General features: G+C 72.6%; 56 protein-coding genes and 2 pseudogenes (2 of these 58 cut by a window edge). 26 read left to right on the forward strand and 32 right to left on the reverse strand.

Translation table 11 applies throughout. The annotated features are described in order from the left end of the window. From E6U81_RS04965 to E6U81_RS04975, 3 genes are all read left to right on the forward strand, one after another. Positions 1 to 67, forward strand: partial view of a molybdopterin-dependent oxidoreductase gene (locus E6U81_RS04965; RefSeq protein WP_136228823.1) — the 3' end only. The gene continues 1,520 nt to the left of window position 1, outside the view; 67 of the gene's 1,587 nt are visible here — the last part of the coding sequence; its start codon lies beyond the left edge, outside the window; the stop codon is at positions 65 to 67. An 82-nt stretch (positions 68 to 149) separates the two neighbouring features. Next, positions 150 to 797: a fasciclin domain-containing protein gene (locus E6U81_RS04970; RefSeq protein ID WP_136228824.1), complete on the forward strand. Its 648-nt coding sequence runs from the start codon at positions 150 to 152 to the stop codon at positions 795 to 797. 188 nt (positions 798 to 985) lie between these two features. Then, positions 986 to 1,645: a maleylpyruvate isomerase N-terminal domain-containing protein gene (locus E6U81_RS04975; RefSeq protein WP_136228825.1), complete on the forward strand. Its 660-nt coding sequence runs from the start codon at positions 986 to 988 to the stop codon at positions 1,643 to 1,645. 85 nt (positions 1,646 to 1,730) lie between these two features. On the opposite strand, the gene E6U81_RS04980 is transcribed toward E6U81_RS04975, so the two are convergent. Both E6U81_RS04980 and E6U81_RS04985 read right to left on the reverse strand, forming a co-directional pair. Next, positions 1,731 to 2,795, reverse strand: coding sequence for a hypothetical protein (locus E6U81_RS04980; protein ID WP_136228826.1), 1,065 nt, complete (start codon positions 2,793 to 2,795; stop codon positions 1,731 to 1,733). A gap of 87 nt (positions 2,796 to 2,882) precedes the next feature. Continuing rightward, positions 2,883 to 5,066 carry an endonuclease gene (locus E6U81_RS04985; RefSeq protein ID WP_240803634.1) on the reverse strand — a complete coding sequence of 728 codons (2,184 nt, stop codon included), beginning with the start codon at positions 5,064 to 5,066 and terminating at the stop codon, positions 2,883 to 2,885. Positions 5,067 to 5,483: 417 nt separating this feature from the next. Here E6U81_RS04985 and E6U81_RS04990 point away from each other — a divergent pair, with 417 nt between their 5' ends. Further along, the gene (locus E6U81_RS04990) at positions 5,484 to 6,176 is read left to right on the forward strand and encodes a peptidoglycan recognition family protein (protein WP_136228828.1); all 693 of its coding nucleotides are present in this window, start codon (positions 5,484 to 5,486) and stop codon (positions 6,174 to 6,176) included. A 16-nt stretch (positions 6,177 to 6,192) separates the two neighbouring features. Here the strand turns inward: E6U81_RS04990 and E6U81_RS04995 are convergent, their stop codons facing one another. Beyond that, positions 6,193 to 7,659: a M1 family metallopeptidase gene (locus E6U81_RS04995; RefSeq protein WP_240803635.1), complete on the reverse strand. Its 1,467-nt coding sequence runs from the start codon at positions 7,657 to 7,659 to the stop codon at positions 6,193 to 6,195. Positions 7,660 to 7,794: 135 nt separating this feature from the next. Further along, on the reverse strand, positions 7,795 to 8,346 hold the full coding sequence (locus E6U81_RS05000; protein WP_136228830.1) for an AAA family ATPase: 552 nt from the start codon (positions 8,344 to 8,346) through the stop codon (positions 7,795 to 7,797). A 235-nt stretch (positions 8,347 to 8,581) separates the two neighbouring features. On the opposite strand from E6U81_RS05000, the gene E6U81_RS05005 reads away from it, so the two are divergent. Beyond that, on the forward strand, positions 8,582 to 9,370 hold the full coding sequence (locus tag E6U81_RS05005) for a hypothetical protein (protein ID WP_136228831.1): 789 nt from the start codon (positions 8,582 to 8,584) through the stop codon (positions 9,368 to 9,370). Between the two features lie 131 nt (positions 9,371 to 9,501). Here the strand turns inward: E6U81_RS05005 and E6U81_RS05010 are convergent. From E6U81_RS05010 to E6U81_RS40865, 3 genes and pseudogenes are all read right to left on the reverse strand, one after another. Further along, positions 9,502 to 10,305, reverse strand: a pseudogene (locus E6U81_RS05010) (endo alpha-1,4 polygalactosaminidase); the annotation flags it as partial. A gap of 320 nt (positions 10,306 to 10,625) precedes the next feature. Then, entirely contained in the window at positions 10,626 to 10,988 is a 363-nt protein-coding gene (locus tag E6U81_RS40860) for a sensor histidine kinase (RefSeq protein WP_240803636.1), read from the reverse strand. Further along, positions 10,982 to 11,233, reverse strand: a complete 252-nt coding sequence (locus E6U81_RS40865; protein ID WP_240803637.1) for a hypothetical protein — start codon at positions 11,231 to 11,233, stop codon at positions 10,982 to 10,984. The genes E6U81_RS40860 and E6U81_RS40865 overlap by 7 nt, the downstream gene beginning before the upstream one ends. A gap of 120 nt (positions 11,234 to 11,353) precedes the next feature. Between E6U81_RS40865 and E6U81_RS05020 the strand changes: the two genes are divergently transcribed. Together E6U81_RS05020 and E6U81_RS05025 are read left to right on the forward strand one after the other, a co-directional pair. Further along, entirely contained in the window at positions 11,354 to 12,358 is a 1,005-nt protein-coding gene (locus E6U81_RS05020; RefSeq protein WP_136228833.1) for a BtrH N-terminal domain-containing protein, read from the forward strand. A gap of 183 nt (positions 12,359 to 12,541) precedes the next feature. Next, positions 12,542 to 12,931, forward strand: a complete 390-nt coding sequence (locus E6U81_RS05025; RefSeq protein ID WP_168714558.1) for a hypothetical protein — start codon at positions 12,542 to 12,544, stop codon at positions 12,929 to 12,931. 588 nt (positions 12,932 to 13,519) lie between these two features. Here the strand turns inward: E6U81_RS05025 and E6U81_RS05030 are convergent. From E6U81_RS05030 to E6U81_RS05040, 3 genes are read right to left on the reverse strand one after another with little or no spacing between them, the layout of a single operon-like run. Beyond that, positions 13,520 to 15,637 (reverse strand): xanthine dehydrogenase family protein molybdopterin-binding subunit, encoded by a 2,118-nt coding sequence (locus tag E6U81_RS05030; protein ID WP_136228834.1) that lies wholly within the window; start codon positions 15,635 to 15,637, stop codon positions 13,520 to 13,522. Positions 15,638 to 15,684: 47 nt separating this feature from the next. Beyond that, on the reverse strand, positions 15,685 to 16,722 hold the full coding sequence (locus E6U81_RS05035; protein ID WP_136228835.1) for a xanthine dehydrogenase family protein subunit M: 1,038 nt from the start codon (positions 16,720 to 16,722) through the stop codon (positions 15,685 to 15,687). Further along, a complete protein-coding gene (locus E6U81_RS05040) occupies positions 16,719 to 17,363 on the reverse strand; it encodes a 2Fe-2S iron-sulfur cluster-binding protein (RefSeq protein ID WP_206309845.1) in 645 nt (214 codons plus the stop codon). Before E6U81_RS05040 ends, E6U81_RS05035 begins: the two co-directional genes overlap by 4 nt. A gap of 261 nt (positions 17,364 to 17,624) precedes the next feature. On the opposite strand from E6U81_RS05040, the gene E6U81_RS05045 reads away from it, so the two are divergent. Then, positions 17,625 to 17,813, forward strand: coding sequence for a DUF6381 family protein (locus E6U81_RS05045; RefSeq protein WP_136228837.1), 189 nt, complete (start codon positions 17,625 to 17,627; stop codon positions 17,811 to 17,813). Positions 17,814 to 17,964: 151 nt separating this feature from the next. Next, the gene (locus E6U81_RS05050) at positions 17,965 to 18,261 is read left to right on the forward strand and encodes a DUF2188 domain-containing protein (protein ID WP_168714560.1); all 297 of its coding nucleotides are present in this window, start codon (positions 17,965 to 17,967) and stop codon (positions 18,259 to 18,261) included. Between the two features lie 101 nt (positions 18,262 to 18,362). On the opposite strand, the gene E6U81_RS05055 is transcribed toward E6U81_RS05050, so the two are convergent. Then, a complete protein-coding gene (locus E6U81_RS05055; RefSeq protein ID WP_136228839.1) occupies positions 18,363 to 18,812 on the reverse strand; it encodes an SRPBCC family protein in 450 nt (149 codons plus the stop codon). A gap of 245 nt (positions 18,813 to 19,057) precedes the next feature. Beyond that, a complete protein-coding gene (locus tag E6U81_RS05060) occupies positions 19,058 to 19,486 on the reverse strand; it encodes a hypothetical protein (RefSeq protein ID WP_206309837.1) in 429 nt (142 codons plus the stop codon). Between the two features lie 214 nt (positions 19,487 to 19,700). On the opposite strand from E6U81_RS05060, the pseudogene E6U81_RS05065 reads away from it, so the two are divergent. Further along, positions 19,701 to 19,889 (forward strand): annotated as a pseudogene (locus E6U81_RS05065) (molybdopterin-dependent oxidoreductase); the annotation flags it as partial. Positions 19,890 to 20,065: 176 nt separating this feature from the next. On the opposite strand, the gene E6U81_RS05070 reads toward E6U81_RS05065, so the two are convergent. Next, positions 20,066 to 20,227, reverse strand: a complete 162-nt coding sequence (locus E6U81_RS05070) for a pyridoxine 5'-phosphate oxidase C-terminal domain-containing protein (protein ID WP_136228840.1) — start codon at positions 20,225 to 20,227, stop codon at positions 20,066 to 20,068. 634 nt (positions 20,228 to 20,861) lie between these two features. After that, entirely contained in the window at positions 20,862 to 21,284 is a 423-nt protein-coding gene (locus tag E6U81_RS05075; protein WP_136228841.1) for a hypothetical protein, read from the reverse strand. A 480-nt stretch (positions 21,285 to 21,764) separates the two neighbouring features. On the opposite strand from E6U81_RS05075, the gene E6U81_RS05080 reads away from it, so the two are divergent. Beyond that, positions 21,765 to 21,956, forward strand: coding sequence for a hypothetical protein (locus E6U81_RS05080; RefSeq protein ID WP_168714561.1), 192 nt, complete (start codon positions 21,765 to 21,767; stop codon positions 21,954 to 21,956). Between the two features lie 19 nt (positions 21,957 to 21,975). Here the strand turns inward: E6U81_RS05080 and E6U81_RS05085 are convergent, their stop codons facing one another. Further along, positions 21,976 to 22,818, reverse strand: coding sequence for a hypothetical protein (locus tag E6U81_RS05085; RefSeq protein ID WP_136228843.1), 843 nt, complete (start codon positions 22,816 to 22,818; stop codon positions 21,976 to 21,978). A 390-nt stretch (positions 22,819 to 23,208) separates the two neighbouring features. Between E6U81_RS05085 and E6U81_RS05090 the strand changes: the two genes are divergently transcribed. From E6U81_RS05090 to E6U81_RS05120, 7 genes are all read left to right on the forward strand, one after another. Then, complete coding sequence (locus E6U81_RS05090; protein WP_136228844.1) at positions 23,209 to 24,300, forward strand: GNAT family N-acetyltransferase; 1,092 nt, start codon at positions 23,209 to 23,211, stop codon at positions 24,298 to 24,300. 168 nt (positions 24,301 to 24,468) lie between these two features. Beyond that, positions 24,469 to 25,863 carry an MFS transporter gene (locus E6U81_RS05095; protein ID WP_136228845.1) on the forward strand — a complete coding sequence of 465 codons (1,395 nt, stop codon included), beginning with the start codon at positions 24,469 to 24,471 and terminating at the stop codon, positions 25,861 to 25,863. Between the two features lie 80 nt (positions 25,864 to 25,943). Beyond that, positions 25,944 to 27,959, forward strand: a complete 2,016-nt coding sequence (locus E6U81_RS05100) for a helix-turn-helix domain-containing protein (RefSeq protein ID WP_136228846.1) — start codon at positions 25,944 to 25,946, stop codon at positions 27,957 to 27,959. Between the two features lie 101 nt (positions 27,960 to 28,060). After that, positions 28,061 to 28,819 (forward strand): SOS response-associated peptidase, encoded by a 759-nt coding sequence (locus tag E6U81_RS05105; protein WP_136228847.1) that lies wholly within the window; start codon positions 28,061 to 28,063, stop codon positions 28,817 to 28,819. A 71-nt stretch (positions 28,820 to 28,890) separates the two neighbouring features. Further along, positions 28,891 to 29,319, forward strand: coding sequence for a hypothetical protein (locus tag E6U81_RS05110; RefSeq protein WP_136228848.1), 429 nt, complete (start codon positions 28,891 to 28,893; stop codon positions 29,317 to 29,319). Between the two features lie 11 nt (positions 29,320 to 29,330). Continuing rightward, positions 29,331 to 29,546, forward strand: a complete 216-nt coding sequence (locus tag E6U81_RS05115) for a helix-turn-helix transcriptional regulator (protein WP_240803638.1) — start codon at positions 29,331 to 29,333, stop codon at positions 29,544 to 29,546. After that, a complete protein-coding gene (locus tag E6U81_RS05120) occupies positions 29,543 to 30,511 on the forward strand; it encodes an NAD(P)-dependent alcohol dehydrogenase (protein WP_136228850.1) in 969 nt (322 codons plus the stop codon). Before E6U81_RS05115 ends, E6U81_RS05120 begins: the two co-directional genes overlap by 4 nt. Here E6U81_RS05120 and E6U81_RS05125 read toward each other — a convergent pair. Further along, a complete protein-coding gene (locus E6U81_RS05125; RefSeq protein ID WP_240803662.1) occupies positions 30,506 to 31,471 on the reverse strand; it encodes an endonuclease/exonuclease/phosphatase family protein in 966 nt (321 codons plus the stop codon). The genes E6U81_RS05120 and E6U81_RS05125 overlap by 6 nt on opposite strands. A 275-nt stretch (positions 31,472 to 31,746) precedes the next feature. Here E6U81_RS05125 and E6U81_RS05130 point away from each other — a divergent pair, with 275 nt between their 5' ends. Continuing rightward, a complete protein-coding gene (locus E6U81_RS05130) occupies positions 31,747 to 32,634 on the forward strand; it encodes a hypothetical protein (protein ID WP_136228851.1) in 888 nt (295 codons plus the stop codon). A 58-nt stretch (positions 32,635 to 32,692) separates the two neighbouring features. Here the strand turns inward: E6U81_RS05130 and E6U81_RS05135 are convergent, their stop codons facing one another. From E6U81_RS05135 to E6U81_RS05150, 4 genes are all read right to left on the reverse strand, one after another. Then, positions 32,693 to 33,370, reverse strand: a complete 678-nt coding sequence (locus E6U81_RS05135) for a hypothetical protein (RefSeq protein ID WP_136228852.1) — start codon at positions 33,368 to 33,370, stop codon at positions 32,693 to 32,695. Positions 33,371 to 33,516: 146 nt separating this feature from the next. Then, a complete protein-coding gene (locus tag E6U81_RS05140; RefSeq protein ID WP_240803639.1) occupies positions 33,517 to 35,574 on the reverse strand; it encodes an RICIN domain-containing protein in 2,058 nt (685 codons plus the stop codon). A 479-nt stretch (positions 35,575 to 36,053) separates the two neighbouring features. Continuing rightward, positions 36,054 to 36,947 carry a sigma-70 family RNA polymerase sigma factor gene (locus tag E6U81_RS05145; RefSeq protein WP_136228853.1) on the reverse strand — a complete coding sequence of 298 codons (894 nt, stop codon included), beginning with the start codon at positions 36,945 to 36,947 and terminating at the stop codon, positions 36,054 to 36,056. Positions 36,948 to 37,115: 168 nt separating this feature from the next. Continuing rightward, entirely contained in the window at positions 37,116 to 37,838 is a 723-nt protein-coding gene (locus tag E6U81_RS05150; protein WP_136228854.1) for a thioredoxin domain-containing protein, read from the reverse strand. A gap of 201 nt (positions 37,839 to 38,039) precedes the next feature. Between E6U81_RS05150 and E6U81_RS05155 the strand changes: the two genes are divergently transcribed. The 3 genes from E6U81_RS05155 (at position 38,040) to E6U81_RS05165 (ending at position 41,414) form a co-directional block, all read left to right on the forward strand. Further along, positions 38,040 to 39,572, forward strand: coding sequence for a PE-PGRS family protein (locus tag E6U81_RS05155; RefSeq protein WP_136228855.1), 1,533 nt, complete (start codon positions 38,040 to 38,042; stop codon positions 39,570 to 39,572). Between the two features lie 73 nt (positions 39,573 to 39,645). Further along, positions 39,646 to 40,812, forward strand: a complete 1,167-nt coding sequence (locus E6U81_RS05160) for a ThiF family adenylyltransferase (RefSeq protein ID WP_240803640.1) — start codon at positions 39,646 to 39,648, stop codon at positions 40,810 to 40,812. Then, positions 40,809 to 41,414: a GNAT family protein gene (locus E6U81_RS05165; RefSeq protein WP_136228856.1), complete on the forward strand. Its 606-nt coding sequence runs from the start codon at positions 40,809 to 40,811 to the stop codon at positions 41,412 to 41,414. Before E6U81_RS05160 ends, E6U81_RS05165 begins: the two co-directional genes overlap by 4 nt. Before the next feature lie 210 nt (positions 41,415 to 41,624). Here the strand turns inward: E6U81_RS05165 and E6U81_RS05170 are convergent, their stop codons facing one another. Then, positions 41,625 to 42,050 (reverse strand): pyridoxamine 5'-phosphate oxidase family protein, encoded by a 426-nt coding sequence (locus E6U81_RS05170; RefSeq protein WP_136228857.1) that lies wholly within the window; start codon positions 42,048 to 42,050, stop codon positions 41,625 to 41,627. Between the two features lie 141 nt (positions 42,051 to 42,191). Next, the gene (locus E6U81_RS05175; RefSeq protein WP_136228858.1) at positions 42,192 to 42,755 is read right to left on the reverse strand and encodes a hypothetical protein; all 564 of its coding nucleotides are present in this window, start codon (positions 42,753 to 42,755) and stop codon (positions 42,192 to 42,194) included. Positions 42,756 to 42,871: 116 nt separating this feature from the next. Here E6U81_RS05175 and E6U81_RS05180 point away from each other — a divergent pair, with 116 nt between their 5' ends. Continuing rightward, positions 42,872 to 43,198 carry a GYD domain-containing protein gene (locus E6U81_RS05180; protein WP_136228859.1) on the forward strand — a complete coding sequence of 109 codons (327 nt, stop codon included), beginning with the start codon at positions 42,872 to 42,874 and terminating at the stop codon, positions 43,196 to 43,198. Positions 43,199 to 43,335: 137 nt separating this feature from the next. Next, positions 43,336 to 44,457: a hypothetical protein gene (locus E6U81_RS05185; RefSeq protein WP_136228860.1), complete on the forward strand. Its 1,122-nt coding sequence runs from the start codon at positions 43,336 to 43,338 to the stop codon at positions 44,455 to 44,457. A 23-nt stretch (positions 44,458 to 44,480) separates the two neighbouring features. On the opposite strand, the gene E6U81_RS40870 is transcribed toward E6U81_RS05185, so the two are convergent. The 6 genes from E6U81_RS40870 to fusA form a co-directional block, all read right to left on the reverse strand. Then, on the reverse strand, positions 44,481 to 45,371 hold the full coding sequence (locus tag E6U81_RS40870; RefSeq protein WP_240803641.1) for a hypothetical protein: 891 nt from the start codon (positions 45,369 to 45,371) through the stop codon (positions 44,481 to 44,483). Between the two features lie 78 nt (positions 45,372 to 45,449). Next, on the reverse strand, positions 45,450 to 45,875 hold the full coding sequence (locus E6U81_RS05195) for a DUF6069 family protein (RefSeq protein WP_136228861.1): 426 nt from the start codon (positions 45,873 to 45,875) through the stop codon (positions 45,450 to 45,452). An 84-nt stretch (positions 45,876 to 45,959) separates the two neighbouring features. Beyond that, entirely contained in the window at positions 45,960 to 46,178 is a 219-nt protein-coding gene (locus E6U81_RS05200) for a hypothetical protein (RefSeq protein ID WP_240803642.1), read from the reverse strand. Between the two features lie 241 nt (positions 46,179 to 46,419). Continuing rightward, a complete protein-coding gene (locus tag E6U81_RS05205) occupies positions 46,420 to 47,166 on the reverse strand; it encodes a polysaccharide deacetylase family protein (protein ID WP_240803643.1) in 747 nt (248 codons plus the stop codon). Positions 47,167 to 47,298: 132 nt separating this feature from the next. Beyond that, complete coding sequence (locus tag E6U81_RS05210; RefSeq protein WP_136228947.1) at positions 47,299 to 47,838, reverse strand: FABP family protein; 540 nt, start codon at positions 47,836 to 47,838, stop codon at positions 47,299 to 47,301. 167 nt (positions 47,839 to 48,005) lie between these two features. After that, positions 48,006 to 50,090, reverse strand: coding sequence for an elongation factor G (gene fusA, locus E6U81_RS05215; protein ID WP_136228863.1), 2,085 nt, complete (start codon positions 50,088 to 50,090; stop codon positions 48,006 to 48,008). Between the two features lie 487 nt (positions 50,091 to 50,577). On the opposite strand from fusA, the gene E6U81_RS05220 reads away from it, so the two are divergent. Beyond that, positions 50,578 to 50,862: a hypothetical protein gene (locus E6U81_RS05220; RefSeq protein ID WP_136228864.1), complete on the forward strand. Its 285-nt coding sequence runs from the start codon at positions 50,578 to 50,580 to the stop codon at positions 50,860 to 50,862. Positions 50,863 to 51,037: 175 nt separating this feature from the next. On the opposite strand, the gene E6U81_RS05225 is transcribed toward E6U81_RS05220, so the two are convergent. Both E6U81_RS05225 and E6U81_RS05230 read right to left on the reverse strand, forming a co-directional pair. After that, the gene (locus tag E6U81_RS05225; protein WP_240803644.1) at positions 51,038 to 52,465 is read right to left on the reverse strand and encodes an ATP-binding protein; all 1,428 of its coding nucleotides are present in this window, start codon (positions 52,463 to 52,465) and stop codon (positions 51,038 to 51,040) included. A 40-nt stretch (positions 52,466 to 52,505) separates the two neighbouring features. After that, positions 52,506 to 53,183, reverse strand: a complete 678-nt coding sequence (locus tag E6U81_RS05230; protein WP_136228865.1) for a response regulator transcription factor — start codon at positions 53,181 to 53,183, stop codon at positions 52,506 to 52,508. Between the two features lie 135 nt (positions 53,184 to 53,318). Here E6U81_RS05230 and E6U81_RS05235 point away from each other — a divergent pair, with 135 nt between their 5' ends. Further along, positions 53,319 to 53,957, forward strand: a complete 639-nt coding sequence (locus tag E6U81_RS05235; protein WP_136228866.1) for a hypothetical protein — start codon at positions 53,319 to 53,321, stop codon at positions 53,955 to 53,957. Between the two features lie 84 nt (positions 53,958 to 54,041). Here the strand turns inward: E6U81_RS05235 and E6U81_RS05240 are convergent, their stop codons facing one another. Beyond that, positions 54,042 to 55,289 (reverse strand): FAD-dependent monooxygenase, encoded by a 1,248-nt coding sequence (locus E6U81_RS05240; protein WP_136228867.1) that lies wholly within the window; start codon positions 55,287 to 55,289, stop codon positions 54,042 to 54,044. Between the two features lie 112 nt (positions 55,290 to 55,401). Continuing rightward, on the reverse strand, positions 55,402 to 55,521 hold the 3' portion of the coding sequence (locus E6U81_RS05245) for a hypothetical protein (RefSeq protein ID WP_136228868.1). Its footprint extends 1,788 nt past the window's final position; only the last 120 of its 1,908 coding nucleotides appear in the window; its start codon lies beyond the right edge, outside the window; its stop codon occupies positions 55,402 to 55,404.

Here is a 55,521-nt window from a genome sequence, read left to right on the forward strand (position 1 = left end):
GGAACGGGCGCGGACGATCCCCGACGGGGCGAGCGGCTGGCACAGCGTGTTCGTCACCGTCCCCTAGACCCCCGGCCCGGCCCGCTTCAGGGCCGGCCCGGCATCACCCCCTCACTCAACCGACAGACGCTCAAGGGGAGCAACTGATCATGAACAGCCTGAAGTTCCGCCGTACCGCCCTTGCCGCGGCCGCAGCCGCCGTACTGCCCTTCTCCCTCGCCGCCTGCTCCGACTCCGGCGACACCAAGGCCGCCCCCGCCGCAGCCGCCGGTGACGAGGCCAAGACCGGGACAAGCAGCCCGATGGACGACTCGATGACAGGCGGCGAGCCCTTCGGTGCGGCCTGCGCCGGCGTCCCGAAGGAGGGCGCGGGCTCGTTCGACGGCATGGCCAAGGACCCGGTCGCCACCGCCGCCTCGAACAACCCGGCCCTGTCCACCCTGGTCGCCGCCGTCAAGCAGGCCGGTCTCGTCGACACCCTCAACAACGCGAAGGACATCACCGTCTTCGCCCCGACGAACGACGCCTTCGCCAAGATCCCGAAGGCCGACCTCGACAAGGTGCTGGCGGACAAGGCCACTCTCACCAAGATCCTCACCTACCACGTGGTCGGCCAGAAGCTCACCCCGAAGCAACTGGAGAACGGCTCCTTCGAGACCCTGCAGAAGGGAATGGTCAACACCGCCGGCTCAGGCGTGTCCTACAAGGTCAACGACACCTCGAACGTGGTCTGCGGCAACGTGAAGACCGCCAACGCCAACGTCTACATCGTCGACACCGTCCTGATGCCCCAGTAGCCCAGTGACCCAGCAGCCCGTGCGGGAGTGCGCGCAACTCCCGCCGGGCCGAGGCCGCCACCTGCTGGTCCGGGCCGCCCACACGGCCGGGCCCGGCCACCGCGAAGGTGACGTCGGGATTCGCCGACCCGATACCGACCGGAGGGCCTGGCCTGGCCGCCGTGGCGGCGCCCCACTACGGTGCCGGTGTGGACCTCTTCACCCGCTCCTGGACGGCGTTGCGCACTGCGGTCGCCGAGACCCCGGACCCGGACTTCGCGCGCCCGTCGGGCTGCGCCGGCTGGCTCGTACGGGACCTCGTGTGCCACCTGGTCATCGATGCCCAGGACATTCTGATCACCCTCGCCACCCCTGCCGCGACGGACCCGACCGCCGACGCGGTGACCTACTGGCATGTCGAGGACCGGCCCCCGACCGGCGAGGATCCGCTCGACGCCCTCACCGTCCGGCTGGCCGCGGCGTACGGGGACCCGCACCTGCTCCGGTTCCACTTGGACGACGTCGGCTCCGCGGCCGGCCGCGCCGCCGAACTCGCCGATCCGAAAGGCCTGGTGGGCACCCGCGACGAGGTCCTGACCGTGGCGGACTACCTCGGCGCGTACGTCCTGGAGTGGACGCTGCACCACCTCGACCTGATCGCCCACCTCCCGCACGCGCGGACCCGGCCGCCCCAGGAGAGCATGGCCCGATCCCGCGCCATGCTGGAGCGGATCGCCGGGGCGGCGTTCCCCACCTCGTTCACCGACCGGGACGCCCTCCTGGTCGGCACCGGCCGCAGCACGCCCACCGACGCACAGCGCGCCGAACTGCGCGACGCGGCAGTGAGGTTCCCTCTGTTCCTCGGGTGACCCAAGGCCGCAAGGCCCTCGCCGGGCGCGGCTCGCCGCAGGCCACTCCCGGCTGCCGGGCGGCGCGTTCGCCCCCGGGCTCACGTCACGACGCTGCTTCGATCCAGCGGTTGAGTGTTCCGCTCCTGCCGTCGTACGTCAGCCAGCTGCCGTCTCCGAGCGGGCGCACACAGCCGTCCACAGGGCCGGTGGGATAGGAGATTGCGCCCCGCACCTGCAAGGTGCGGGCGTCGAGCATCCAGTGCCGGGCCCGGTCCGGGTCCTCATCGGCGTCGACCGTGGAGGCGATCACGGTGTCGGCGTCGACGAAGCCGCAGCCGTAGTCCCAGCCGGCAGGGTCCTCGTCGTCGCACGACTCGGGCGTCCGCTCGGCGAGCACGGCGCCGTCCAGGGCGTGCAGTCTCAGGTCGGATCCGTAGTGCTCGACCGTCAGGAACCCCGCGAGCCCGGTGTGGACGTCCACCAGGATGCGGTCCAGACCCTCGTTGAGGTCCCAGTCGGTCAGCTTCTCGCCGTCCCAGCGCGCCCAGTGCAGCAGGATGCCGTCCTGGCCCATGCCGATGCACAGGCCCATGTGGAGGCCGTCCGGATGCGATACGTGGTGCGATCCGGAAGCCGCGCTGTCCAGCGGCAGCCGGGCCAGTTCCCGTCCGTGCCGGGCGTCGAGGACGACCCAGAACTCCTGGCAGTCCTGTTCGTCCCACCCGAGCACGACATGCGCCCAGACGAGCCGGCCGTCGTCGGAGACGCGGCAGGAGCCATGTTCCAGCCCGCGGCACACCTCCTGCTCGTCCCCGGTGTGCGCGTGGCCGAGCTCGGGTCCCCAGCAGCCGTGCCGGTACTCCCACAGCAGCTCCCCTCCCGGGCCGACGGCCCGGACCGCGCGCTGGCCCGAGAAGACCGCGAACGTGGCGTCCGGGCTCACCGAGTGGACGCCGCGGTCCCACCCGGGCCAGGGGAGCGGGAAGACCGCGGTCGGCGCCCGCTCCCCGGCGAAGACCTCGTACAGGTCGTAGACCTCCAGCTCGTGCCCGTTCTGGAGCAGGGCACGGCGCGTGGCCTCTCCGCGACTCTCGAAGGCGAAGCCGTTGACCAGTGCAGCCCCTCCCGGCAGCTCCACCGAATCGCTCAGTTGTGCGGTGATCGACATGGGGCGAAGGTAGCGAACCCCACTGACAGCCCCGCTCACGCCGCAGGTGAGTCCGGCGAGTCCGGCGGGACAGTCGGGATGGCCGGCTCAGGGCCAGGCGCCTGCGAAGTCGATCTCCTCGGCCCACTCCGGGTGGTCTATCAGGGGATTGCGGTTGCCTTGCATCTCGGCTATCGCCGCGTTGCGGTGCTGCTCGTAGACGCCCACCGGATGCTGCGCGTGCCAGTTCAGCAGCATCTCCAGTCCGGTCCGCTGCAGCTCGCGCGCCTCGTCGCCGATCCTGCCGGGGTAGCGGAGCAGGAAGTAGAGCGTCGCCCTGGCGACCGGCCCCTTGCCTGCCGAGGGTTCGAACTTTCCCGGATCCCGGCGCCCGCATGCATGCCGGATGACCTCGTCGAAGTCCGGGAAGTCGAAGTAGGGGATGTTCCCGCGGAAGCTGTTGCACGTCGACTCGCAGGCGAAGAGATGATGCAGGTCTCCACGCATCGGCTCCTTCTTGGCGAACCACGACTGGGGTACGACGTGTTCACAGTTGAAGGGCAGCGACGCCTCCAGGAGGTCGAGCTCCGCTTCGATCGCCTCGCGCCCCGGTGCGCTCTCGTGGAGCATGAACTCCTGCCAGCGTCCGATGCGGGCGGCCTCCACCGCCGCGTCGGCCTCGATGAGCTCCTGTGGAGTGAAGCCCTTGTCCGAGTAGATGCCGTGGAGCGTCTCGTCGGGATGCAGGTCCACCCAGGGGTAGAGCAGGCGCATCGGCTTGTACGCCGGCCGACGCTCGTGCGTGGACTCCAGGTGCTCGGTGAGCGCGAGGCGCAGGCTGGTGGGATTGCCGACGTGAAGGCCCGCGTAGTAGGCCTCGCGCGCCGTCCGGTCCGCGGCCTCGTCGTAGTAGGGGCGGGCCCGGAAGGCCGCGAGGGTGACCATGGCGGCTGCCAGGTCCCGCTCGGCGGGCGACTGACCGTCGATACGTCCGATCCCGTCCGGCAGTCCCACGTACGCGGGGGTGGTTGCACGGTGCACCGCTCCCGGAGCCGGTGATCCGTCCCGGGGCCGCAGGGCCACGCCATCGGCGGCGGTAGAGGTGTCGACATCGGCGTCGAGGCTCACGCTGATGTGCAGCGGGACGGTCCAGCGGACCTTCGGCGCGGCGCCGTTCATGCGGTCCGTCAGGACCGTCGGTGGCGACACCTCCACGGGATGCAGCGACGAGCCGGCCGCGAACAGCTCCGCGCGGAGCGCTGCCGCCGTGCCGGACAGGGGAAACTGCTGGATCATGCCGAGGATGCGGCTGACCCGCACGCCCTCATTGGCCATCCAGTCCACCCGGTGCTCGCCCATGCTCGGATGCCAGCGGCTTCCGTCGACGGCCAGTACGTTGCCGTCGCGATCCTTGCGGGGAGCACCGGCGTGGTGCAGGGCCACGACCTCCCACTGGTCGTTGAACACCGGAGCGCCCGAGGAGCCGGGGGCCGTATCGGCCGAGTAGTGCACGAAGTCGTCCAGCACGTCCACGATCTGGTTGTCCCGGAGGGCAAGTTGCTTGGGCTCGCCGTTGGGGTGCTGGATGATGTTGACGAGTTCCCCGATGACGGCCTTGCCCTGAGCTTCCTTGAGGGGCAGTCTCCCGAAGGTCGCCAGCGCCTGACCGTCGCGTGAGCGGCCGGAGACGGCCACCACGGTGAAGTCGAGGTCACGGTGAGTGATGAAGAAGCTCTGTGGATCGAGCGGGAACACGACCGGAACGAGCGGCTGCCCGTCCAGGCCCGACTGGAAGTTGAACTCGATCACTCCGGCGGCCGCTTCCTCCGCGGAGCCCAGCACGTGGTTGTTCGTCATCAGCAGTGAGGGGGACACCAGGAAACCGGTTCCGTGGTGGGACGAACCGGGACTCCGGACGGTTATTCGGCCGATCGAGCGGGCGGCGAGGAAGCCGCCTTCGAGGTAGTCGATTCCGATGAGATCGTTGCGGCCCATGAACCGTTCAAGCGTCAACAGGCCGGTGCTGACCAGCTCGCGGTCCAGGTCCAGGCTGGTACCGGTCGTGGCGGTCGCCGGTGTCCGCTCGATCGCCGTGGCCATCGCCCAGTCGACGCCCAGACGGTTCAGTCTGCTGTTGACCCGTTCCCGGGTGTCGGCATGGAGGATGCCGTGCTCCTGGAGGGCCTCCCGATGGCCGTCGCGTTCCCCGGTACGGCTTGCGTAGCGCCGACCGGCATCCTCCATCTGCTCCAGGAGACCCTTGTCGGCTTGTGACAACTGCTCCACTGTCATTTCGGCTCGCCTCCTCGGCGGCACTCTTCATGATCAGATGTCGGAGTTCCTCCCCCCCTCATTCCAGTATGGGCACACGGCCTGACTGCCGCTGAGCCGAACAGGGGGGCGTTCCGGAGTGGTTGCTGCGTCAATTTCTCGCCACAGCCGGTCCGCGCGAGCGGGTGCGGGCCCTTTCGGGCGGTCCCGCCTTCCTGCGCGGGCCGCCGGGGACCCCCTGGCCGAGCCGACGCGCTCGAACTCATGCTCGCCAAGCAGGTGGAGTAGCGCGTGCGCCGAGTGGTGGAGGACCGGCTTGCCGGGGTGCGGGCGCTGGTGAAGCATCAGGTCACGGGACGTGCCGCCTGCGCATCGTGATGCCGGGATTCGCGGCGCGTCGTCCTTCTGCCTGCCTGCTCGACTTCATGAGGAGTGGCCATGGAAGACAGCCCGCTTACCCGACGCCGGCTGCTGTGGGGTGCTGCCGGCGCGGCGGGCACTGCTCTGGCCGCTGTCGGGCTGCCTCGGCTGATGGGGCCCGAGGAGAAGGTGAAACCTGCGCTGCCGAGTCCCGGACACAAGGCCCCTGTCGCCGCAGGGCCGCCTGCGGCACTGCGAACGGACTCCTCGGTGGACTACGCCCCCGCCGTCTGGGTCGAAGCCTCCGAGTCCAACTACACGGTCTCCGACCGTCCCGAGGCGTATCCCATCGAATACGTCGTCATTCATCTGACAACGGACATCTTGCCGGTCATGTTCGCGAAGTTCAAGGACGCCGCCGAGAGGGTGTCCGCGCACTACATGATCAGCGCAACCGGCACGCGGATCGCCCAGTGCGTGCGTGAGCGCGACGTGGCGTGGCACTCCGGCAGCGTCTGGTACAACCACCGGAGCATCGGCATCGAGCACGAAGGCTGGACCGACCAGCCTGTCTACAACGACAAGATGTACGAGACGTCCGCCGTGCTCACGGCCACGATCTGCGCGAAGTACGACGTGCCGGTCGACCGGGAGCACATTCTGGGCCACGTGGAGGTCCCCCTGTCCACTCACGACGACCCCGGGACCGTGTGGGACTGGGACAAGTACATGAATCTCGTCGGGACCGCGCGCCGGCGCATCAGGACCTGACACCGCGTCGGGCCCGTCACGAGGAGGGCTTTCCGTCGCCGTAGAGCCAGGAGTCCCAGATCGCGTCGAGGTCCCGCCCGGCCTTGGCCTCCACGTACGAGGTGAAGTCCTCCGTGGAGGCGTGGCCGTGGCGGCGGCTCAGGGTCCAGCCCCGCACCAGTGCCTTGAAGCCCTCGTCCCCCACGGCCTGGCGGATCTTGTGGACCACCATCGCGCCGCGCACGTACACCGGCTGCCGGGAGATGTCCGAGGCGCTGGGCGGTTCGGCCGGCGGGAAGTCCCACTCGTCATCGTCCGCGGCCTTGGCATGGTTGCGGTCGAAGTGGTCCTGGGCACTGGCCCCGCCGTGGTCTTCGGTCCACAGCCACTCCGCGTAGGTCGCGAAGCCCTCGTTGAGCCACATGTCCCGCCAGGTTCGCGGGGTGACGGAGTTGCCGAACCACTGGTGGGCCATTTCGTGCACCACGTTGGTGGTGTGGAAGATGCCGGCCGGAATGGTCGGCCTGGTCTGGGTCTCCAGGGCGTAGGGCACATCGGCCGCCTGATCGACGATCACCCCGGCGGAGGAGAAGGGGTAGGGGCCGAACCTCCCCTCGGCCCATTCCATGACCTCGGGGAACCGGCCGAGGACCGCTCCGTCCTCGTCCACGCCCGCGGTCGTGTCGATCGCCGACACGACCGGGATGCCCGACCGGGTCCGGGAGGTCTTGATGTCGTAGCTGCCGATGGCCACGGTCGCCACATGGCTCGCCATGGGCTCGGCCTGGTGCCAGTGGAAGGTGGCGCGGCCACCGCTGGTGTGCCGGGCGCGAAGCTGCCCGTTGGAGATCGCCTGAACCCCCTTGGGGACCGTGACGGTGATGTCGTACGAGGCCTTGTCCGAGGGGTGGTGGTTGCCCGGGAACCAGGACATCGAGCCCGTCGGCTCACCGAACGCGACCGCTCCGTTGTCCGTCCTCAGCCAGCCTTCGCGCCACCCGTGGTCATGGGTGATCGACTCCGGCGTGCCCGCGTAGCGCACGACGCTGCGGAAGGCGGAGCCCTTCCTCAGGTGGTCGCTCGGCCGCACGGTCAGCTCCTGCCCGTCCTGGCGGACCTGCGCCGTGCGGCCGTCGACGGTGGCGCTCCGCACCTCCAGGCCGAGGAGGTCGAGATTGAAGGAGCTGAGGTCCGCGGTGGCCTTCGCGGTGATCTCCGCGGTGCCCTTGAGACGACCGCTGCCGGGGTCGTAGTCCAGGGTCAGTGCGTAGTGGCTGACGTCGTAGCCCCCGTTGCCGAGCTCCGGGAAGTACGGGTCACGGGCGCCTGCGGCGCCGGGATGCCCGCCCCGGAACACCGCGCCGGGCGCCTTCGTCCGCGCCGTGTCCGTGCCCGTACGAGTGCCCGCCCCGCCGCCGCTGCGGCCGTCGGACTCCGAGCACGCCGGGAGGGCGGCGAGCAGGCCCGCGACCGCGACGGCGGCCAGACGTCCGGAAGTCTTCACGCAGCCGATCATGACCCAGGCTCCGGGCCGCCCGCCCTCGCCACGCCGTGCCCGCGGCCCCTCCGGCGGGCACCGCCCCGGACGGCGCCGGCCGCGCGGTGGGCGACTCGGTCCGGGTGCCGACGGCTCGGTCGGTCAACGCGACCGGGCGAAGGCCGCGACCTCGTCCACCCCCGGCCGGTAGCCGTCGGACGTGTCCACCAGGAGGGTGGGGGCGTCGAGGGAGATGTCGTCGAACCGCTCAGGGTCGTAGGCCCCGACCGCGATGTCGGCAAGGAGCTCGTGGTCGCCGTGGGCGGCGCGGTGTCGGTCACGGTGAACGCGTTGGGTCATGCGGTCGATGACGACGGGTGTCAGGGTGGTGCAGCGGATGATCCTGAGGTTGGCGATTTTCGCGAGGGGCTCGAGGCCCGGGCGCCAGAGGCGGTCCTGAAAGGCGGCCTCGGCGACCACGCTCACGCCTGCGCGGAGGAGCACGCCGAGGGTCTCGAAGAATGCGTGCAGGGTCGGGACGTTGAGGAGGTCGTGCCCGTCGCTCTGGCGGGCCGCGGTGCTCAGGACCATGCCCTGCTTGATCTCGTCGCGGATGATCGCGGGGCACCCGAGGTCCTGGGCCAGGAGGCGCGCGAGGGTGGTCTTCCCGGTACCGGGTGGACCGCTGACCACCACGAGGGTCGGTGTCGGCATGCGCTGGGCTCCTGAGGATGCGATGGGTCGGCGCTCGACGAGCCGGGAGGCGATGGATCCCGGTCGGCGCCTCAGTTTCTCGTACGGGGCCGGGTGCTGGTGAGGCATCGAATCGGCGGGTCGAGGGGCGCCCGGCGCCCGGCGCCGCCGGGCGGGGTGGTCATGGTGGCCGCGGAGCTTGCCGCGGTGCCCGCCCAGGGGGCGCCTGCCTCGGCGGCGGTGAGATCCTGAACGGATGCACGAGACATCCGCAGCCACGGCGGCCGCCCGGTGGCCGCTGACCACGGCCGGGGAGACCGATTGGCTGCGGGAGCTGGCCGACGACGACGGGCTCACCGGCTTCATGCCGCCGGCGCTGCCCGACGCCGCCTGGGTGCTCCACTCCATGTACGAGCACGAACTCGGGCCGACCGCCATGTCCTACGTCGCGTATCAACGAGCCGTGCTGAACGGCGGCGGGCCCGAGATCATCCCGGGCCTCGACCCCGCGGACGTGTTCGCGGGGACGGTGGGCGAGCCCCGCGGCCCGCGCTGGCGCCGGCTGCTCTGGGCGGAGCTCTCGCGACGGACCGGGGATCCCGTGGCGCCCGAAGGGCATCTGCCCTGCCACCGCTCCTTCCCTTCGCTCCGGGAGCCGAGCGGCTGGCCGGTCGGCATCGCGGGGCCGTCCGAGGGCACCCTGGAACGGACCGACTGGAACCGCCTGGTCGACATCCTGACCGAGCACAGCCCGCAGGGTGCGCAAACCCGCTGCCTGGCCTACTACAACCCGCTGTTGCAGGGGGCCGAGGAGTTCGACAACCTGCACGTCCGGGCCGGCACGCTCATGGACGCCAAGGCGTTGTACGACCACCCCGAAGAGGACGGTTGGACTCCTTCCAACCTCTGGGCCCAGGACCGGTCCTGGATCCTTTGCACGGACTACGACCTGTGGGCCACCAAGGTGGCGGGGCCCGCCGCGCTCGTCGAGGCCCTGCTCGACGACACCGAAATCGAGGCCGTACGACTGCCCTGGGCCCCCTGATCCGACCGACCGCCCGCCCTGCCGGAGTCCCGCCGGACGAGTGCGGGGCGACGGCAGGGACCGGGTCCGGGTCCGGTCCGCGGAGTGGGGCAACAGGTGCGGAAACGGTAGGCCTTGGTGCCGGGGGCCGTCACGTCCAGGTCGCGCTGGACGATGGAGAGCTTGGGGCCCCAGGAGGAGCAGGCCTTGCTGTAGCCGGAGTTCTGGTACTCGATGACGAACACACGGTTCGCACAGGCCTTGGCGAAGTCACCGCACTCGTCGTACTGGCCGCACTCCTCGGCGACGGCGAAGTCGAAGCCGATCTTCGCCCGGTCGGGGAGCAGCTCGGCGGTGTTCTTCTGGCCGATGGCGAGGCCCGCTGCGTGGGCGCGGTCGGCGAGCAGCTTCGCGAAGGCGGCGTTGTGCGCCTTCGTCAGCCGGCCACCGGACCGGGAGAAGGAGTCCAGGTTGTCCGGTTCGACGGCCTGGTAGCCGCTGCGGGCACAGCCGGTGATCCAGTCGCCGACGACCTTGGCGAGCCGGGTGCGCTTGTCGGCCGTCGAGGTGTCGATCAGGGCTTCGCCCCAGTCCTCGTCGACGACCGGGCGCCGGGAGGAGTCGCGCAGCACGAGGTCGGGGTGGGTCTTCTGCCACCAGTCCAGGGCGTCGGGCTGGGCCTGGAAGGCGTTGACGTAGCAGACGTTGTACAGCCCGGCGGCGGGCGGGGCGGAGCGGTCGCGGGAGACCGCGCGCACGCCCTTGGGCGGGGTGTAGGGGGCGCCGATCTGGTAGTCGAAGGACATGTTCGCCGCGGGCAGGCGCGGGGCGGCGGCCTGGCCGGCGGAGGCCTGGGAGAGCATCAGGCCCGCTCCGACGGCGACGGTGACGCCCGCGGCGTCCGCGGCCAGAGTGGCCTTGCGGCGCAGAAGGGGGGTCGTGGAATGCTTCGGCACGCGTTCTCCTGTGCGAGGTGCGACGAGGTGTTCGCATCTTGCGCGAGGGATCGTGAGGAATCGATGAGGCGAGGGCGGGACACGACCCGGGGGGGGGCATGTCGGGCCGCCCGTGTGGGTGCCGTCCGCCTGGGCCGTCTCTTTCGGATCTTGCCGGGCCCGCGCCGCCCGGCACCGCACCCGATCCCCCAGACTCCGTCCGGGGGGGACCCCCAGGTTGTCGGGGCACCCGAGTACGTCCAGTACACGGGCGCCCCTCCGCCTTGCCGGCCACGGCACCGGACGACGCTGGCCCGACCTACAAGATCCGAAAGAGAGGCCTAGCCGGGGCCCAGCGAGAGGCGGACCAGGGTGCCCCCGCCGGGGCGGAGGTCCGCCGTGAGACTGCCGCCGTGAGCGGCGGCGATCTCGCGGACCAGGGACAGGCCGATGCCGGTGCCGCCGCCCGGCGAGCGGAAGCGTTCCGTCAGGCCGGGCAGGTCTGCGGCCGCGATGCCCGGGCCCCGGTCGGCCACGGCCACCGTCGCACCGCGCACCATGACGTGCACCTCCGCGCGGGCGGCGGATGCGGGGGCTGGGGTGCGGCCGTGGCGCAGCGCGTTGTCGAGGAGGTTGCGGACGGCGATGCGGACGAGCGCGGGGTCCGCGGTGACGACGGAAGCGTCGAGGGAGGTGGTCACCACGTGCGGGCCGGCCGCAAGGTCCTCGAGTCCTCGCAGGCCTGCTCGACCAGCTGGTCGAGCCGCAGGGGAACGGCGCGCAGGTCCGGTCCGGCAGCCTGGAGGCGGCCACGGGTGAGGACGTTCTCGACGACGTCCGTCAGGCGCCGGGTGGCCCGGCGGATGCGCGGCAGATGCGGGTCGAGGCCTCGCGGGTCGGTGCCCGCGATGTCGAGGTCGGGTTCGTCCTCGACCAGGAGTACGCGCATGTGCAGTCCATCCTGATGTTGTGCCCGCCGTCCGCATGACGACGAATCCCGCTGCACAGACGGGGCAGCGGGGACGGGCGCGGGGACGGGCGCGGGGACGGGCTCGCTTAGGGTGACCGTATGACTGTGCTCGTGTACGAAGACTTCGGCGCCGGACGACACCGTGAAGCCTCCCTGATCCGGCATGCCACGGGTGGCATCCACGACGAGGAGCTTGTCGCCGGCCTGGCCGGGGGAATCGGCTTCATGTACTTCGTCTTCGAGTACACGGGTCGACCGCCCCTCGTCAGGATCGTGGCCCAGGCCTACCCCGAGCCGTGGGTGCAGGTCGCGCTCGGTCGCCTGGGGATCCCGTACGAGGCCACGCGTGCGATGAAGCCCCGCTGGGGCCGGGTCCGTGCCGCGCTCGACGAGGGGCAGCCCGCCTTCTGCGTGGTCGACCGTTCCTCGCTGCCGTGGCACCAGGCCGAACCGGACGCCGAACTGACGGGCGCCGACCCGTACACCGTCGTCATCGCCGGGTACGACGGGGACGACCTGCTGATCGAGGACGGTGCCACGACTCCGTACCGGATCGACCGTGAAGAGTTCGCCGTTGCCTGGACCGCCCACCGCAAGGGCCGCCACCAGCTGATCGTGCCCACGGGACCGCCCGAGGGGGAGCCGGACGTGGCAGGGGCGATCGCCTCCACGGTCGCGCACCTGACCGGTCCGGTGCTGGGCAACGAGTTCGACGTGAACTTCGGCTTCTCCGGAATGGAGAGGCTCGCGGCACAGCTGCGCGACACCACCACCGGGGCGGGCTGGGAGCGCCGGTTCGGCGGCTCGCCCGCGGCCTTCCGCTCCGCCACCGGGCGGCTGTACTCCTGCCTGGAGGAGGAGTGGACCGCTCCGGGCGCGACGCGGCCGTTGTACGCCGACTTCCTCGACCTCGTCGGGCACCCGGAGGCCGCCGCCATCTTCAGGGAGTCCGCCCGTCACTGGTCGGAGCTGGCCGCGCTCGCCCGGAACGCCGCTCCGGAGGCCGGCGCCGAGGAGCGGCGAGCACTCCTCCACGCGTGCGCGGAGCGCGTGGACAGCTGCCTGGACCTGGAGCGGCAGGCAGTGCGGGCACTCGGCAAGTAACGTCCGCCCGGTGGTGTGGTCCGCCTACGTCGAGGCGTGACCACGACCATCCGCCGAGGCGGACCCAACGCCCCCTCTGGATTTGTACGGGCTGCTGGGGCAGGCGGAGCCATGCGGCCTGAGAGGTCAAGCGTTCTCGTCTCCGCAGGCACACCCCTTGGACCGCACCACCAGGAGGAACCCGTGTCATACCCGCAGCTGCTCACTCCCGAGGAGAAGCTCGCCGACGCGAAGAAGCTGTTGAGCCTCCCGCGCATCGTCGCGATCTGCGGCTCCACCCGCTTCATGACGGAGATGGCCGAGGCCGATCTGCGGGAGACCAAAGCCGGAAGGATCGTCGTCAAACCGGGCTGCGACATGAAGTCGCCGCACGAACTCGGGTCCGATCCTGTCGGGGCCGAGGCGCTGAAGGTTCGACTCGACGATCTGCACCGAGCGAAGATCCGGCTCGCTGATGAAGTGCTCGTGGTCGGCGACTACGTCGGGGACAGCACCCGAGCCGAGATCGCCTACGCCCGGTCGCTGGGAAAGCCCGTGCGGTTCACGCACCCCGAAGTCGCCCCCGACGCCTGACCTTTAAGCAGCCCACCGCCCGCCCCACACCCACCGCAGGCTTTCCCCAGGAATTGATCATCCAGTCCTTCTTCCCGTCCGTCCGCTCACCACCCGGTTCTGTGAGCCGGTTGCCCGGTCCACGCGTGGACGCGGCTGTCGCCCCGTGCGCCGGTTGCTCCCGCGAGGGTCGTCCGCCGTTTCGTCCACTCGGAGGACTGCAGGGAAACGGCGGGTTGGTGAGATGGAGGGGACCGACTTCGCTTCCGTCCGTCCTCAGGAGGTTTTCATGCTTACCGCTGCCACTTCCCCCACCGGCCTTCGCGAGCCGGAGCCCGAATTCCTCGAACTGCTGCGGCTTCCGATGGATTTCCGTAGGGATGGCCAGGAACAGGAACTCTGTGTGGCCGCTTGCGGTGCCTTCTGCTTCCACAGCGGGAGCAAGAGGCGGTCGCCGAAGGCGCGAGCCCGATAGGAGATGCCGCCCCTCGACCGACGGGCCGGGGCCACCCGCCGCAGGTGATCGGGACGACCGGTCCGGCCACGGCCTGCGGGACGCAGCCGGACCTCCTGGCGCGGCCCGGCCCGGCGCAGCGCAGGCGCGGCCGCTCAGCCCGTGCGGCGGCCCAGCGCGGTCAGTACGCGGTCCGGTGTCAGGGGCAGTTCGCGCAGGCGGTGACCTGTGGCGTGACAGAACGCGTTCCCGATCGCGGCCGCCGTTCCGACGATGCCGATCTCGCCGATCCCCTTGCTGCCCATGGGGTTGAGGTGCTTGTCGTGCTCGTCGATCCAGTGGGCCTCGATGGCGGGTACGTCGGCGTGCGCCGGTATGTGGTAGGTGCCCAGGTCCTTCTCGGTGAAGTCGCCGAACTCGGCGTCCATCGTGCTGTGTTCGGTCAGTGCCATGCCGACTCCCATGACCATGCCGCCCTTGAGCTGCGATCGCGCGGTCAGCGGGTTGAGGATGCGGCCGGCGGCGAAGACGCCCAGCAGGCGCCGTACGCGGACCTCCCCGGTGATCGTGTCGACCCGTACCTCGGCGAAGTGCGCGCCGAAGGCGTGCCGCGAGTACGGGGACTTTTGCTTGGCGGACTGGGTGGTGTCGGCGGACGCCGACAGGCCCTCCGCCGGCAGCGGCCCGTGGTGGCGCTCCAGGCGCGCGGCGAGGGCGGCGCAGGCATCGTGGACGGCCCATCCCCAGGAAGCGGTGCCCGAGGAGCCTCCGGCGAGTGAAGCCGCGGGCAGCCCGGTGTGTCCGATGGCGACGGACACGGAGTCGAGGGGGACGCCCAGGGCATCCGCCGCCACCTGGGCCAGGACGGTGCGGGCCCCCGTACCGATGTCGGTGGCGTTGATCTCGACGAGGTGGCTGCCGTCGGGGCGGGCGTGTGCGCGGGCGGTGGAGGGCGCGACCAGGACGGGGTAGGTGGCGGCGGCCACCCCGCTCCCGATGAGGTACGGGCCCCGCCGGCGGGGCTCGCGGCAGTCGGCCCACCCGAACCGCTGGGCGCCCTCGCGCATGCATTCGACGAGGTGGCGGCTGCTGAACGGGCGGCCGGAGTCGGGCTCGGTGCGGGGCTCATTGCGTAGGCGCAGCTCGATCGGGTCCATGCCGAGGGCGCCGGCGAGTTCGTCCATCGCCGATTCCAGCGCGTACATGCCCGGCGCCTCGCCGGGGGCGCGCATCCAGGACGGAGTCGGTACGTCGAGGGCGACGACCCGGTGGGTGGTGCGGATGTCGGGAACGGCGTACATGACACGGGCCGGCACCGCCGCCTGTTCGACGAACTCGCGGATGCGGGACGTGTGGGTGGTGACCTCGTGGGTCAAGGCGGTCAGGGTGCCGTCGGTTCGGGCGCCGAGCCGGATGCGGTGCAGGGTGGGTGCGCGGTGGCCGACGGTGGCGGGCAGGTGGGCACGCGGGAGAGAGATCTTGACGGGCCTTCCGTAGTGGCGCGCGGCCATGGCCGCCAGGACCACGTGCGGGCGCGGTGTGCCCTTGCAGCCGAAACCGCCTCCGACGTGCTCGGAGACGACGGTGACCTCCTCCTCCGCCAGCTTGAGCAGCGCGGCCAGCGCCGCACGCACGGGACCGGCGCCCTGGCTGGAGTCGTGCACGGTGAGACGGTGGCGTTCTTCGTCCCAGTCGGCGACGGCGGAATGCGGCTCCATGGGGTGGTTGTGCAGGGGAGCCACCGTGTACGCGCAGTCGATCCGAACGGGGGCGGCGGCCAGTGCCGCGCCCGGATCTCCTTGCTCGCGCTGCGCGGGGTGGCCTCCGTTGGCCTCCTCGGGGGTGTAGGCGCGCGGGTGGTCGACGCTGAGCGTGACGTCGTGCGGGGCGCTCTCGTAGGTGATGCGGACCGCGTCCGCGGCTGCCCGCGCACCCTCCGGGGTGTCGGCGACGGCCAGCGCCACGTACCAGCCGCGGTGGGGCACGTGCAGGTCCTGGAGGAGGTGCAGGGTGGGGTCGTCGGCCGCCCCGAGGCGGGGCGCGTCGTACGGGGTCAGTACGCCGATCACACCGGGCACGACCGTGGCGGCCGCGGTGTCGACGGCGGTGACGCGGCCGCGGGCGATCGTGGCGGGCACCGGCCAGGCGTAGGCGCAGCCGGGGGGTGTGTGCTCGGCGGCGTAGCGGGCGGTTCCGGTGACCTTCTCGCGTCCCTCGCTGCGCCGGGCCGGGGCGCCGAGGGCGGACGGGCTGCTGTCGGGCAGGGTCGGCATCGCGGATCCCCATTCCGTTCGGGGGCCGGTGTGGGGGGTCGGAGCGGTCATGGCCGGTGGTGGGCGGGAGGGGCGCCGGAAGCTGAAGCGGAGGCGGAGGCGGAGCGGACCAGCGTGGCCAGGACGTCGCAGGCGAGGTTGCGGGCCAGGTCGACCTTGAAGGCGTTGCCGGGAAGGGGCCGGGCCGCGGCCAGCTCGGCGTCGACGGCTTCCCGTACGGCCTCGCCGGTGGGTGCGGCGCCGGTGAGCCGTTCCTCGGCGGTGGCGGCACGCCAGGGCCGGTGGGCGAGGCCGCCGAAGGCGAGGGCGACGTGGCGTACGCGGCCGTCGTCGAGCACGAGCACGGCCGCGACCGAGGCGAGCGCGAAGGCGTACGAGGCGCGGTCGCGGGCCTTGCGGTAGAGGGAGACGGATCCCGGCGCGGGCGGGGGCAGGAGCACGGCGGTGACGATCTCGCCCGGGCGGATGACGGTGTCCCGTTCGGGGTGGTCGCCGGGAAGCCGGTGGAAGTCGGCCGCGGCCACCCGGCGGGTGCCGTGCTCGCCGTCGTAGAGCTCGATCTCGGCGTCCAGGGCGGCGAGGGCCACCGCCATGTCCGAGGGGTGGGTGGCGATGCAGTGCGCGGAGTGTCCGAGGACGGCGTGGTCGCGGTGCACTCCGTCGCGGGCCGCGCAACCGCTACCGGGCTCCCGCTTGTTGCAGGGCTTGGAGACGTCCTGGAAGTACGGGCAACGGGTGCGCTGGAGCAGGTTGCCGCCGGTGGTGGCGACATTGCGCAGCTGTCCGGACGCGCCGGCCAGGAGGGCCTGGGACAGGGCGGGGTAGCGGCTCCGGACCAGGGGGTGCACGGCCAGGTCGGTGTTGGACGCGCCGGCTCCGACCCGGAGTGATCCCGTGTCCAGCTCCTCGATGTCGTGGAGGGGCAGGCGGGTGAGGTCGATGAGGGTCTCGGGGGTCTCCACGCCGTGCTTCATGAGGTCGACCAGGTTGGTGCCTCCGCCGATGTAGCGGGAGCCGGGGTGGCTTGCGTAGGCGGCCGCCGCTTCCTGGAGGGTGGCGGCCCGTACGTAGGCGAAGGGCTTCACGCGATCACGTCCGGGGTCGGGGACGCAGGCGGGGGCGGGGGTTCGGCCCGGTCGGCGGCTTGGGCGGCCTCGGCGGCCTCGGCGTCGGCGCAGGCCGCTACGGCGTCGGCGATCCCGTTGTAGGCGCCGCAGCGGCAGAGGTTGCCGCTGAGCCGCTCCCCGATCTCCTCGGCGCTCAGGACGACCGGGCGGGAGGTGTCGGCCGCGGTGGCCGCGCCGGTCACGTGCGACGGGTGTCCGGCGGCGGCTTCCCGCAGCACTCCCACGGCGGAGCAGAGCTGGCCCGGAGTGCAGTAGCCGCACTGGAAGGCGTCGTGGTCGAGGAAGGCCTGCTGGAGGGGGGAGAGGGCGCCGTCGGGGGCGGCGAGCCCCTCGACGGTGGTGATCTCACATTCGTCCAGGGTCACGGCCAGCAGCAGGCAGCTGTTGGCGCGCCTGCCGTCGACGAGGACGGTGCAGGCTCCGCACTGCCCGTGGTCGCATCCCTTCTTCGAACCGGTCAGGTCGAGCTGCTCCCGTAGGGCATCGAGGAGGGTGACACGGTTGTCCAGGTCGAGGACGTGGGCCCGCCCGTTCACGCGGAGCGCGACGCGTGAGCGGACCTGGCCGGCGGCGGCCGGGGCGGCCTGCCGCTGTTGCAGGGGATTGCGTGTACGTGCAGCCACGATCGCCCTCCATGTCCGGGTACGGGAGGTACGCCCTGGCGCCTTCCCCGCCCCGGCCGTGCCATACCTCGCGGGCAGATCGACCTCCGGGCCCCTCGTCGCGTGCCGGCGAGGGGCGGGGTCATCGTGTCCGTGCCCGTGTCAGAACGGTGGGGACGGGGGTAGACGCGTCAGGAGGAAGGCGGGCGGCCCGCCGCCCGGGGGCGTTGACCGGTACGAGCGCTGAAGGAGACGGACATGAGCGGTGACGAGCAGCGGAACGAGGCGGCCGGGGCCATGCGGCAGAAGGCCGAGCAGTTGGAGCTGCGGGCGCAGCGGGCCGCCGATCAGGGGGAGCGGGAGCGCCTCATGGAGAAGGCCGTCCACCTGCGCGCGAAGTGTGAGGAGGTCGGCGGCGCGGAGAGCGCCACCATGGACCCCATGTAGGAGTGACAGGTACGGCGCGGGCACGCGGCGGTGAACGCCGGCGCTGCGGACCCCGGGGCGATGGCGTCACCAGCCGGACCCGGCGGCCTGCGCGCCGCATCCCGAGGGTGTGCCTTCACCGGCAGTCTGCCTGGCTGCTAGAAGCATGATCATGACAGCAAAACAGACCGTCTACCATGTGTCACCCTCCGGGGAGCGGGCGGCGGCTGCGGGCGTGCGGTGGCAGGTCGAGGGCAGGGAAGGACGCCGACTGCTCCACGAGCCGCACCGGACGCAGAAGGACGCGATCGACTCCGCGCGCCGTCACGCCCAGCAGCACCAGCCCGCGCAAGTGATCGTCCACGCCGTCGACGGGCACATCCGTAGCGCCTACACCTACGGGGAGACCCCCGCGGCGCCTCCCGGCGAGCGCGGCCGCAAGGCGGGAGAGCGCGGGGGTGTCTTCTAGGGCACGCCACCCAGGAACCGCAGGCCTGCCGGTTACGGCCGCGCGCCCCGACGGGTGGGGGCACCAGCGAACGCTGGTGCCCCCACCCGTCGCATCGGATGTCAGACCTGGCCGCGCCAGCCGCCGGTGGCGGAGCCGCGGTCCTCGATGAAGTGCTTGAAGCGCTTCAGGTCGCCCTTGACCTGCCGGTCGACGAAGCCGAGCTTGTCGCCGATGTTCTCCGCCATCCCCTCGGGGTCGAAGTCCATCATCAGCGTGACCTGTGTATGGGACGGGTCGATGGGCTGGAAGGTCACCAGGCCCGACTGCTCGGTGTCGCTGCCGACGGAGACCCAGGCGACCTTGGTGTCGGGGATCTGCTCGGTGATCTCCGCATCGAACTCGCGCTCCACACCGGCGATCTTCGTCACCCAGTGCGTGAGGGTGTCGGTGCGTTGCTCGATCCGCTCGACTCCGTCCATGAACTGCGGGAACGATTCGAACTGTGTCCACTGGTCGTACGCGGTGCGGACCGGGACGTCGACCTCGATGGACTCCTTGACCTGCGACATGCTCAGCCTCCTCGATGGGTGGGACTGCGGGGCCCGGGCCCGGCGCTCGGTGTCGGGCGGCTTCGGGATGGGCACTCCATCGCTGCCCCGCCCCGGCGCGCCTGCCCCGCCTTGCGCAGGGCACACACCGAACGGACCGTCCTGCTGAGCCACACAGCCCGGCCCGCTTGCCCGCGGGGCGAGGAACGGCGATACGGCAGACGTGGGCGGCGACCCGCACGGCGCCGCTCGTGGAACGCCCCTCGTCAGAGCTCCGCACGGGTGGCGGACTGGGCTGCCCGGGCCGCGACGTTCGCCGCGTCGTGTACGAGAGGCGCGGAGGAGCGCCCGTCGCCGGTCAGCGTCCAACCGCACAGCGCCCCCCACACCAGAGCGACCGAGGCGGCCTTGGCGCGCTCCGAGCTGCGGGCCAGGAAGGTGCCGAAGAGGAGGGCGTCCCCCGCGTCGGCCGCGACCCGGCACAGGACGGCGGTACGGAGCGCCGTGCCGGCGGGGGCCAGCACCATCGCGGCGCCCAGGGCCGCGTCGCGCACGCCCAGCGCCCTGATCAGGAGCGCGGAGGAGCCCTCGGCGGACAGGCCGCAGGGCCGTGCCAACACCGCGGGACGCCAGGCGACCGCCATGCCGTAGCCGAGGGTGGCCGCGCCCATGATCCTTGCCGCTGCGGTTCGCATGTGCATCACTCCGTTCGCTTCGCCGGACGACCGGCTGGTGCCGGCCCAGGGTTGGACTCCCGTCCTGCGATGCCCGCCCGGGCGGGGACCCTGGAGCGGCCCTCGCTCTGCGACTGCTGAGGCTGGTCCGGTAGGTCGGCTCTTCGAGAGCGCGTGCTCTGTTGCTTCGCAGGTGCCCCACATTCGGGGATCGATGCCGCTCGTGAGCGCGGCCGGGGAGCCGCTGACCGCCGAGCACGGCTTCCCGCTGCGGCCGGTCGTTCCCCACCTCTCCGGCTACAAGGGCCCGAAGTGGCTGCGCGGGATCGAGTACATGACCCAGGACCGGCGCGGATTCTGGGAGGAACGCGGCTACCGCAACATGGCCGACCTCTGGACGGGGCAGCGCCACTCCCACCAGGAGCCTCGCCCGCCAGGTGGCCGGCGTGCCAGCGGCCGAGGCTCCAGCCCGCCTTGCCGGCGAGAGCCACGAGTTCGGCGTACAGTCGGCGGCCGCCGGGATACCGGGAGCCAGGGGGATGGGCCCGCGCCGCCCGCGGTTGTGCCGCGGGGCACGGGTCGAAAGGGTGGGCGGCGGGCTCAGGACCAGAGAAGGATGCGTTCCCAGCCGTTGTGGCCCTGCTCGTAGCGCAGTCGGGTGTGGACGCGGGTCTTCGCCGCCTGCCAGAACTCCACCCCCACCGGATCCAGGGTGTAGAGCGTCCAGGCGGAGTCGACGAGGGAGGGATCCTGTTCGACCATGGTCAGAGTCTTCCCCAGGGCTCGGTCGCGTTCGGACGTGCCCGCGAGGTACTGGCTCTGGCAGGCCGGCAACGCCTCGGCGCGGGCCGTGCATGACCGGGCGAGGAAGTCCTCCGCGTTGTCCTGCGCGGACCCCGGCCTCTCCGGCCCGCGCAGGCGGACCTGGGGGCCGTGCTCGGGCCAGTGGAAGACCGCCCGTGAAGCACGCGGTGTTTCCGGGGGATGGGGGATCCGTCATGAGCGAAACGGAGGTCAGCCTCCACGGCGGCGTCCCGCGGGCGAGGCGGGCGAGCTTCCCGCATGCAGGCCCCGGTGGACGGCCGACACTTGTGACGACCTCCCGTACCCGGCCCCTTCGCCTGTGTACGTCGTCCGGATCGTGACGCGGACGATCTGTGAGGGCCCGTCCGGGCCCGTCCGCCTTCCTCCCGCGAAGCGGTCCGCGTCCAAGGGCCCGAGGCGCATTCGACTGACTGTCGACGCGGACGCGCTCGCCGCGGTGGCTCTCGTGTGCGCCGTGGCGCGGCAAGGGTGAGGGCGTGTCCACGGTCGGGAAGCCGGGTGACCGGCGGCGGGGGAAGCCGCCGCCCGCCACGTCGGCACGCAGGGCCGGGGTTGACGTTCTGGGCTGCGGCTACTGCGCGGTGTCGGCAGCCGTGCGGTGGAGAACGCGCTGGTCGAGGACGAGGGTGTTGCTGCTCCGGACGGTGCCGTGGAGGTCCGAGAGGTTGCCGTCGAGGTGGATGGTCCTCCCCGACATACGGTAGGTGCCCGTGTTGACGCCGATCTTGAACGCGGGGCAGTTGTCCAGATTGCAGATCACGTTGCTGATCTGCTCGAAACGGCCGTCCGCGGTGAAGGTCAGCTTCTCGGTGTAGAGGGTGATTCCCGGGCGGTTCCTGTCGACGGACTCGGTCCACTGCCCTGCCACCCGAGCCCGCTCCGCGGCCGGGGCACCGGCCTCCGCCCCCTGGGCGGCGGCAGAGCCGGTGGTGGCCGTCATGGCGGCCAGGAGCAGCAGTGTGGTGCCCAGTGCCGACTGGATCGTCGTCTTCATCCGTGCGCTCATTCCTTGTTCGTCGGTCCGTGGTCCGTGGTCCGCGGCCCGGGAAGGATGCGGCAGGGGCGACTTGCACGACTGGGGTGACAACACCCCTGCTTGGGCCCGTGTCTTCCTTCCGGACGCGGCGGGCGAGACCATATCGGTTCAAATACGGTCCTGTTCCGCTGCGAAAGGGGCCGCGTCTCGTTTCGGTTCCTCCGTGGAAGCGGTGAACACTCCACGCCGCCCGCAGGGGACAAAGGGACGTTGCCCCAGCCGCTGTCCGCTACGGGTCACACCGGCGAACGCCGATTGGCCGAGATCCACCACGCCCGGTCGAATGCCGGGCCTCCCATGCGGTCCGGGAACGCGCCTGGGCATAGTCTTGCGACCGTGATCGTTTTCGTGGAGTGGAGTTGAGCAGCGGTGATGCCCCCGTTCTGTGCGGTCTGCCACGCATCCGACAGAGATTTCGCCTACGAGACCTTCACGCTCGTGCGCTTCCGTCCGACAGCGCCACCGCTCGATCACGAGGGGCATCCCGAGAACGCCGTCTGGTTCTGCAAGGACCACGTCCGCCACACCGAGGGCAAGACCCACATGAGCGCCGTCCTGGCCATGGTCCACATACGGGCCGCGGTCCGGCGCGCGGGGCCGAACCCCTGGCCGCTCACCAGCATCCCGTGAGCACTGCGTCTGCGTCTGCTCAAGCGCCGGGAGCGGCATCCGCGCCGCCGGCCTCCGGGCGGAGGGTGCGTTCCCGGTGGAGCTGCTCGGCGACTTCGTGCGCCCGTCCCGGGTGGTAGGCCGTCACCGTGTCCGTCGCAGTGCCCCGCGGTGTGTACCGGTAGGTGCGGATGCCGTGGCGGTCGGCCAGTCCGTGCACTGCGCTGACGGGCACCTGCCACAGGGCAGCAAGCGCCGACGGTGTCCACCACTCCTCCGGGCAGGAGAAGTTCTGGTCGGTCTCCTTCCGGTACTCGACCGCTGCTCGGGCTGAGCCGAGTCGGCCGGTCAGCCAGGCGAGCAGGTCCTCTGTGCGGGCCAGGGACACCGGGGCGCGGAAGGCCGGCTCGCAGGCAGTCTCCCCTCCGCGTCCCGTCTGCAGTACGACTTTGATCGACTTTCGTTGCCCCAGCCTGAACCGCTCGACGACGACGATGCGCTCCAGGTCGGCCGCGGCGACGGTCGACGACCGCAGGAAACGCGCGATGACGAGGTGCGTCGCGTGTTCGTGCGGGCGGAATTCGATCCAGCGGACCATCGTGGCGGGCACCACCCACATCATGCCCACCATGAGACCGGCCACGGCCAGGACCGTCAGCCCGAGGACGATCCAGAAGAGGGCCCAGGCGACCGCGGAGTCCGTGAGCAGGACGACGAACAGGAACGCCAGAAGGAGGGGGGCCGCGATCCACAACGGGACCAGGACGCTCGAGCCGAGCGCGACACCCAGCTCGCGCAGGCGACTTGGTACGAACACCAGCCGCGCGCCGGCTGCTGTCGCCGCCGCAACTCCCGCCAGCGGGTCCGGGTCACGAGTGGCCATGGGACGAATATAGGCACCGGCGGCGGAACGGGTAAGGGTGCGGACAGTGCGTCAGCTCCCGCTGGTGGGGGCATTGCCGGCCGGGCCGGGCCGGGGCCGCGGAGCCGGGACGGGCGCTGCCGCCGGGCGGCCGGTGAGGGCGGCAGACCGCCGCGCGCCCTCGCGGCTCCGGAGTGCAGCGCATCGCAGGGGTGCTTTTCCGGACGCGGCTGTGCCCCCGCCGCTGCCTGATACTCCGACAGTCGTTTAACACCGCAGGGCGCCCTTGCACACCCATTCCGACCGCGGCCGAGGCCGAGAGTGGGGCGCCCCGGCGCGGCCGCAGCGCACTCCTCGTGTGCGGGCGGCCGGTCGGGACCCGGTGATCTTTCCGACGTATCAGGAGCCGTAGTGACCTTTCAACGCATCGACGTGATTCGCCCCGCCGAGCTGACCCCGGCCGACCTTGAGCTGTGGAGCGAACTGCGGGCCACTACGGCGCCGCAGGCCAACCCCTTCATGAGCCCGGAGTTCTGCCGGGCCGTCGGCCGTGTCCGGCCGGGTGCCAGGGTCGCGGTCGTGCGCCAGGACGGCGAGACGGCCGGCTTCTTTCCCTTCGAGCGCGGCCGGTGGGGCCGCGGCCGTGCCATCGGCCTGGGCGTGTCCGACTGTCAGGGGGCCGTCCTGCGCCCCGGTGCGGTCGTGGAGCCGCACGATCTGCTGCGTGCCGGCTCCCTGTCCGTCTGGGAGTTCAACCACCTCGAAAGCGGCCAGGACCTGTTCCTGCCGTTCATCACAGGGCGGTTCGCCTCGCCCGTCATCGACCTCACGGACGGATACGCCGACTACGAGATCCAGCTCCGGGCCGGATCCCGCACCTTCCTGAAGGCGACCCGGGCACAGGAACGCCGCCTGGCCCGGCAGGCCGGGCCACTGCGCTTCGAGTTCGACGAGCGCAGTCCGGCGGTGCTGCGGACGCTGATGGCCTGGAAGTCCGCCCAGTACCGCCGAACCGGTCGGCGCGACCGGTTCGCCCAGCACTGGATCAACAACCTGGTGACGACCCTCGCCACGACGCGGACACCGTCCTGCTCGGGCCTGCTGTCGGTCCTGTACGCGGGCGGTCGGCCCGTCGCCGCCCACTTCGGGCTGCGCTCGCGCACCGTGCTGTCGTGCTGGTTCCCCGCCTACGACCGGGACTTCGCCACGTTCAGTCCCGGACGCGTCCTGTACCTCCGGATGATCGAGGCGGCCGCCGCCGCCGGGATCGACATGCTCGATCTCGGCAGGGGAGACGCCCCCTACAAGGACTCCCTCAAGACACGCGAGTTGATCGTGCACGAGGGCGCCGTGCTCCGGGCCGGAGCCGGGGCGGCCCTGTACTGGCTCAGCCACGAACCGCCGCGCGCCGCACGGGGTTTCGTGCGCGAGCGGCCGCACCTCAAAGCCGCGGCGCTGCGCACCCTGGCCGCAGTCGGCAGGATGCGTGACCGCCGCCCGTGATCAGATCCGCCGGTCTCGGCCCAGCGGGCGGTGGACCGAGGGCGGTGTGGTGGCGCCGACGGTGTCGGGTCGGCCGACTGTGGTGGTCAGCCACATACGCGGCTGACCGGAGTGTTCCTAGGGTGTGGCCACATCGAACGTCCCCGTAGACCCCCGGAAGTGGTGCACATGACCTCCCCAGCCCCGGCCGCCGCACCGGCCCCATCCGGCATCCGGAGAATCGTCGCAGCGAGCCTGATCGGCACCACCATCGAGTGGTACGACTTCTTCCTCTACGGCTCCGCCGCCGCGCTGGTCTTCAACGAGCTGTTCTTCCCCGACAGCGAACCGCTGGTCGGCACCCTCCTCGCCTTCCTCACCTACGCGATCGGCTTCGCCGCCCGCCCCCTCGGCGGCCTCGTCTTCGGCCACTACGGCGACAGGATCGGCCGCAAGCGACTCCTCGTCCTCAGCCTGCTCCTGATGGGCGGCGCCACCTTCGCCATGGGTCTGCTGCCCACCCACGCGAGCGTCGGCGTCGGCGCGCCCGTGCTCCTCACCCTCCTGCGGCTGGTCCAGGGGTTCGCGCTCGGCGGCGAGTGGGGCGGTGCGGTGCTGCTCGTCTCCGAGCACGGCGACGACGAGAACCGCGGGTTCTGGGCGTCCTGGCCCCAGGCGGGGGCGCCCGGCGGGAACCTGCTGGCCACCGGTGTGCTCGCGCTCCTCGCCGCCGTGCAGTCCGACGAGGCGTTCCTCGCCTGGGGCTGGCGCATCCCGTTCCTGCTCTCCGGCGTGCTCGTGATGCTCGGCCTGTGGATCCGGATATCCGTCTCCGAGTCCCCGGTCTTCCTGGAGGCGCAGGCCAAGGCCGCGCAGCGGGCCGCCGCCGGGGTCGCGGCGAAGCCGCCCGTGACGGAGGTGTTCCGTACGAACTGGCGCGGCGTCCTGACCGCGATCGGCACCCGCCTCGGCGAGAACATCTCCTACTACGTCATCACCGCCTTCCTCCTCGTCTACGTCACCAGCCACCTCGGCCTCCCCAATAGCGACGGCCTGAACGCCGTCCTGATCGGCTCCGCCGTCCACTTCGCGGCCATCCCGGCGTGGGGAGCGCTCTCCGACCGTGTCGGCCGCCGCGCCGTCACCCTCATCGGCTCGGTCGGCATGATCGGCTGGGCGTTCGCGTTCTTCGCCCTGCTGGACTCCAAGTCCTTCCCCGTGATCGTCACCGCCGTGACCGTCGGGCTGCTCCTGCACGGCGCGATGTACGGACCGCAGGCCGCCTTCATCTCCGAGATGTTCGCCACCGAGGTCCGCTACTCCGGTGCCTCGATGGGCTCCCAGCTCGCCTCCGTCATCGGCGGCGCCCTCGCGCCGATCGTCGCCGTGGCCCTGCTGAACGACTACGACTCCTCCGTACCCGTCTCGATCTACCTGGGCGCTGCGGCAGCGGTCACCACGCTGACCGTCCTGGTCGCCCAGGAGACCCGCGGGCGTAGCCTGACCCGCGAACACGCCCCGGCGGGCGGCACGGTTCCCGCCCCGCGCACGCCCGGGCACGAACCGGTGCCGGCCGACAACTGAACCGGAACAGGCTCCGGCCGGGCACCGCCGTCACCGGCGCCCGGTCCGGACCGGTCCACCACCACGACGGAGAGCGCCCGATGCCCACCACCGGAAACACCGCGAGCACCGGCACCGGCACGGGCGCGGGGGAAGGGGCAGTGGCGGGCGCAGGGGAGTCCTGGACCGCGCTGCGGCACCTGCGCCATCTGCTGGACCTGCTCGACCAGGGCGCCCCGGCCGAGCAGTTCGCGCCGCCGGCCGCACCGGCCGGCGGCCCCCACCTCGACGAACCCGATGCGGCCGTGGTGGCGGATGCCACCCGGGTCGCGCTCCGCATCCGCCGCACGCTCGGCCAGCACCGCCGCCGCGAAGCCGAACTCGCCGCGCTCTTCGACACCGCCGGCGACCTGGCCCGGCTCAGGGACCTGGACGCCGTACTGAAGGCGATCGTCCGCCGCGCCAAACTGCTCCTCGGCACCGACGTGACGTACCTGTCCCTCAACGACGACGAGGCGGGCGACACCTACATGCGGGTCACCGACGGCTCGGTCTCCGCCGCGTTCCAGCAGGTCCGCCTCGGCATGGGGGAGGGCCTCGGCGGTCTGGTCGCGGAGACGGCCCGGCCCTACTCCACCGGCGACTACCGCGACGACCAGCGCTTCCGGCACACCACGACGATCGACGGCGCCGTCACGGAAGAGGGGCTGCGGGCCATCCTGGGCGTACCGCTGCGCCTGGGCACCCGGGTGATCGGCGTCCTGTACGCGGCGGACCGGACCGCCCGCGCCTTCCCACCCGACGAGGTGGCCCTCCTGTCCTCCCTCGCCGACCACGCCGCCATCGCCATCGACAGCGCCCGCCTGCTCGACGAGACCCGCAGCGCACTCGTCGACCTCAACGAGGCGTCGCGGACCATCGAGGCGCACAGCGACGCCATGCGGCGGGCCGAGGAGGCCCACGACAGGCTGACCGACCTGGTGCTGCGCGGCGCGGACATCACCGACGTCGCCACCGCCATCGGCACCGTCCTGCAGGGCGGCACCCTGATCCACGATGCCGACGGCACCGAACTCGCCCGGTCCGGCAACGATTCCGGACGGCCGTCCGCCCGGGCTGTCGCCGCCTCTCGGACCGGAGGGCGCGCCGTGTCGGCCGACGGCACCTGGGTGTGCGCCGTCCTCGCGGGCTCCGAGCTGCTCGGCAGCATCGCGTTGACCGGCCGGCCCGACCTCGGCGACGCCGACCGCCGGCTCTTCGAGCGCGCCGGAGTCGTCACGGCCCTGCTGCTGCTCCAGCGCCGGTCGGTCGCCGAGGCCGAGGACCGAGTACGGGGCGAACTCCTCGGCGACCTCCTCACCGGTGCCGCCGACCCGGCGAGCCTGCCGGCCCGCGCCCGCCGGGTCGGCGTGAACCTGGACCATCCGCACGCGGTGTTCGTCCTGCACTCCGCCACCGCACCCCGGCAGCGCCTGCTGGCGGCCGGCGCCCGCGTCGCGCACTGCCGCAAGGGCCTGGCGGGGCTGCACCACGACGACGTGGTCCTGGTCCTCCCCGCTGAGCGCCCCGGCTCCGGCGGCAGCCCCGGCAGCCCCGGCAGCCCCGGCGGCGCCGCCGCGGGCCTCGCGGACGAGCTGGGCCAGGCGCTCGCCGGCCCCGTCACGGTCGGCGCCGCCGGGCCGGTCACCGGTCCGGGACGGTTCCCCGACGCCCATGCCGAAGCCCTCCGCTGCCGGACGGCCCTGCGCGCGCTGGGCCGGGAGGGCACCGGGGCCGCCCTCGGCGACCTGGGGTTCCTCGGCGTCCTGCTCGGCGACCATACGGACCTCATCGGCTACGTGCGCCGGACCCTGGGCCCCGTGCTCGACTACGACGCGAGGCGCGGCACCGAACTCGTCCACACCCTCCGGACCTACTTCGACGAGGGCACGAGCCAGTCGAGGGCTGCCGAGACCCTCCATGTGCACGTCAATACGGTGGTGCAGCGCCTGGACCGGATAGGCCGTCTCCTCGGCCGCGACTGGCAGCGGCCGGAACGGGCCCTGGAACTCCAGCTCGCGCTGCGCGTCCACCAGGTGCGGCATCCGGACGACTCAGCCGCTCGGCCGCCCGCGTAGCGCCCGCTCGGCCACCCGCGCAGCGCGCGTTCCCACCCCCGCACGGCCCCGGTTCGCGGCGCAACCGGCCGAAGGCGTCGGCAGGTGGCACTGTGGACGGCATGTGCGGCCGATACGTCTCCACCCGTGGTCCCGAGGACCTCTCCGGCCTGTTCCAGGCCGCGCCCCCCGCCCCGGGGGACGCTCTGGAGCCCAGCTGGAACGTCGCCCCCACCGACGCGGTCTGGGCGGTGCTGGAGCGTGCCGACCGGGAGAGCGGGCTGCTGGAGCGCAGGCTGCGGCCCCTGCGGTGGGGTCTGGTGCCGTCGTGGTCGAAGAGCACGTCCGGCGGCGCGAAGATGATCAACGCGCGGGTGGAGACGGTGCACGAGAAGCCCGCGTACCGGCGTGCCTTCGCCAAGCGCCGCTGCCTGCTGCCGGCGGACGGGTTCTACGAGTGGCAGGCCGTCCCCGCCTCCGCCGGGGTGAAGGCGTACAAGCAGCCGTACTTCATCCGCCCCGAGGACGGCGCCGTGATGGCGATGGCGGGCCTCTACGAGTTCTGGCGCGACCCCGGGGTCGCCGACGACGACGATCCGGCGGCGTGGTGGGCGACCTGCACGATCATCACCACCGAGGCGACCGACGCGGCCGGCCGCGTCCACCCCCGCATGCCGCTCGCGCTCGCCCCGGCCGACTACGAGGCCTGGCTCGACCCGTCCCACCAGGACGCGGACGAACTGCGCGCCCTGCTCGCCGCCCCCGGGGGCGGCCGGCTGGACGTCCGCGCCGTGTCGACGGCGGTCAACAACGTGCGCAACAACGGGCCCGAGCTCCTCGACGAGCCCGCGGACCCCGCGCCGCCGACCGCGGGGAAGTAAAGAAACATTGACACCATGTACTGCCTGCTTGACACTTCGAGTGTCAGGTTTTCTTTACATGGGGAGTGGGCGTGGCGGTCGAGGAGAAACGCGCGTGGATCATGATCGTGGTCGCGGTGCTGTCGTACGGGACGTATTTGGCCGTCGTCCTCGGGCGCTCGGACGGCGGGCCGCTGGCCCAGCAGCCGTACGCAGCGGCGCTGCTGTGGACGGTCGGCGCGGCGATCGCCGCCTCGATCGCACTCCACATCACGGTCTCCCTCCTCTCGCCCGAGGAAGGCAGGGTCAAGGACCAGCGGGACCGGGAGATCCACCGGTTCGGTGACCACATCGGGCAGTCGTTCGTGGTGATCGGCGCCGTCGCGGGACTTGTGCTGGCGATGGCGGAGGCCGACCAGTTCTGGATCGCCAACGCCATTTACCTGGGGTTCGTCCTGTCGGCGCTGCTCGCGTCCACGGCGAAGATCGTCTCCTACCGGCTCGGCTTCCACCCGTGGTGAGGCCCACCCGGGTGACCAACAGCATCCGGACCCTGCGCTTCACCCACGGCGAGATGACGCAGGCCGAGCTGGCCCGCCGGATCGGTGTGACGCGCCAGACCGTCATTGCCATCGAACAGGGCCGCTACTCGCCCTCGTTGGAGAAGGCGTTCGAGATCGCCCGCGTCTTCTCGGTGCCCCTCGACTCCGTGTTCCAGTACAACGTCCCCGAAGGAGACGACGCATGAAGGCCATCGTCCAGGATGTCTACGGACCGCCCGAGGTCCTGCGGATCGAAGAAGTGGACCGGCCCGTGCCGGGTCGGGGCGAGGTGCTCATACGGGTGCGCGCGGCCGCCGTCGACCAGGGTGTCTGGCACCTGATGGCGGGCATGCCCTACGCGGTCCGGGCCGTGACCGGCCTGCGCAGACCCCGCACGCGGGTCCGCGGCATGGACGTCGCGGGGGTGGTGGAGGCGGTCGGCCAGGACGTCAGCCGCTTCCGGCCGGGCGACGAGGTGTACGGCAACTGCCACGGTTCCTTCGCCGAGTACGCCCGCGCCAAGGAGGGCACCCTCGCGCCCAAGCCGCGCGGCATCGGTTTCGAAGAGGCCGCGACCGTACCCGTCTCCGGGTGCACGGCGCTCAATGCCGTACGGGACAGCGGCCAGGTCACGGCGGGTCAGCGGGTGCTGGTCCTCGGCGCCTCGGGCGGCGTGGGCAGCTTCGCCGTGCAGGTGGCCAAGGCCTACGGGGCCCACGTCACGGGGGTGTGCAGCGGGGCCAAGGCGGACCTGGTCCGCTCCCTCGGCGCCGACGAGGTCGTCGACTACGCGCAGGAGGACCCCGTCGACGGCAGCCGCCGCTACGACGTCATCCTGGACATCGCCGGCAACCGGCCCCTCTCCCGGCTGCGCCGCGCCCTCACCCCTCGCGGGATCCTCGTCATCGTCGGCGGCGAAGGAGGCGGGAACTGGATCGGCGGCAACCAGCGGCAGCTCGGCGCCCTCCTGCTGTCGCCGTTCGTCGGCCACCGGCTCCGTCCGCTCGGCACCCTGGTGCGCCGCCGCGACCTCGAAGCCCTCACGGAGCTCATCGAGGCAGGTTCGGTGGCCCCCGCCGTCGACCGGACCTACCCGCTGGCCGAGGTTCCCGACGCCATCCGCCGTCTCCGGGACGGCCGGGTGCGCGGCAAGATCGCCATCGGGCTATGAGCCGGCCGCGGCGCCCCAGGTGATGCGGGCGGCCACCGGCAGGTGGTCGCTGCCGGTGGCGGGCAGCGTCCGGATCCCGCCGACGGTGCCCGAGCGCGCCAGGACCTGGTCGATCCGCGACACCGGGAAAGCCGCGGGCCAGCTGAGGGCGAACCCCCGCCGGGGCGCCGCCATCCGCGACGTCAACGGAGCGAGACCGCGGTCGTCCACGGTGCCGTTCAGGTCGCCGAGCAGGACCACCCGGTCCACCGGCTCGGCGGCGACGGCCGCGCCCAGCAGACGCGCGCTCTCGTCCCGCAGCTGCGAGGCGAAGCCGGACGGCCCGATGCGGACCGAGGGCAGGTGGGCGACGTACACCGCGACCTCGCCCTCCGGGGTGCTCACCCCGGCCCGCATGCCGCGGCTCCAGCCCTCCCCGATCCCGGCGGGTTTGATGTCCACGCGCCGGACGCCGGTCAGCGGGTACTTCGACCAGAGCCCGACCGTGCCCTCGACCGCGTGGTGCGGATACCGCGACTCAAGGGCCGCCGCGTAGGCCGGCAGCGCGGAGGGGGTCACCTCCTCCAGGGCGACGAGCTCAGGTGCGGCGGCCGCCAGGGCGGAGGCGGTGCCCGCCGGGTCCGGGTTCTCGTCGCTGACGTTGTGCTGGACCACCGTGAGGTGGTGGGCGCCGTGTTCGGCGGGCAGGAGCAGCCCGCCGAACTGGCCCAGCCATGCGAGGGCGGGCAGCAGGAGGGCCACCACGGCCACGGCCGACCGGCGTACCAGCGCCGCCGTGAGCAGCAGCGCAACCACCAGGCCGAGCCAGGGCAGGAAGGCTTCCACCAGGCTGCCGAGGCGGCCGACCGTGTTGGGCACGGCGGAGTGGAACATCAGCACGGCGGCGGTCAGCAGGGCGAGTGGGGTGAGAACGCGCCCGCGCGCACCCCCGGTCGCCCGCCACCGGGCACGGCGGTGCACGCTGCCGGCCGCACCGCCGCCCGTCTGCTCGGCCACAGTCCTGCCCCTTTCGTTCGGGACCCGTTCCCGTCGCCGTCCGTGTCCCGTCCTGACCCGTCCCGCAGGGACGAGCAGCAGCACGATGCCGCACGCTACGACGCATGATCCGCCGCCGGGGTTCCCGCCCGTCACCGGCGCATACGTCGCTGCCGAGGTGAGCGGACCTGCCTGTGCGAGAGTGACCGCGGGGGTCCGGCCGCAGGGGCCGGCCCGGGGCGGGAGGACGGGAGAGCCGCATGGGTGCAGCGAGGGTCGCGGTCGTGACGAGCGACACCGGACGCGGCCAGGACACCGATCTGCCGCTGTTGCTGGATGCCCTGCGCGCGGCGGGCCTGTCCGCGGAGCCGGTGGCCTGGGACGCTGCCCCGGGGCCCTGGGGCGGCTTCGACCTGGCCGTCATCCGCTCGACCTGGGACTACGTCGGACGGCTTGAGGAATTCCTGGCCTGGGCCGATGCGACGGCCCGCGTGACCCGCCTGTTGAATCCGGCACCGATGGTGCGCTGGAACAGCGACAAGCGCTATCTGCTCGACCTCGCCGGAGCCGGGGTCCCCGTGGTGCCGACCCGCTGCGTCGCCCCGGGCGAACAGTGCGCCGAGGAGGACTTCGACGGCCCGCACGGGGTGGTGGTCAAGCCCTCCGTCTCAGCGGGTGCGCGGGACACCGCGCGCTACGCACCGGGCCGTGCGGCCGACGCCCTACTGCACGCCCGCATGCTGCTTGAGCAGGGCCGCACCGCGATGGTCCAGCCGTACCTGCCGCTGGTGGAGGAGGGCGAACGCGCCCTCGTCTTCTTCGCCGGGACCTTCAGCCACGCGATTCGCAAGCAGGCCCTGCTGACCGAGCCCGGGCAGATGGACAACTCCCGCGTGGCGCACCCCGGGGCGCAGCTCCACGCCCCGACCGAGGCGGAGCTCCGTACGGCGCGCGCGGCGCTGGCCGCGGCGCCCGGCCCGGGGGAGCCGCTGTTCGCCCGGGTGGACCTGGTGCTGGACGGGGCCAGGGAGCCGGTGGTCATGGAACTGGAGCTCATCGAGCCGAACCTGTTCCTCGGACTCTCCCCGCAGGGAGCGGACCGGCTCGCCCGGGTCGTGGCGGCCGCGGCCCGGGAAGCGAAGGCATAGGGGATTGCTTCGGGGCCGGGCCGGCTCGTGCCGCCCGGCCCGACCGGCCGAGGACCGGCTACGACGTCCTGCACGCGCCGCGCATCCGGCGGCGGCGCAGCAGCAGGCCGACGCCCGCTCCGGCCAGGGCGGTGACCGCCACCCCCGCCGTGGTCCACCAGACGGCGTCCCCGTCGCCGCCGGACGCCGCCCGAGTCCCGGAGGGTGCCGGAGCGGGGGACGAAGCGTCCGCGGCGGTCGCCGCGGCAGAACCGGAACCGGAACCGGACGCCGAAGCGGCGTCGGGAGTCGGGGCCGAGACGGCCGGAGTTCCGCCGGTCGCGGCACCTGTGGTCCCCGCGCCGGTGGTCGGAGCCGGGTCCACCACGGGCACACCGACTTCGAGTTCACCCTTGCCGAGTGCGGGGAACCCCACCTCGACCGTGACCTTCCACGAACCGGGCGGCAGCGTCTCGGCCGTGGTCCAGCCGGCGGGCGCCGCCGCCGGGTCGCGCACGAGGGGCCAGGGGCCCATCGTGCGCGTGCCGTCGACGCTGACCGCGTTCACGGTGGCGGCGACGGTCTCGTCGATGGCGTCGCCGTCGTTCTCCCAGGTGATGTCGGTGGTGACGTGTCCGGCGCGTTGCCCGGTCACCACCACCTTCAGGGTGTCTCCGTGGGCATGGGCGGCAGCGGGGATCAGGAACATGAGACCGAGTGCGGTCAGGGTGGCCGAGAGAACGATTCGTATGCGCATCGTCGGGGTGCTCCGGTCGAGATGAGGGGTACCGGCGGACGGCCGCACGGGGGCGGCCGTCCGCCGGGGGTGGGATCACGGCGTCACGGGGTGGTCCCGGTGCCGGGGCGTGGGAGCGCCTGGGCCTCCGGGCGTGGCGGCAGTGCTCAGCCGGACTTCTGGAGGGTCCAGGCCTGCGCCGCGCGGCCGTCCGCACGCTGGAGGTCGAGCAGCCAGTTCCCGTAGTAGGGGCGGTTGCTGACGGTGAGGGCGAAGCCGCCGCTCGGATCCGTGACGGTCACCGCGCCACCGCGGGTCGTCAGCTTCCAGGCCTGCGCGCCGTTGTTCTTGTCGCAGGGCTGCTGCGAGACCCACATGCCCTGGGCGGGTGCTCCGCCCGGCTGGAGGCACTTGCCGGAGACGGCGGACCGGATGCGGACCTGGCCGCTGCCCGCGTCGTCGAAGTACCACTGCTGCTGGGCGTAGCCGTTGGCGCGGCCGCCGACGAGCACGGTGCCGTCGGCGGTGCGGCCGCCCCAGACCTCGGCCGCCATGCCGGTGCTGCCGTTGCCGAGCGTGTAGCGGCTGTTCGGGGTGGTGGCCCCGCCGCCGGCACCGGTCGTACGGAAGCTCGCGGCCTTGCCGGGACCGCTGTCGCGGCCGGAGCCGTCACGGGCGGAAACGGTCACCTTGTACTCGGTGTTGGGCTGGAGGTTGTAGATGCGCAGCACCTGCGACTGGACCCACGCCAGGTGCTTGCCGTTCAGCATGACCTGGTACCAGGAGGTGCCATCGACCTTGGGCCAGCTCACCACGACGGAGTTGGACTGGATCTGGGCCGCTGTCGCGGTCGGTCCGCCCGTGGGCTGCTTGGTCGGCGTCGGGCTGGGCTTCTTCGTGGGCGTCGGGTCCGGGTTGGGACCGGGGTCCGTGCCGCCGCCACCGCCCTTGTTCTTCATCAGGAACTGGTTGTCGGCGATGTTCCAGTGCGTGGCCAGGTAACTCCCCGGCTTGGGACTGGTGTGGAAGTAGTCGTCGTGGTTGCAGTCCAGGATGTTCTCGGACGCCTGGTTGGTGCAGATGTTGCGCATCTGCGGGTAGTACGGGGTATCCGAGTAGCACATGACGTCGTACTCGTCGGTGCAGTGCGCGCCGCGGCTGGTGTTCGGGGCGCTGTTGTTGACGGCGCCCAGGTTGTGGCCGAGCTCGTGCGCGGCGGTGTGACCGCCCCAGCAGCCGGAGTCCGTGCGTCCGTAGGACGGGCCGAAGTTGCTCTGGTTCGCCTGGCCGGGGCGCTCGTCGCCCGCGAAGGTGCCGATACCGCAGTAGACCTGGCTGTCGGCGAAGATCATGTACTTGCGGTCGCGGCGGTCGAGGCCCTTGGCGGCGAGCGCGTTGTTCGTCGCGCTGAACTCGGCGAGGGCGTTGGCCGGGAGCTCGATGTTGAGCACGGTCGGAGTACAGTCGGCGGCGGTGACGTAGCGGATGTGCCGTACGCCGCCGGTCTCCTTGGCGCTCGCCGAGTAGATGAGGTCGGCGTCGGCCGCCCACTTGCGGAACGAGGCCACGTACTCGGAGTAGCGGTCCTTGCCGGGGGCGTGGACGTACACGACCTGCACGCGGTTGCCGGTGCTGCCGTCGCCTTCGCACTGGACGGTCTGGCCGGCCGGGCCCGCGGCGACGGCCTGGCCGCCCTCGGCGGCGGCCGGCTGGGGCGCACTGTCCTTGGTGGCCGCGGCGTCGGCAGCGGGCGCGTCCTGAGGACGCCCGCCGCCTTCCTTGGTGGCCGGGTCGTCGGCGGAGGGCTTCGCCGGATCGGCCGCCGGGGCACTCTCCTTGACGGCCGGCGGGATGTCCTTCGTGATGTCGACGCCCTTGGGCGGGGCGTCGGGTCCGTGGGTGCAGTGTCCGTCCCCGGTGCGGTAGACACCGACGCAGCGGTCGCCCTTGGGCGCGGGCTGGAGGCCGTCGTAGACCATGCCGCGCGCGTTCTCGTTGGAGGGCGCCGCGGAGAGGGGCTCCGGCTCCTGGTCGCGGGCGGGGGCGGCGGCCGGAGCGGAGGCGGCGGCCTCGACGGATCCGGCGGCCTGGGCACCGTCGCCGAGCCCGGAGTAGGCAACGCCCGCGGCGATCACCGCTCCTGCTGCCAGGGCGGCGGTGGCGAGTATCAACCGCCGGGGTTTGCGGCGGTGGTCGGTGGACCGGCGTCTGCGACGTCCTGTCATGGGCACCTCAAATCATTGTCGGACTAGTGGGTGCGCGGAAGCCTGCCAGACGAATGCCGCGGAGAATTCGGACAAACGGGGGCGTGGCCCAGGAAATCATTCCGTTACCTGTCGGCATAATTTGACGAACACTCAACTCGCAATAGACAAAGGCGAGTTACGCGCGTCACGCGCCAAAGGTCCAGTCCTTTGAGGGTGGGTTGTTATCAAATCGAGATATGATGCGGAAGCTTATTGACGGGAATTCAGTCAGGAATTCACCTAATTACTACCTGCCGAATTCCCTCCGTCACGAGCGGTGAGGGCCCACCCCTCGACTTCCGCCCGGCGGCCCGTCGGCTCCCGTACGGAGCCCGCCAGTTGCCGAAACCCGTCCCCGCCTCCGGCCCATGTGCGGGCACCGGCCCGGAGGACGTGCGCGACCGGAGCCGCCCCGCACCTGAAAGGAGCGGGGCGGCAGGGCGGTTCCGGGCCGGATGTCAGTCGTCGACGACGCTCAGGTCGATGCGGGCGAGGCGCTCGGGGTCGGTGAGGATGTCGAGCGCGACGATCCGGCCGTCCCGGACGGTGAACGCCATGACCGACATCGCGCGGCCCTCCGCCAGCGCGACCACGCCGGGAAGCCCGTTGACCAGCACCGGACGCGAGGCCTCGGCGAATCGGGCGAAGGTGATCGCCTGCGAGGCGACCTCGGCCGCGCCCCGGCGCACCAGCGAGGGGCGCAGCGCACCGCCGTCCGAGCGCGCCACGACCTCGGGGTCGAGGACGTCGACCAGGGCGTCGAAGTCCCCGCCGCGCGAGGCGGCGAGGAAGGCGTCGACGACCGCCCGCAGTCGGGCCGGGTCCGGATCCGGAGGGGGTACGACGCCCTGCACCCGGCGGCGGCCGCGGCTGGCGAGCTGCCGTGTCGCGGCCGGGCTGCGCCCGAGGACCGGGGCGATCTCGTCGAAGGGCACCGCGAACAGGTCGTGGAGTACGAAGGCCAGGCGCTCGGCGGGTGCGAGCGTCTCCAGAACGACCATCAGGGCGATGCCGACCGAGTCCGCCAGGAGGATCTCCTGCTCCGGGTCGAGGCCGTCCGCCCGGCTGACGATCGGGTCGGGAATCCGGACCTGCCCGTCCTGGTCGTGCAGTGGATCCTCGCGCCGGGTCGTGCGCGAGCGCAGCATGTCCAGGCACACCCGCCCGACCACGGTGGTCAGCCAGCCGCCCAGGTTCTCCACCGCGTCGGCGTCGGAGCGGTTCAGCTTGAGCCACGCCTCCTGCACGGCGTCCTCCGCCTCGCTGAGCGAGCCCAGCATCCGGTAGGCCACCGCCCGCAGGTGGGGCCGGTGCTCCTCGAACCGCCGCGCCAGCAACTCTTTCCCGCTCACCCGTCACATCCCCGTGTCAGAAGGCCAGTCCGGGATCGGACGATAACCGAGCTCCCAACGGGGCGCGCGTGCATATGAGTTGGCGCACGGCTTCCGCGAGCCCCGCCAGGGGCGGGGGAGGAGCGGGAAGAGCTGGAGGAGCGGCACACCGTCACTCCACGGCTCGGCCTACGCCCGGGCCGCCGCCTTGCGCAGGTGGCGGTAGAGGCGGTCGCGGTCGTCGTAGAGCCCGCGGCTGTCGGTCGGCACCAGGGCGCCGTTGACCGCCATGGTCGGGGTTCCCTCGGCCGGCGAATTGCTCATCGCCTCGTCCGCGGCCTCCACGAACTCCCGGTGCTTCGTCTCCAGCACGGCCGCGTCGAACTCCGGGCCGCGCAGGCCCGGCACCTTGACGGCCAGGGCCAGCAGCCGGTCCCGCGTGAAGCCGCCGGCCTTGCGCACCTTCGCCTGGTGGCGGTAGAGCAGCTCGTGGTACTCGGTGAACTTGTTGTGGTCCACGGCGGCGCGCAGCGCGTTCGCGGCGAACTTCGACCCCGGGCCGAGGAAGGACCCCAGGGTGAACTGGAGCTGCAGCGCGTCGTTGCGGGCCGCCTGTTTCAGGTAGGGGCCGTTGCCGTCCAGCTCGAACTCGGCGCAGGCGGGGCAGCTCAGGTCCTCGTAGACCCGTACCGAGAGGGGGGCGGTCGGGTTCCCGATCACGATCGTGGTGCCGTCGGCGGCCAGGGACTCCCGCGCCGCGGGCAGGTTCGCGCTCGCCGACACGTCGAGCGGATCGTGGCCCTCGCTCTTCTGGCCGCCGCCCCGGCCGGTCGCCTCGCACGCGCCGACGGACGACGCCACGGCGAGGGCCGCGGCCGTGCCGAGGAATCCGCGTCTGGTTCTGACCTGCATCAATGTCCTTTCCCCCTGATCAACAGGGAGACCTTACGTGCTTCCGCATCCCACCACGCACCGGGTTTCCGCGAACCCCGCGCGATGGCCGTCAGCCGGTGGGCGGCGTGCGCGGCGCTTCGGCGTCCACCGTCACGGCACAGTCCATACACCCGGCCCGGTGCCACCGTGGCCTCCGCATGCCCCGTCTACCCTGTTCGAATGTCGACGCGAGGCGTGGGGGAAACCGAAGGGGACTGGGCCGGCCTGTTCGAGGGGATCGAAGCCCTGGCCGCACAGCCCTCGATGCGGCAGGCGTGGCTGCGCGGACTGCGGCACATCGCGTCGGCGGACGTGCTGGTGCGGCTGCTGGACGTGGTGGACACGTCCGTCATCGCGGACCTGCCGACCGAGGTCGTCGACGCCGTGATCGCGCATCCCGACCGAAGGGTGCGCGGGCGACTCGCGGAGACCCGTAGAGGCATGAGCATCGACCAGTGGGCGAGACTGATCGCCAGTGAGACCGGTGCCGACCGCGGGCGCTTCCAATGGCTGGCCACCGGGCGCTGCCCGAAGGTGCCCGAGCCCCGGTTCGAGCGCTGGGCGCGCGACCCGGATCCGCGCATCCGTCTGCGGGCCCTGTGGTTCCGTGGCCTTCCGCAGGAGCCGGCACGGGCCTTGGCCGCAGATCCCGATCCGGAGGTGCGTGCGGAAGCCTGCGGATACGCCTGGCCGTATCTGGACGCGGGCCGACGGTCCGCACTGGTCGACGACCCCTCGCCCCGGGTCCGGGAGGCCGCCCGTCGGCGCGCCGGCTTCGACCGTCCGATGTCACGGACGGAGTACGACGCCCTGACTCCCGCGGAGCGGTGGCGCGCGGTGCCCGTCCAGCTGCTCGGGCGCGACCTCGCCGAGCACCTGGTCCGCAGCGGGGAGCGCGGACTGCGCCAGAATCTGGTCGACAACGAGCGTCTGGACGCCGACCTGATCACCGAGCTGGCCCACGACGAGGACCCCCATGTGCGCGCCGCGGTTGCCGTCCGAGCCGACGTCCCCGAAGCGCTGCGCGCGTCGATCAGCGCGGGACTGCCCTTGGACACCCCCTACTGGGCCGTGGGCTGGGTCGAGGAGTGCCACGACGATCCCGATGCGATGCGACGCCTGGCACGGTCCGCGAGCATCGGCATCCGGCGCAGTGTCGCGCGAGCCCGTCATCTGCCCCCGGACGTCGTGGACCGCCTCTCCCGCGACCCGGACACCCACGTGTCCTACAACCTCGCCTCCTGCTGCGAGGACGCTCCCGCCGAGTTGCTGCTGGAAGTCGCGCTGGGGCGGCACGGCGGCCTACTCCATCTGAACCACCCGAACTTCCCCCGCCACGCGCTCCTGTCCTTCGCCGACGATCCGGACCCGCTGCGGCGCCGACTGGCCCTCGAATCCCCGGAGTCCACCCCCGGGCTCGCCGAGCGCCTGGCCGACGACCCGGACGAGCGCGTCCGGGAGCGTGCCGCAGCCGACCCGAGGCTCTCGCCCCCCACCGTCCTGCGCCTGCTCGACTCCACCCCGCGGACGCGCCGAGCCGCCCTCGGCAATCCTCGGCTCCCCGTGCCCACCCTGATCCGCCTGCTCCGCGCCCCCGACACGGCCGAGGACGCGGCCGCGAACCCGGCGATCCCCAAGGCGGTCGTACGGCAGTTGGCCGAGCTGTCCTGCGAGGAGGGGGCGCACTCGGCGCGCAAGGGGCGCGTTCTGTAGAAGATCAATTCGAGTGTGCGCCCGCGGGTGACGCTCGGTCCTTCAAGATCGTCCCATTGCTAGCGTCCTGGCCATGACTCACTCCATGGAGTCCGGCCCCGCGCCGGACCGCTTCGTGCTGCCCTCCGCCCGCAAAGCGAGCGAATCGTTTCGGCCGGTCGTACTGGACCTCGCACGCCCGGCTGATGCCGCGACCCTGACCGCGTTGCGGGAATCGGGCCTCCTGCGCGAGATCCACGACCGGATCGAGGACCAGGTGGAGGAACTCCTGCGCTGCCTGGCGCCCCGGGACCCCTTCGGCGGCAGGTCGCCGGCCGACGCGGTCGCCGACGAACTGGGCGACAGGCCCGCCGCATACGGCCGTTGGATCTGGTACCCGTGGTCCGGACGCCTGGTGCACCTGCTGCCCGAAGCACAGTTCCGCCTGGTCCGCACCGACCGCAACCGCGACAAGATCACCCGCGGGCAGCAGCAGGACCTGCTGCGCCGCCGGGTGGGCGTCATCGGACTGTCGGTGGGCAGCAGCGCCGCGCTGACCTGCGCCATGGAGGGCGTCGGCGGAGCCTTCAGACTCGCCGACTTCGACCGCCTCGGCCTGTCCAACCTCAACCGGCTCCGGGCCGGGGTGCACGAACTCGGCGTGGAGAAGAGCGTGCTGTGCGCCCGGCGCATGTTCGAACTGGACCCCTACCTGGACATCGAGATCCACCGCGGCGGCGTCACCGAGGAGACCGTCGAGGACTTCATCGGCGACGGGGACCGCGCCCTGGACCTGCTGGTCGAGGAGTGCGACACGCCCTGGGTCAAGGTCGCCGCCCGCGAACAGGCACGCCGTCGGCGCGTCCCCGTCCTCATGGACACCAACGACCGAGGCCTCCTCGACATCGAGCGCTTCGACCTCGAACCGGACCGCCCGCTCTTCCACGGCCGCATCGGCGCCACGACCGCCGCCGACGTACGAGGCCTCGACCGGGAGGCGGCCATCCGCTTCCTCCTCACCATCGTCGACGAGCGGCGCCTGAGCCCCGCCATGACCGACGCGCTCACCCGTGTCGGCCGTACCCTCTCCAGCTGGCCGCAGCTCGCCAGCGGCGTCATGCTCGGCGCGGCCCTCGTCACCGACACCGCCCGCCGCATCCTGCTCGGCGAACCGCTGCCCTCCGGCCGCCACTCCATCGACCTCGAAGCCCTGCTCCCCGCCCCGCGCCCCGTGCCCGCCCCGCACGGAGCCGGCCGGTGAACCGAGTCCCCGAACTCCGTGGCGACCACCTCCGGCTGCGTGAGCTGCGCGCCGGGGACCACGAGGCCTTCGCACGGATCCTCACCCACCGCGTGCTCACCCGCTACCTCGGGATCGACCGCATGGACCCGGCCCAGGCCCACGACGCCTTCGCCCAAACCCTGGCCCAGCCCCACACCCACCCGCGCCGCAAGTACACCCTCGCCGTCTGCGCTCCGGACGACGACGTCCTCGTCGGCACCATGGGACTCCTCGTCGAGGACTACGGCAGCAACGCGATGCTCACCAGCCTGGTCCTGCTTCCCGGAGCTCCCGTACGCGGACACGGCCACGAGGCCGGCCGGCTGCTGATGGCCTACGGCTTCGGGCACCTGGGTCTGCACCGCATCTGGGCCGGTCATCGCAGCGACCACCACTTCATGCCGCAGGTGATGCACGCCGCCGGCCTCCGGCCCGAGGCCACCCTCCGCCAGCTCTTCCACACCCAGGGCTGCTGGCACGACGTGACCACGTACGCGACCGTCGCCCCCGAGTGGAAGTCCCAGGCCACCCCCGGAGAACTCGCCATTCTCGACGGCGCGGCCCTGCTCGACCGAGTCTGACCCCCTCCAGCCGGAGGGCGGCGCCGACGCGGCGGCCAGGTGGGCCTGTGTCCGTCCGGGGCGGCACTTCCAGCCGGCCTCGTACGCACACAGGCACGGGCCTGGGCCTGTACTTGGAACCATGAACCCACTGCCGGTGCGGCCTCACGGCCCTGGGGCTTCGCACGCCCGGACGGGCAGCCGGGAGCCCTCGCACATGCGTCTGCGGGATCACACCCGGCCGAGGTCCGAGCTCACCCAGCGGGACGGCCGCATGTGGACCACGACCTGCTCGCCGTGGTTCTTCCACGCGTCGTCGACGTAGCCGTCCACCTTGTCGGCCGGCAGGTACCGGGCGGAGATCGACTCCAGCTGCCCGCGGGTGGCCGGTTCGACCGAGACGACCGGTCCCTCGACCGACACGTAGCGGACCGTCGGCTCCACACGGTCGACCATCAGGCTGAACCGGCCCGCGGCAGCGATCAGCTCGGCCTTGCGGGAGTCCCGCCCGGTCATGATCCAGATGTCGCCGCCGGGGGAGTAGTCGTACCAGATCGGTACCGTCAGCGGGGCGCGGTCGTCGCCCGCGCTCACGGCGAGGGCGGCGATGTGGGGTTCGGCGAGGAACTGCTCACGCTCGGTCCGGGACAGGGCCACGACATCCTCCTACTGACAGGGCGGAAAGGCGTACTCCCGGAGAACACCGTCCCGACGCCGGACCATTCCCCGGCCCTCGCCCACCCGGGCGGCACACGGATAGCCGCCCGACCACCCCTGCCCGAGGGTCCCCGCTCGCCCTCAGTGGACGGTGGCGCCCAGGTAGTCGAGGGCCGCGCGGGCGAATCCCGGTGCGGTGCGCGGGCATTGCCAGCGGTCGAGGATCTCGGGCCCGGAGAGGTTCGCGGGCTCGGCCTCGTCGTCCTCCGGTTCATCGAGGGAGGCCGCGGGAAGCAGGTTCTCGGGCAGCAGCCCGTTCAGCGCCCGGTCCAGCGGGGAGCCCAGCACCTCCAGGCAGGCGGGAAGGTGCTCCAGCACATCGTCCGCGTCGGCGTCGTACGGATGCCAGCCGTGCGGGCACGCCCTGCCGTCGTCGCCGCGGGCGATCCGGCGCAGTACGGAGGTGACCTCGTCCTCGACGCCCGGACCGGGGTTGCCGAAGGCGACGTAGGGCGCGAGCATCAGCAGGCCCAGCGTCCAGTACAGCACGGGACCGTCCTCGGGCCCCGCCGCCGTGGCGTCGAGCCGACGGGCGCAGTCGCGCACCGCCGCGTCCCTGTCCCCGGCGTGGTAGCCGTGACGCAGCTCTTCCCAACTGCTGAAGCGATCACCCCAGTTGTCGGGCACTGGTATGACCGTCGACATGTCTTCGTGCTCCGTTCGCGAGTTGCCTGCCTCGCCCGTCAGGGGGACGTGCGGTGCGCCGTGACGGTTTCAGTCCTCGGTGCGGGCACCCTTCGGGGGGACGAAAGGGAGCAGCGATGCCACTGTATCTGTCGAGGTTCAGCTATACGCCGGAGACCTGGGCGCGGCTGACCGGCCACCCCGAGGACCGCGCCGAGGCGGCCCGGGCGTACATCGAGTCCGTCGGCGGGCGGCTCCACGGCTTCTGGTACGCCTTCGGCACCCACGACGGCTACAACCTGTGGGAGGCCCCGGACAACGTGTCGATGGCCGCAGTGGCGCTGGCGATCAGCCGTGGTGGCGCGCTCCGCTCGTTCGAGACGACCGTCCTGCTGACAGTCGAGGAGACCCTGGAGGCCCTGAACAAGGCGGGGCAGGTCGGGTACCGGGCTCCCGGCGCATAGCGACAGCGCGAATTCCACGCGACAACCGCGGCCGCCCCCGCAATCATTGGCCGGTTGCCTGTTGGGCCGTGCCGGCCCGCGCAGCGGCTCTGCGGGGTGCTCCTGGTGCGGCTGGCGGTCCTCGAAGTGGAGTGCGTTTGTTCGTTTTTGTGTGTACGGGGTGCGGGGCCGAGCTGACCGCCCCGCTGTCCCAGGTCGCCCTGCCGGTCCACGCCCATCAGAAGTACGGCAACGGGACCCAGCTCCCGGTGCTCATGGAGTCGGGCACCTTCGCCGTGGAATCGGAGCCCTGGGGGCCGCCGTGGCGCAGGTGGGAGGACATCCATCCGGACGAGGCAGCGGCCCGAGGTGTCCTCGCGCCGGTCCACGCCCTGTCCGACGGTGCGCCCGGCGCGATCGTCATCGCACCCGGCGACGCCCACGGCACCGTACTGATTCCGGAAAACCGGGGCGGCGGCAACTGCTGCGGCCTCGACGGTTCCGCCGGTCCCAACGTGGCCTGCGCGGCGTGCGCCCTGCCCGTGGCGAGCCGGATCGACGACTGCTCGCTCTGGCAGGCGATGTGGCTCGCCCCGAGTGCCGTACGCCGCCTCCCCGTCGACGGCACCGACGCCGTGCCGGTTTCCTGGGCGGAGCTGATGGCGGATGGCGAAGGCACGCCCCCGTTCGAGCCGCTCGCCGAGTGGGGGTCGCGGCTGCGGGCGGGCCACTGGTCGCATCACCGGTGGTCATGGAGCCCGCAGTGGGAGGCGGCGGCCGGCCGGGCACTGGCCCATCTGCTGGCCGCCTCGCAGGGCCGTCCCGTGGAGGTCCCGGACGGTTTGGCCGCAGAGGTGTTCCGGCGCACGCTCGACGCCCTGCTGCCGGCGGGATCGCCCGCGCGGCGCGCCGTCCTGGCCGGACCGGGACGACCGGCTCCGTACGGGGAGGCCGACATCCTCCTTGTACCGGTCCATCCGCAGACCGGAGAGGTCTGGACCCCGGCCGCCCCGGCGGGGTACCCGGTGCCCCTGCCGTTCGGGGTGTGGCTGTGGCTGGCCTTCCCCGAACAGGACCCGCCCGTCCCCACGTCGGGGGTCCTCCCCGACGGCGTCCTCCGGGACGACTTCGACCCACCCGCGCCACGCCCCCTCCGCCTCTTCCGAGCAGACCCGGAAACCTTCCGGCGCACCCTGGCCCGGCTGCCGCAGGTCCGCAGCCCCTGGCTGCGGGCGGTCCATGACAACCTCACGCAGCACATCCGGGCCGGCTACTTCTAGCGTGGTCGCTGTCGCTGTCGCTGTCAGCGGGGCTGGGCCCACGGGTCTTCGTTCGGTTCGGGCCGTTCGGCGTGGAGCATGGTGCGGACGCAGCGCTGCAGTCCCGTCTCGCCGGTTGCACCGGCGGAGACCATCCAGGGCAGGGTTTCCATGGCCCGGGCGCGTTCCTCCGTGGTGAGGTGGTCGACGGCGGCGCGCAGGTCGTCGGGGGCGGGTTCGCGGGTGAGGCAGAGCCAGCCGATCGCGGCGGCCGGCCGGACCTCGGGCGCCTGCGTCCGGTCCCGCCACCGTTCTCGCAGCCATGCGGTGGTCGGCGGGTGGGGGTGGGCGCGGGTGGCTTCGGCGACGGCGAGGACCAGGCCCGCGCGGACGATCGGGTCCTGCTCGGCGGCGAGCCGGGTACGGAAGGCGGCGCGGGTCATGCGGTCGGGGCCGTCGAGCAGGGGCTGCAGGAGGGCGGTGTCGGCGCTGATCGCGGCCCGCGCGGCAGCGGCCGACCAGCCCGCCGGGTAGCCGGTCACCTCGACGCCGTAGTCGTCGTAGTCGTCGGCGAGGTCGTCGTACCGGATGTGGCCGCGGTGGAGCAGCAGCTCGCCGCGGGAGGCGACGCCGAAGTGGCGGGCGCGGGCCGGGGAGGAGACTTGGGCGAGCGCCTCCGTACGGTACGGGTGACGGGTGTCGGCGGCGATCCGGATCAGGAACGGTACGGCGAGCACGGCGGCGGCCCGCATGTCGTCGGCGCACATGCCGCCCACGACGCCCGCTCCCGTGCGGGCGGGCGAGTTGCCGGTGTGCAGCAGGTGAACGGCCTCCCGGACGTGATCTCCCCGCGGGAAGTGCTCCCAGGGGACTTCGTCCAGCAGGAATCCGTCCTTGGCCGCGGGCCGGATGCCGGACACCACCGCCCCGTTCACCAGTGCGGCACCTTCCCCCCGAGACCGTGCAGGGGTCCCGGCGGATGCGCCGGGACGAGCCGGTGGATCTCGTTGGCCTCAGCGGCGGCGGCGGTGGAGCTGCAGGGTGGTGAAGACCGCCACGCCGAGGGTGATGTGCATGAGGGACAGGGCCGCGACGGTCCCGCCGTCGGCGCCGGACGACAGCGGGCCGGCCACCGACAACAGGGCCAGCCCACTGCCCACGTACTGCGCGATCCGCAGGAAGACCGGCTTCCACAGGGCCAACAGGAGGGCGGCGCCCACCCCGACGACCAGCGGCACGACGGACGACCCGATGACGCCCCCGACCGTGATCGGGTGTTCCTCACCGGCGTCCACGACGACGAGCGAGGCGCCGGCCAGCTCGGCGACGGCAAAGACGATCAGATTGACCACGGCCGCGCCGACCGCGCCGGCGACCAGCACCTTCCACCAGCCGAAGCCGGAGCGGCGGGCCGGACTCTGAACTGCGGTGCTCGACATGAGAGTTCCCCCAACGTGTGAAGTGCCGGACTGCGGTTCGGCCGCGGCATACGCAGAAGCCTCCGACCTGAACCCCGCTTGAGGTCAAGGCCTGTCCCGGACGGCGTCGAACCGGCCGACGACCGCCCGGAGCCGCCGGGCACTGCGCGGTGACAGGGCCCGCAGCACGGTGTCGAGGAGGGCGCGTGCTTCGAAGGGGTCGCCGCAGCAGTGCCAGTGCACGTCTGCGCACTCGTAGTCCCGCCACAGCAGGCGCTCGGGCCGGTGGACGTAGTCCTTCCACAGCCGTACGGCCGCGCTCACGTCGCCCGGACGCAGATGGTTCCTGGCCTGTTCGAGACGGAAGATCTCGGTCGTCGCAGCCGAGGACAGGCCGTCGATGCCCGGCCGCCGGCCTGCTCCTGGAGTCCGCCGACCGGGGGTGCCGGTCCGGACGTGTCCCGGCCGTCTACGCGGCACGGGCCTTTCGGGTCGTCGTCATGCGGTGCATCGTGCCATGTCAGTGGGCCATGTGCCGAACGGGTTTGTGCCACGCTCGCCCGGGCTACGCCACCAGGAAGTCGCGCAGGTCGACGATCGTGTAGCCCTCGGACTCGGCGGCGTCGATGATCAGGGGGAGTGCCTCGGCGTCGAGGACGATGCCGTCGCCGTTGCTGCCGACGTGCATCTGGATGATCGCTCCTGGGGCCAGGGCGTCGATGGCGCGCTCGGCGGCCGCCTCCGCGCTCATGCCGCCCTGCGGACCGAGGTAGCCGTTGGTGTCGGCGGTGAACTCGATGGCCGCGTAGCCCAGGTCGTTGATGTCGGCGACGGAAGCCCGCGTCGTGGCGCTGTAGGGGAAGCGGAAGAACGGCAGCGGCTCCGTGCCGGAGGCCGCCCGGATCGCCGCGTCGGCGCGTCGTACCTCCTGCACGCGCTGCGCCGTGCTGAGGTCCTTGAAGTAGGGATGGCTGTACGAGTGGTTGCCCAGACCGTGCGCCGCGCCGATCGTGCGCACCGCCCCCGGGTGCGCGTCGGCGAAGGCGCCCGTCGGGAAGAAGGTGGCGGGCAGCCCCCGCCGCCTCAGTTCCCCGAGGACGGTGTCGATCCCGGCCTCGTCCCATGCGGCGTTGAAGGTGAGCGCCACGACCTTGCGGGACGTGGGCAGCCTGCGGATCTCACTGCCGAGCAGCGAGGTCGGCGGGCGCGGACCGGAGGGGACGCTCGCGCCGTTCGCCGCCCGGGCGCCCGCGCACGGTACGAGGCCTGCGGCGATCAGCGCAGTCAGCGCGGCGCGTCGTCCGATGTCCACCACGGTCGCTCCCTCCGGCACGGCACGGCACAGCACGGCACGGTGCGGTGCGTCGGTACCGGCCTGGCACGACTATGCGACGGCGCGCACCGGAGCGGCCGCAGCCCGTGCCGCGCAGCCGGGTGAACCGCCTCAGGGCCGCCGGAGCAGGTGCGTGGTCAGGTGGTGCTGGAGGGGTTGGCCCACCGCGGCCATGTCGTGGACGACCGTCATCTCCCCGTCCCGGACGGTGTACCGGCGGCGCGTGCCGGTGACCTCCTTCGCCAGCGGCGTCAATGACACGTCCTTGGTCTCGATCTCGAACTCCGCACCGGACGCCCGCCCCACGTACGTCTCGACGATGCCGGTGGGGTGGGCGAGCACGACCTCCAGGGAGGCGTCGGGCGTCACCCGCCACCACCCGGCCTCGCGCCCCGCCGGCCGTACCGGAGCCCCGGCTTCGTCGATCAGCCACGCCCGCGCCTCGTAGCGCAGGAAGGGGCGGCCGTCATGGCTGAAGGTGACCTCCTGCGCGTAGCGGAAGTCCTTCTCCAGCGTCGGATACTCGCCCTGGCCGCGGCCGTGCCAGCGGCCCAGCAGCGCCAGCACGGGCGCCAGCAGGGGATGCGGATCCGGCCCCTCCCCGAGGACGTGGCTGTCGGGGTACGGATTCTCCTGCACCGACTCGAACATGTTCACCCTGCCTGTCTGCACGTGGCCCCGTCGGAACCGGACCGAACCGACCGAATCCGCAGCATAGGCGGTGCGCAAGGGCGTTCACGCAACCCGGCCCGTGCCCGGCCCCCGCCCCGCCCCGCTCCCGAAGCAGGGGGCGGGGCGAGGGCGGGAGCAGCCGCAGGTCAGCGGGCCGGCAGACCGCCCGTCACCGAGGCCGCCACCGAGGCCGGTACGGGCGCCAGGCCCGCCGGCCGGGTGGTGAAGACGCCCCGGCCCTGGGTCCGGCCCCGCAGCCGGGACGCGTACCCGAACAGCTCGGCCAGCGGCACGGCCGCCGTGACCACCGCGGTGCCGGCTTCGGCGGTCTGGCCCGAGACGCGGCCGCGGCGGGCCGCGAGGTCACCCAGCACGCCCCCGACGGCGTCCTCCGGGACGCTCACCGTCACCTCCGCGACCGGCTCCAGCAGTTCCACCGTGCTGAGCCGCAGGGCTTCGCGCAGCCCGAACCTGCCCGCCGCCCGGAACGCCATCTCCGAGGAGTCCTTGGAGTGGGTCGCCCCGTCGGTGAGCGTGACGCGCAGCCCCGTCACCGGGTACCCGCCCAGCGGGCCCTCGGCGAGGGCGTCGCGGCAGCCGGCTTCCACGGCGCGGGCGTACTCCTGAGGCACCCGGCCGCCGACGACCGTCGAACGGAACTCGAAGACCGGCTCCGCCAGCGGCTCGACGTCCAGCACGACGTGCGCGAACTGGCCCGCGCCACCGTCCTGTTTCACGTGCCGGTGGACCAGACCGGCCACGCCGCGCACGACGGTCTCCCGGTACGAGACCTGCGGCCGGCCCACGACGACCTCCACCCCGTGGCCGCGGCGGATCTTCTCCACCGCCACCTCCAGGTGCAGCTCGCCCAGCCCCGACAGCACGGTCTGCCCGGTCTCCGGGTCGGAGCGCACCACCAGCGAAGGGTCCTCCTCCGCCAGCCGTGCCAGCGCCGACGCCAGCCGGCCGGTGTCGACGTTGCGACGTGCCTCGACCGCCACCGACACCACCGGCTCGGCCACCGTGGGCGGTTCGAGCACCACAGGTGCCCCGGGCGCGCACAGGGTCGTGCCGGCGCGGGCGGACTTGAGCCCGATCACGGCGACGATGTCACCGGCCACCGCTTCCTCCCTGTCCTCGTGCCGGTCGGCCTGGACCCGCAGGATCCGGCCCACCCGCTCCGTACGGCCCGTGGCCGCGTCCAGTACCGTCGCACCTTTGCGCAGGGTGCCCGCGTAGACCCGCAGATAGGTGAGCCGCCCCGTCGCCGTGGCCGTCACCTTGAAGGCGAGGGCCGCGAACGGCTCCGCCGGGTCGGGCGCGCGCTCCTGCTCCGCACCGTCCGCCGTACCGCGTACCGGTGGCATGTCGGCGGGCGCCGGCAGGTACGCGACGACCGCGTCCAGCAGTGGTTCGATCCCGCGGTTGCGGTACGCCGAGCCGCACAGCACCACGACGCCGTCCCCGCGCAGCGTCAGCTCCCGCAGGGCCCGGGCCAGGGTCCCGTCGCTCAGCGCGGAATCCGCGCAGAACTCCTCCAGAGCCTCGGCGTGGAGCTCCGCCACGGTCTCCTCCAGCAGCCTGCGCCGCCGGCCGGCCTCCTCCCGCAGCGGTTCGGGAACCGGACCCGACTCGAAGTCGGCGGAGTCGGCCCGCCAGTGCAGCGCACGCATGGTCACCAGGTCGACGACGCCGGTGAAGTCGTCCTCCCCGCCGATGGGCAGCTGTACCACCAGGGGTACGGCGCCCAGGCGCCGGCGGATCGACGCGACGGCGGTGTCGAGGTCGGCGCCCGCCCGGTCCATCTTGTTGACGAACGCGATCCGGGGCACACCGTGCCGGTCCGCCTGCCGCCACACGGTCTCGCTCTGCGGCTCGACCCCGGCGACGGCGTCGAACACGGCGACGGCGCCGTCGAGCACCCGCAGGGAACGTTCCACCTCGTCGGAGAAGTCGACGTGCCCGGGGGTGTCGATCAGGTTGACGTGGTGCCCGCCCCAGGTGCAGCTCACGGCCGCGGCGAAGATGGTGATACCGCGGTCGCGTTCCTGCGGGTCGTAGTCGGTGACGGTCGTGCCGTGGTGCACCTCGCCGCGCTTGTGGATGGCGCCGGTGGTGAACAGGATCCGTTCGGTGATCGTGGTCTTGCCGGCGTCGACGTGGGCGAGGATGCCCAGATTGCGGACAGCGTTGAGGGAAGTGGCGTTGAGGGGGCGTCCGTTGGCGCGCATGGCCCGGGGCCTTTCGAGTGAAGAGATGAAGAGGGCGGCGCGAATTCCCCGACGACAGCCCTCGTCACCCGTGCCCGGCAGCCGTGGACGGCCGTCCCGCCCGTGGCCCGGAACGGGTCCGGGCAGGCGGTGGCGTACGGAAGGCGGGGGAGGGGGACGGGACCTAAAGGTGCGTCACGGGCATACGGTGACGGCCGCGCAGCCGGCACCGGGCGTCACGAGACACCGGGATCACGTCGTACCGGGACGGGGGAGCGAAGGCGGCGGTGCGGTACGTGCGCATGGCTGCTGCTCCCCTTCTCTTCTGACTCGGCATGAGGCGCGCAGTGCCGTTTCGGCAGCGCGTAGGGCGAGTCTAGAGAGCGGACAGCGCCGGGGCACCGTGTTTTTCCCCGCCCCGGATGTACCGTGAGTGACTGTCAGCCATGGAATGTGACGACATGTCGCTCCATGACCTCCGGTTCGTGGACAGGTGAGGAGGCCGACCGTGTACGCGGTGATCCGGCGCTACGAAGGAGTGACCGACCCCGGTGAGGCGGGCCGCCTGGTGGACGAGGGATTCGTGCCCCTCCTCCGCCGGGTCCCGGGATTCGTGGCCTACTACTGGGTCGACGCCGGGGACGGGGTCATGGTGTCCACCAGCGTCTTCGAGGACCGGGCCGGGGCCGACGCATCGGTCGGGAGGGCCGCGGACTTCGTCCGGGAGAACCTCGCCGCCCTGCTCCCCAACCCTCCCCGGGTCACGGCCGGCCGGGTGGTGGCCTCCGGGTAGCCGTGTCGACGGCAGCATGGTGGGCACAAGCGCCGCATGACCCTTCTTCTGCTCGTCCTGCTGCCCCTCGGACTCGCTCTGGTCCTGCTGACGACCGGCCACCCGCACCAGCACGGCCGCCACCGCAACACCCGCTGACACCGGCGTCCGGCCCGCCCCCGCGAGGAACGCCCCGTCAGGGGCGCTGCGTCAGCGGCAGCCTGAGGACCAGTCGGGCGCCGCCCGCACCGTCCTCGGCCGTCAGCGTTCCGCCGTGGTGCGCACTCAGGTCACGCGCGATGGCGAGGCCCAGGCCGGCTCCGCCGTGGTCGCGGCTGCGCGAGTCGTCGAGCCGTGTGAACCGTTCGAAGACCCGTTCCCGGTCGGCACCGGGGATCCCCGGCCCGTCGTCGACGACCTCCAGCACGGCGGTGTGCGGCACCGCCCCGCCGCCGCCCGTGGTGCGCAGCGTGACGTCCACGCCGCGTACGGCGTACCGCTGCGCGTTGTCGACCAGGTTGGTCACGACACGGCCCAGCCACAGCGCACCTGCGGTGACCTCGACATCGGCCGCGAGGTCCACCCGTACGGGCACCCGGTCGCCGAGGCGATCGTCCAGCACCTCCCGGACCAGGGCGCCCAGGTCCAGCGGGACCGCCGTCACGGGCTGGGCCGCGTCGATGCGGGCGAGCAGCAGCAGATCCGCCGCGAGGCGCTGGAGCCGCTCGACGTCCTCCAGGGCGCCACCGATCAGCTCGGGCCACAGCTCGGGGTCCCGGACGGCAAGCGCCACCTCCAGCTGCGTGCGCAGGACCGTGATGGGGCTGCGCAGCTCGTGGGAGGCGTCGGCGATGAACTGCCGCTGGCGGATGCCGGACGCCTCCAGCCGGTCCAGCGTGGCGTTCATCGTCTCGGCCAGCCGGGCGACCTCGTCACGGGTGGCGGGGACCGGCACCCGGCGGTGCAGGTCCCGGTCGGAGATCTCGGCGACCTCGGCCCGGATCGCCTCCACCGGCCGGAGCGCGTGCCCGGTGACCCGCCAGGTCACCAGGACGACGGTGGCCAGGAGCAGCGGCATGCCGATCACGAGCGCGGCGGTGGTCGTGTCGTCGGCCGCGTCCGCGTCCCGCAGCGAGGCACCGGCGTAGACGGTGGCCGGGCCGTCCGGCGTCTGCGTGACGACCTGCACGACCCGCTGCCGGTGATCGCCGTCGACCGGACGGACCCGCCAGGTGTGCATCCGGGTCCCCGGTGTCTCGGGCGGCGCCGGCGGGAACGCGGGGACCCCGATGAGGTTGGGACTGGAGAACAGGACCCGCCCGTCCGCGCTCACCACCTGGACGAACTCGACCGCCCGGCCCGGCGGACGGGCCCGGCCGAGCCGCCCGGTGGCGGCCAGCTGCGCCACGGTCTCGGCCTGCCGTCGGGCGTCGTTCTCCGCGTTGCGCAGCAGATTGGCCTCCAGCAGCCCGAGCAGGGCGAACGAGGCCAGAGCCAGGGCCGCGGCCACCACCAGGCCCGCGCCCACCGTGGCCCGGGCCCGGACCGTGGTGGGCCACAGCCGGCGCAGGGCCGGCCACCGGCCGAGGGCGGCGCCCCGGAGCGAGCGCAGGCCGTCGCGCACGCGCCCGCCGAGGGGGGAGGGCCTGGTAGGTCCGGCCGGTTCAGCCACCGTCGGCCGCCAGCCGGTATCCGGCACCCCGTACGGTCTCCAGCGCGGCCCGGCCGAACGGGGCGTCCACCTTGCGGCGGACGGCGCTGACGTGGACCTCCACGACGTTGGGGTCGCCGTCGAAGGCGGTGTCCCACACCTGTTCCAGGATGTCCCGCTTGGAGACCACCTCGCCGGAGCGGCGGCCCAGGTACTCGAGTATCGCGAACTCCCTGGCGGTCAGCCGGACCTCCGCACCGCCACGGGAGCACGTGCGCCGCGCCGGATCGATCAGCAGGTCGCCGAACCGCATCACCTGCGGGCGCCGGCCGCCCGTACGCCGGCCGAGGGCGCGCAGCCGGGCGACCAGCACGAGATAGGAGAACGGCTTGGACAGGAAGTCGTCGGCGCCGGTGTCCAGGGCTTCCGCCTCGTCGTACTCGCCGTCCTTGGCGGTGAGCATCAGGATCCCCGACTCGTTGCCGGCCGCGCGCAGCCTCGCGCAGATCCGGTAGCCGTTCAGCCCGGGGAGCATGATGTCGAGGACGATCAGGTCGTAGTCGTGCTCGGTCGCCATCCACAGGCCCTGGGTCCCGTCGTGGGCCACGTCCACCGAGAACCCCTCGGACTGCAGACCCCGCTGCAGGGCCACGGCGAGCCGCCGTTCGTCCTCCACCACCAGTACGCGCATGCCGAACAGGATCGCAGGCCTCGCGGGCGCCCGGCTGAAGAGGTCTTCAGGTAACTTCAGCTGGGCTTCAGCATCCCCTCAGCATGCTCTGGGGCGAGCCGGGCAGCACGTCCGGATGTCCGGAGGAGTAGCCGTATGTCTGAATCCCTTCCGCCGCCGCCCGAGCAGCAGCCCGAGAGCGTGCCGGAGACCGGTGCCCGCAAGCGTGTGGTGCTGTCCCGGCTGGTGCCCCGCAGCAGGCGCACCCGCTGGGTGGCGGCGGGCGCGGTCGTGGTGGTCGTGGGCGGTGGGCTCGCGGCCGTGGCCGTGGCCGAGCACCACCACCACGACCGGGCCGACCGGGGCCCGCACACGATCCGCTTCGAGCCCGGCCACGGGGGCGGGTTCAAGCGGGGGCCGCAGGGCGGGGCGCCCGACGACGAGCGCGCGCGGAAGGCACCGGGTGGCGAGGACGGCCCCGTGGTGCGCGAGCGGTTCGGCCACCCCGAAGCCCCCGGGCTGCCCGGCGCCCCCGGCAGGTCCGAGCGGCGCGAGGGCTCCGGCAGGGGCGGCCAGGCGCCCGCACCGCTGCCCTCCCTGTCCATCGGCGACGCGGCCGGCAAGGCCGCCGCGGCCGTGCCGGACGGGAAGGTGGAGAGCCTGCGCGCGGTCGCCCAGGAGGGCGGGGGCGGCGCCTGGCTGGCCGTGGTCCTCGGGCCCGACGGAGTCCGGCACGCGGTCACGGTGTCCGGCACGGACGGGACGATCACCGGGAACACCAAGCTCGGCGGATAGCCGCATAGCCGGATAGCCGGATAGCCGGATAGCCGGACCGCCGGTTCGGCGGTTCGGCGGCTGGTGGCGGGGAAGCCGCCCGGTCTACGGAGCCATCGCGCGGCCCCCGATCCCGGGGGCCCCGTCGAGCTGGCCCTGCCACCAGGCGGCCATGCCGTCGCCGTCCATGGCCGACCAGGCCGGGGTCCGCTCCACCTGGGCCCGGCCCAGCCGACGGGCCAGCGCCACCAGTTCCCGGCCGGCGGCCCCGCGCGCCCGGTGGTAGCCGTCCAGCAGCTCCTCGAAGGACGCCGAGCGCCGCCAGCCGTCCGCGAGGGCGGTCGCGTCCTGCAGGGCCTTGGCGGCTCCGCTCGTGTTGTGCGGGCGCACCACGCTGGCGGCGTCCCCGGCGAGCAGCAGGCGCCCGCCGGCGGTGCGGGCCGCCTCCAGGTCGTAGATCGGCTGGACGAAGGTGTCCGCCGGGTCCGTCAGCGCGAGCGCCCGCCGCCAGTACGGCGGGAACTCCCGCTCCAGCAACGCGTCGAGGTGATCCGCCAGTCCGGGGGTCGGCGCGCCCGGCGGAAAGCTGGTGGGGTCGTCGAGCCGCAGCTGTCCGTCCCGCGGTGGAGCGGCGTAGAGGACCCAGTTCACGCGGGGGCCGCCGGGACCGGGGATGCGGTAGACGACGCAGCTGCCGCCCGGGAAGCAGACCGTGGTCACCGCCTCGGGCACCGGGTCCCCGAGGCCGCCGAGCTCGTCGAGGCGCGCCGCGTCGACGTTCCCCCGCCAGCACACGTACCCCGCGTAGTGCGGCCGCGAGTCCGGGCAGAGCGCCGCGCGCACCCCCGACCGGTAGCCGTCCGCGCCGACGACCAGGTCGTAGCGCTCCACGGAACCGCCCGCGAGCCGCACCCGGGCGCGGCCACGCTCATCGGCCTCGGCTCCGGCCCCGGTTGCGGCGGCCTCGACGGCCGTCACCGCCTCGCCCTGCCGGTAGACGACGTTGTCCGGTACTGACTCCCGCAGGCCGCGCCAGAGCAGCCCCCAGTGGTAGGAGTGGAAGGGGAAGGGCTGTTGCCAGATCAGCCGCCCGCCGGCCCCCTCGGCGTCGTCCCGGACCACCCAGCGGCGCCGCTGCAGCGGATGCGCGGCGATCCCCGCCGGCAGGGCGCCGCTCGCGCGGAGTTCCACGGCCCGCTCGTCGTGCACGCACAGCCCCACGCCCCGGTCCTCCAGCCGGCCGCGCGTCCGCTCCAGGACCGTCACCTGCCCGGCACCCGCCCGTGCCACCGCCGTGGCGACCGCGCAGCCCGCGATGCTCCCGCCGATCACCGCAACCGTTCCGCCCCGCACAACCGCCTCCTGATGCCTGATGCCCGATGCCTGCTGCTTGTTTGCTGATGCCGGACGACACCGCCGCCCGCGCCCCGCGTCGGGCCGGTCCGCCGGCCGACCACCCGGTGCCTCACCCGCCCGCGGCAGCCGGCGCCGGCGCCGGGGGAGTGGGCTGCGGCGACCCGTCGAGGGCCTGCACGGTCAGCACCACCAGCGCGTCCGTCCAGCCCAGGGGCGCGACGGAGGACGG

It is taken from the genome of Streptomyces sp. A0592 (assembly GCF_004795115.1).
GTDB classification, from domain to species: Bacteria; Actinomycetota; Actinomycetes; order Streptomycetales; family Streptomycetaceae; genus Streptomyces; species Streptomyces erythrochromogenes.

Excerpts from the sequence above, each read along its gene's own strand:
- E6U81_RS05095 (WP_136228845.1), top strand. The coding sequence starts at position 24,469 with ATGACCTCCCCAGCCCCGGCCGCCGCACCGGCCCCATCCGGCATCCGG.
- E6U81_RS05070 (WP_136228840.1), bottom strand. The coding sequence starts at position 20,227 with ATGGTCGAACAGGATCCCTCCCTCGTCGACTCCGCCTGGACGCTCTAC.
- E6U81_RS05120 (WP_136228850.1), top strand. The coding sequence starts at position 29,543 with ATGAAGGCCATCGTCCAGGATGTCTACGGACCGCCCGAGGTCCTGCGG.
- E6U81_RS05150 (WP_136228854.1), bottom strand. The coding sequence starts at position 37,838 with ATGCAGGTCAGAACCAGACGCGGATTCCTCGGCACGGCCGCGGCCCTC.
- E6U81_RS05135 (WP_136228852.1), bottom strand. The coding sequence starts at position 33,370 with ATGCGCATACGAATCGTTCTCTCGGCCACCCTGACCGCACTCGGTCTC.
- E6U81_RS05055 (WP_136228839.1), bottom strand. The coding sequence starts at position 18,812 with ATGTCGCAGGTCAAGGAGTCCATCGAGGTCGACGTCCCGGTCCGCACC.
- E6U81_RS40865 (WP_240803637.1), bottom strand. The coding sequence starts at position 11,233 with ATGCGCGTACTCCTGGTCGAGGACGAACCCGACCTCGACATCGCGGGC.
- E6U81_RS04970 (WP_136228824.1), top strand. The coding sequence starts at position 150 with ATGAACAGCCTGAAGTTCCGCCGTACCGCCCTTGCCGCGGCCGCAGCC.
- E6U81_RS05140 (WP_240803639.1), bottom strand. The coding sequence starts at position 35,574 with ATGACAGGACGTCGCAGACGCCGGTCCACCGACCACCGCCGCAAACCC.
- E6U81_RS05195 (WP_136228861.1), bottom strand. The coding sequence starts at position 45,875 with ATGTCGAGCACCGCAGTTCAGAGTCCGGCCCGCCGCTCCGGCTTCGGC.
- E6U81_RS05075 (WP_136228841.1), bottom strand. The coding sequence starts at position 21,284 with ATGAAGACGACGATCCAGTCGGCACTGGGCACCACACTGCTGCTCCTG.
- E6U81_RS05060 (WP_206309837.1), bottom strand. The coding sequence starts at position 19,486 with ATGCGAACCGCAGCGGCAAGGATCATGGGCGCGGCCACCCTCGGCTAC.
- E6U81_RS05210 (WP_136228947.1), bottom strand. The coding sequence starts at position 47,838 with ATGTTCGAGTCGGTGCAGGAGAATCCGTACCCCGACAGCCACGTCCTC.
- E6U81_RS05180 (WP_136228859.1), top strand. The coding sequence starts at position 42,872 with ATGCCACTGTATCTGTCGAGGTTCAGCTATACGCCGGAGACCTGGGCG.
- E6U81_RS05030 (WP_136228834.1), bottom strand. The coding sequence starts at position 15,637 with ATGCCGACCCTGCCCGACAGCAGCCCGTCCGCCCTCGGCGCCCCGGCC.
- fusA (WP_136228863.1), bottom strand. The coding sequence starts at position 50,090 with ATGCGCGCCAACGGACGCCCCCTCAACGCCACTTCCCTCAACGCTGTC.
- E6U81_RS05045 (WP_136228837.1), top strand. The coding sequence starts at position 17,625 with ATGAGCGGTGACGAGCAGCGGAACGAGGCGGCCGGGGCCATGCGGCAG.
- E6U81_RS05005 (WP_136228831.1), top strand. The coding sequence starts at position 8,582 with ATGCACGAGACATCCGCAGCCACGGCGGCCGCCCGGTGGCCGCTGACC.
- E6U81_RS04990 (WP_136228828.1), top strand. The coding sequence starts at position 5,484 with ATGGAAGACAGCCCGCTTACCCGACGCCGGCTGCTGTGGGGTGCTGCC.
- E6U81_RS05000 (WP_136228830.1), bottom strand. The coding sequence starts at position 8,346 with ATGCCGACACCGACCCTCGTGGTGGTCAGCGGTCCACCCGGTACCGGG.
- E6U81_RS05050 (WP_168714560.1), top strand. The coding sequence starts at position 17,965 with ATGACAGCAAAACAGACCGTCTACCATGTGTCACCCTCCGGGGAGCGG.
- E6U81_RS05235 (WP_136228866.1), top strand. The coding sequence starts at position 53,319 with ATGTCTGAATCCCTTCCGCCGCCGCCCGAGCAGCAGCCCGAGAGCGTG.
- E6U81_RS05105 (WP_136228847.1), top strand. The coding sequence starts at position 28,061 with ATGTGCGGCCGATACGTCTCCACCCGTGGTCCCGAGGACCTCTCCGGC.
- E6U81_RS05230 (WP_136228865.1), bottom strand. The coding sequence starts at position 53,183 with ATGCGCGTACTGGTGGTGGAGGACGAACGGCGGCTCGCCGTGGCCCTG.
- E6U81_RS05175 (WP_136228858.1), bottom strand. The coding sequence starts at position 42,755 with ATGTCGACGGTCATACCAGTGCCCGACAACTGGGGTGATCGCTTCAGC.
- E6U81_RS04985 (WP_240803634.1), bottom strand. The coding sequence starts at position 5,066 with ATGACAGTGGAGCAGTTGTCACAAGCCGACAAGGGTCTCCTGGAGCAG.
- E6U81_RS04980 (WP_136228826.1), bottom strand. The coding sequence starts at position 2,795 with ATGTCGATCACCGCACAACTGAGCGATTCGGTGGAGCTGCCGGGAGGG.
- E6U81_RS05155 (WP_136228855.1), top strand. The coding sequence starts at position 38,040 with ATGTCGACGCGAGGCGTGGGGGAAACCGAAGGGGACTGGGCCGGCCTG.
- E6U81_RS05160 (WP_240803640.1), top strand. The coding sequence starts at position 39,646 with ATGACTCACTCCATGGAGTCCGGCCCCGCGCCGGACCGCTTCGTGCTG.
- E6U81_RS05085 (WP_136228843.1), bottom strand. The coding sequence starts at position 22,818 with ATGGCCACTCGTGACCCGGACCCGCTGGCGGGAGTTGCGGCGGCGACA.
- E6U81_RS05130 (WP_136228851.1), top strand. The coding sequence starts at position 31,747 with ATGGGTGCAGCGAGGGTCGCGGTCGTGACGAGCGACACCGGACGCGGC.
- E6U81_RS05100 (WP_136228846.1), top strand. The coding sequence starts at position 25,944 with ATGCCCACCACCGGAAACACCGCGAGCACCGGCACCGGCACGGGCGCG.
- E6U81_RS05020 (WP_136228833.1), top strand. The coding sequence starts at position 11,354 with ATGACTGTGCTCGTGTACGAAGACTTCGGCGCCGGACGACACCGTGAA.